General features: G+C 72.5%; 58 protein-coding genes (1 of these 58 running past the window's edge). 29 read left to right on the top strand and 29 right to left on the bottom strand.

Going from position 1 to position 54,380, the window contains the following annotated elements:
• On the bottom strand, nt 1–49 hold the 5' portion of the coding sequence (locus tag ACWEVN_RS03305; protein WP_452050041.1) for a PfkB family carbohydrate kinase. 893 nt of this gene lie to the left of the window's left edge; only the first 49 of its 942 coding nucleotides appear in the window; it begins with the start codon at nt 47–49; the stop codon falls past the left edge of the window.
• 124 nt (nt 50–173) lie between these two features.
• Here ACWEVN_RS03305 and ACWEVN_RS03300 point away from each other — a divergent pair, with 124 nt between their 5' ends.
• From ACWEVN_RS03300 to ACWEVN_RS03290, 3 genes are all read left to right on the top strand, one after another.
• Nucleotides 174–1,796, top strand: coding sequence for a RecQ family ATP-dependent DNA helicase (locus tag ACWEVN_RS03300; RefSeq protein WP_452050040.1), 1,623 nt, complete (start codon nt 174–176; stop codon nt 1,794–1,796).
• A gap of 145 nt (nt 1,797–1,941) precedes the next feature.
• The gene (locus tag ACWEVN_RS03295) at nt 1,942–2,718 is read left to right on the top strand and encodes an ANTAR domain-containing protein (RefSeq protein ID WP_449682900.1); all 777 of its coding nucleotides are present in this window, start codon (nt 1,942–1,944) and stop codon (nt 2,716–2,718) included.
• Nucleotides 2,719–2,819: 101 nt separating this feature from the next.
• Nucleotides 2,820–3,215 (top strand): STAS domain-containing protein, encoded by a 396-nt coding sequence (locus ACWEVN_RS03290; RefSeq protein WP_449682901.1) that lies wholly within the window; start codon nt 2,820–2,822, stop codon nt 3,213–3,215.
• An 80-nt stretch (nt 3,216–3,295) separates the two neighbouring features.
• Here ACWEVN_RS03290 and ACWEVN_RS03285 read toward each other — a convergent pair whose 3' ends face one another.
• The gene (locus ACWEVN_RS03285; RefSeq protein WP_452050039.1) at nt 3,296–4,681 is read right to left on the bottom strand and encodes a PP2C family protein-serine/threonine phosphatase; all 1,386 of its coding nucleotides are present in this window, start codon (nt 4,679–4,681) and stop codon (nt 3,296–3,298) included.
• Nucleotides 4,682–4,685: 4 nt separating this feature from the next.
• Nucleotides 4,686–5,423 carry a GAF domain-containing protein gene (locus tag ACWEVN_RS03280; RefSeq protein ID WP_452050038.1) on the bottom strand — a complete coding sequence of 246 codons (738 nt, stop codon included), beginning with the start codon at nt 5,421–5,423 and terminating at the stop codon, nt 4,686–4,688.
• Between the two features lie 195 nt (nt 5,424–5,618).
• Between ACWEVN_RS03280 and ACWEVN_RS03275 the strand changes: the two genes are divergently transcribed.
• From ACWEVN_RS03275 to ACWEVN_RS03265, 3 genes are all read left to right on the top strand, one after another.
• Nucleotides 5,619–6,362: an ANTAR domain-containing protein gene (locus tag ACWEVN_RS03275; protein WP_452050037.1), complete on the top strand. Its 744-nt coding sequence runs from the start codon at nt 5,619–5,621 to the stop codon at nt 6,360–6,362.
• Between the two features lie 9 nt (nt 6,363–6,371).
• Entirely contained in the window at nt 6,372–7,295 is a 924-nt protein-coding gene (ligD, locus tag ACWEVN_RS03270) for a non-homologous end-joining DNA ligase (protein ID WP_449682905.1), read from the top strand.
• 275 nt (nt 7,296–7,570) lie between these two features.
• Entirely contained in the window at nt 7,571–7,990 is a 420-nt protein-coding gene (locus ACWEVN_RS03265; protein ID WP_452050036.1) for a DUF6292 family protein, read from the top strand.
• Nucleotides 7,991–8,065: 75 nt separating this feature from the next.
• On the opposite strand, the gene ACWEVN_RS03260 is transcribed toward ACWEVN_RS03265, so the two are convergent.
• A complete protein-coding gene (locus ACWEVN_RS03260; protein WP_452050035.1) occupies nt 8,066–9,091 on the bottom strand; it encodes a class I SAM-dependent methyltransferase in 1,026 nt (341 codons plus the stop codon).
• On the bottom strand, nt 9,088–10,017 hold the full coding sequence (locus tag ACWEVN_RS03255) for an alpha/beta hydrolase (protein ID WP_452050034.1): 930 nt from the start codon (nt 10,015–10,017) through the stop codon (nt 9,088–9,090). Before ACWEVN_RS03255 ends, ACWEVN_RS03260 begins: the two co-directional genes overlap by 4 nt.
• 68 nt (nt 10,018–10,085) lie before the next feature.
• Here ACWEVN_RS03255 and ACWEVN_RS03250 point away from each other — a divergent pair, with 68 nt between their 5' ends.
• The gene (locus ACWEVN_RS03250) at nt 10,086–10,643 is read left to right on the top strand and encodes a TetR/AcrR family transcriptional regulator (RefSeq protein WP_452050033.1); all 558 of its coding nucleotides are present in this window, start codon (nt 10,086–10,088) and stop codon (nt 10,641–10,643) included.
• Between the two features lie 96 nt (nt 10,644–10,739).
• Complete coding sequence (locus ACWEVN_RS03245; protein WP_452050032.1) at nt 10,740–11,081, top strand: DoxX family protein; 342 nt, start codon at nt 10,740–10,742, stop codon at nt 11,079–11,081.
• Here ACWEVN_RS03245 and ACWEVN_RS03240 read toward each other — a convergent pair.
• On the bottom strand, nt 11,039–11,908 hold the full coding sequence (locus tag ACWEVN_RS03240) for an alpha/beta fold hydrolase (protein ID WP_452050031.1): 870 nt from the start codon (nt 11,906–11,908) through the stop codon (nt 11,039–11,041). The genes ACWEVN_RS03245 and ACWEVN_RS03240 overlap by 43 nt on opposite strands.
• On the bottom strand, nt 11,905–12,927 hold the full coding sequence (locus tag ACWEVN_RS03235) for an alpha/beta hydrolase (protein WP_452050030.1): 1,023 nt from the start codon (nt 12,925–12,927) through the stop codon (nt 11,905–11,907). The genes ACWEVN_RS03240 and ACWEVN_RS03235 overlap by 4 nt, the downstream gene beginning before the upstream one ends.
• Nucleotides 12,928–13,049: 122 nt before the next feature.
• Between ACWEVN_RS03235 and ACWEVN_RS03230 the strand changes: the two genes are divergently transcribed.
• The 3 genes from ACWEVN_RS03230 to ACWEVN_RS03220 are packed head-to-tail and all read left to right on the top strand — an operon-like array spanning nt 13,050 to nt 14,720.
• On the top strand, nt 13,050–13,724 hold the full coding sequence (locus ACWEVN_RS03230; RefSeq protein ID WP_452050029.1) for a hypothetical protein: 675 nt from the start codon (nt 13,050–13,052) through the stop codon (nt 13,722–13,724).
• Nucleotides 13,724–14,275: a DUF6529 family protein gene (locus ACWEVN_RS03225; protein ID WP_452050028.1), complete on the top strand. Its 552-nt coding sequence runs from the start codon at nt 13,724–13,726 to the stop codon at nt 14,273–14,275. Before ACWEVN_RS03230 ends, ACWEVN_RS03225 begins: the two co-directional genes overlap by 1 nt.
• 19 nt (nt 14,276–14,294) lie before the next feature.
• Entirely contained in the window at nt 14,295–14,720 is a 426-nt protein-coding gene (locus ACWEVN_RS03220) for a Rieske (2Fe-2S) protein (RefSeq protein WP_452050027.1), read from the top strand.
• Here ACWEVN_RS03220 and ACWEVN_RS03215 read toward each other — a convergent pair.
• Nucleotides 14,711–16,225 carry a hypothetical protein gene (locus ACWEVN_RS03215; RefSeq protein WP_452050026.1) on the bottom strand — a complete coding sequence of 505 codons (1,515 nt, stop codon included), beginning with the start codon at nt 16,223–16,225 and terminating at the stop codon, nt 14,711–14,713. The genes ACWEVN_RS03220 and ACWEVN_RS03215 overlap by 10 nt on opposite strands.
• A gap of 134 nt (nt 16,226–16,359) precedes the next feature.
• Here ACWEVN_RS03215 and ACWEVN_RS03210 point away from each other — a divergent pair, with 134 nt between their 5' ends.
• Entirely contained in the window at nt 16,360–17,271 is a 912-nt protein-coding gene (locus tag ACWEVN_RS03210) for a DUF3800 domain-containing protein (RefSeq protein ID WP_452050025.1), read from the top strand.
• A 9-nt stretch (nt 17,272–17,280) separates the two neighbouring features.
• On the opposite strand, the gene ACWEVN_RS03205 is transcribed toward ACWEVN_RS03210, so the two are convergent.
• The 3 genes from ACWEVN_RS03205 to ACWEVN_RS03195 form a co-directional block, all read right to left on the bottom strand.
• Nucleotides 17,281–17,571, bottom strand: a complete 291-nt coding sequence (locus ACWEVN_RS03205; protein ID WP_449682917.1) for a hypothetical protein — start codon at nt 17,569–17,571, stop codon at nt 17,281–17,283.
• 236 nt (nt 17,572–17,807) lie between these two features.
• Nucleotides 17,808–18,002: a hypothetical protein gene (locus tag ACWEVN_RS03200; RefSeq protein ID WP_449682918.1), complete on the bottom strand. Its 195-nt coding sequence runs from the start codon at nt 18,000–18,002 to the stop codon at nt 17,808–17,810.
• 182 nt (nt 18,003–18,184) lie between these two features.
• On the bottom strand, nt 18,185–21,220 hold the full coding sequence (locus ACWEVN_RS03195; RefSeq protein ID WP_452050024.1) for a tetratricopeptide repeat protein: 3,036 nt from the start codon (nt 21,218–21,220) through the stop codon (nt 18,185–18,187).
• Between the two features lie 400 nt (nt 21,221–21,620).
• Here ACWEVN_RS03195 and ACWEVN_RS03190 point away from each other — a divergent pair, with 400 nt between their 5' ends.
• A complete protein-coding gene (locus ACWEVN_RS03190; protein ID WP_452050023.1) occupies nt 21,621–22,712 on the top strand; it encodes a HesA/MoeB/ThiF family protein in 1,092 nt (363 codons plus the stop codon).
• 2 nt (nt 22,713–22,714) lie between these two features.
• Here ACWEVN_RS03190 and ACWEVN_RS03185 read toward each other — a convergent pair whose 3' ends face one another.
• Nucleotides 22,715–24,856: an ATP-binding protein gene (locus ACWEVN_RS03185; RefSeq protein ID WP_452050022.1), complete on the bottom strand. Its 2,142-nt coding sequence runs from the start codon at nt 24,854–24,856 to the stop codon at nt 22,715–22,717.
• A 151-nt stretch (nt 24,857–25,007) separates the two neighbouring features.
• Here ACWEVN_RS03185 and ACWEVN_RS03180 point away from each other — a divergent pair, with 151 nt between their 5' ends.
• Nucleotides 25,008–25,901, top strand: a complete 894-nt coding sequence (locus ACWEVN_RS03180; RefSeq protein ID WP_449682922.1) for an NAD-dependent protein deacetylase — start codon at nt 25,008–25,010, stop codon at nt 25,899–25,901.
• On the opposite strand, the gene ACWEVN_RS03175 is transcribed toward ACWEVN_RS03180, so the two are convergent.
• The 3 genes from ACWEVN_RS03175 to ACWEVN_RS03165 form a co-directional block, all read right to left on the bottom strand.
• Nucleotides 25,864–26,262 (bottom strand): hypothetical protein, encoded by a 399-nt coding sequence (locus ACWEVN_RS03175; RefSeq protein WP_452050021.1) that lies wholly within the window; start codon nt 26,260–26,262, stop codon nt 25,864–25,866. The two genes, ACWEVN_RS03180 and ACWEVN_RS03175, sit on opposite strands and share 38 nt — an antisense overlap.
• Before the next feature lie 158 nt (nt 26,263–26,420).
• A complete protein-coding gene (locus ACWEVN_RS03170; RefSeq protein ID WP_449682924.1) occupies nt 26,421–26,876 on the bottom strand; it encodes a group II truncated hemoglobin in 456 nt (151 codons plus the stop codon).
• Between the two features lie 32 nt (nt 26,877–26,908).
• Complete coding sequence (locus tag ACWEVN_RS03165; RefSeq protein WP_452050020.1) at nt 26,909–27,850, bottom strand: NAD(P)/FAD-dependent oxidoreductase; 942 nt, start codon at nt 27,848–27,850, stop codon at nt 26,909–26,911.
• Between the two features lie 77 nt (nt 27,851–27,927).
• On the opposite strand from ACWEVN_RS03165, the gene ACWEVN_RS03160 reads away from it, so the two are divergent.
• A complete protein-coding gene (locus tag ACWEVN_RS03160; RefSeq protein ID WP_449682926.1) occupies nt 27,928–28,515 on the top strand; it encodes a helix-turn-helix domain-containing protein in 588 nt (195 codons plus the stop codon).
• Here ACWEVN_RS03160 and ACWEVN_RS03155 read toward each other — a convergent pair.
• A complete protein-coding gene (locus ACWEVN_RS03155) occupies nt 28,512–29,000 on the bottom strand; it encodes an N-acetyltransferase family protein (protein WP_452050019.1) in 489 nt (162 codons plus the stop codon). The two genes, ACWEVN_RS03160 and ACWEVN_RS03155, sit on opposite strands and share 4 nt — an antisense overlap.
• Nucleotides 29,001–29,018: 18 nt before the next feature.
• Between ACWEVN_RS03155 and ACWEVN_RS03150 the strand changes: the two genes are divergently transcribed.
• From ACWEVN_RS03150 to ACWEVN_RS03140, 3 genes are all read left to right on the top strand, one after another.
• Nucleotides 29,019–29,591 (top strand): helix-turn-helix domain-containing protein, encoded by a 573-nt coding sequence (locus tag ACWEVN_RS03150; protein ID WP_449682928.1) that lies wholly within the window; start codon nt 29,019–29,021, stop codon nt 29,589–29,591.
• Between the two features lie 221 nt (nt 29,592–29,812).
• On the top strand, nt 29,813–30,997 hold the full coding sequence (gene tuf / locus ACWEVN_RS03145) for an elongation factor Tu (protein ID WP_449682929.1): 1,185 nt from the start codon (nt 29,813–29,815) through the stop codon (nt 30,995–30,997).
• A 194-nt stretch (nt 30,998–31,191) separates the two neighbouring features.
• The gene (locus ACWEVN_RS03140) at nt 31,192–32,682 is read left to right on the top strand and encodes a rhamnogalacturonidase (RefSeq protein ID WP_452050060.1); all 1,491 of its coding nucleotides are present in this window, start codon (nt 31,192–31,194) and stop codon (nt 32,680–32,682) included.
• Nucleotides 32,683–32,736: 54 nt separating this feature from the next.
• Here ACWEVN_RS03140 and ACWEVN_RS03135 read toward each other — a convergent pair whose 3' ends face one another.
• Complete coding sequence (locus tag ACWEVN_RS03135; protein WP_449682930.1) at nt 32,737–32,952, bottom strand: hypothetical protein; 216 nt, start codon at nt 32,950–32,952, stop codon at nt 32,737–32,739.
• Nucleotides 32,953–33,099: 147 nt separating this feature from the next.
• Between ACWEVN_RS03135 and ACWEVN_RS03130 the strand changes: the two genes are divergently transcribed.
• The 4 genes from ACWEVN_RS03130 to ACWEVN_RS03115 all read left to right on the top strand — a co-directional run bounded on the left by ACWEVN_RS03130 (nt 33,100) and on the right by ACWEVN_RS03115 (nt 36,679).
• The gene (locus ACWEVN_RS03130) at nt 33,100–34,038 is read left to right on the top strand and encodes an MFS transporter (protein WP_452050018.1); all 939 of its coding nucleotides are present in this window, start codon (nt 33,100–33,102) and stop codon (nt 34,036–34,038) included.
• 100 nt (nt 34,039–34,138) lie between these two features.
• Nucleotides 34,139–35,038 (top strand): acetaldehyde dehydrogenase (acetylating), encoded by a 900-nt coding sequence (locus tag ACWEVN_RS03125; protein WP_449682932.1) that lies wholly within the window; start codon nt 34,139–34,141, stop codon nt 35,036–35,038.
• Nucleotides 35,035–36,060 carry a 4-hydroxy-2-oxovalerate aldolase gene (gene dmpG / locus ACWEVN_RS03120; RefSeq protein ID WP_452050017.1) on the top strand — a complete coding sequence of 342 codons (1,026 nt, stop codon included), beginning with the start codon at nt 35,035–35,037 and terminating at the stop codon, nt 36,058–36,060. Before ACWEVN_RS03125 ends, dmpG begins: the two co-directional genes overlap by 4 nt.
• A 34-nt stretch (nt 36,061–36,094) precedes the next feature.
• Complete coding sequence (locus ACWEVN_RS03115) at nt 36,095–36,679, top strand: hypothetical protein (protein WP_452050016.1); 585 nt, start codon at nt 36,095–36,097, stop codon at nt 36,677–36,679.
• On the opposite strand, the gene pip is transcribed toward ACWEVN_RS03115, so the two are convergent.
• Both pip and ACWEVN_RS03105 read right to left on the bottom strand, forming a co-directional pair.
• Entirely contained in the window at nt 36,676–37,617 is a 942-nt protein-coding gene (pip, locus tag ACWEVN_RS03110; RefSeq protein WP_452050015.1) for a prolyl aminopeptidase, read from the bottom strand. The genes ACWEVN_RS03115 and pip overlap by 4 nt on opposite strands.
• Nucleotides 37,618–37,637: 20 nt before the next feature.
• Nucleotides 37,638–39,152, bottom strand: coding sequence for an FAD-dependent monooxygenase (locus ACWEVN_RS03105; protein ID WP_452050014.1), 1,515 nt, complete (start codon nt 39,150–39,152; stop codon nt 37,638–37,640).
• 65 nt (nt 39,153–39,217) lie between these two features.
• Here ACWEVN_RS03105 and ACWEVN_RS03100 point away from each other — a divergent pair, with 65 nt between their 5' ends.
• The gene (locus ACWEVN_RS03100; protein WP_449682936.1) at nt 39,218–39,865 is read left to right on the top strand and encodes a TetR/AcrR family transcriptional regulator; all 648 of its coding nucleotides are present in this window, start codon (nt 39,218–39,220) and stop codon (nt 39,863–39,865) included.
• A gap of 46 nt (nt 39,866–39,911) precedes the next feature.
• Entirely contained in the window at nt 39,912–40,514 is a 603-nt protein-coding gene (locus ACWEVN_RS03095; RefSeq protein ID WP_452050013.1) for a LysE/ArgO family amino acid transporter, read from the top strand.
• On the opposite strand, the gene ACWEVN_RS03090 is transcribed toward ACWEVN_RS03095, so the two are convergent.
• From ACWEVN_RS03090 to ACWEVN_RS03055, 8 genes are all read right to left on the bottom strand, one after another.
• Nucleotides 40,515–40,994 carry a methylated-DNA--[protein]-cysteine S-methyltransferase gene (locus ACWEVN_RS03090; protein ID WP_449682938.1) on the bottom strand — a complete coding sequence of 160 codons (480 nt, stop codon included), beginning with the start codon at nt 40,992–40,994 and terminating at the stop codon, nt 40,515–40,517.
• Nucleotides 40,991–41,365, bottom strand: coding sequence for a hypothetical protein (locus ACWEVN_RS03085; RefSeq protein ID WP_452050012.1), 375 nt, complete (start codon nt 41,363–41,365; stop codon nt 40,991–40,993). Before ACWEVN_RS03085 ends, ACWEVN_RS03090 begins: the two co-directional genes overlap by 4 nt.
• Nucleotides 41,362–42,075 (bottom strand): 2OG-Fe(II) oxygenase, encoded by a 714-nt coding sequence (locus ACWEVN_RS03080; RefSeq protein ID WP_452050011.1) that lies wholly within the window; start codon nt 42,073–42,075, stop codon nt 41,362–41,364. The genes ACWEVN_RS03085 and ACWEVN_RS03080 overlap by 4 nt, the downstream gene beginning before the upstream one ends.
• A 259-nt stretch (nt 42,076–42,334) precedes the next feature.
• Nucleotides 42,335–42,928 carry a methylated-DNA--[protein]-cysteine S-methyltransferase gene (locus ACWEVN_RS03075; protein ID WP_452050010.1) on the bottom strand — a complete coding sequence of 198 codons (594 nt, stop codon included), beginning with the start codon at nt 42,926–42,928 and terminating at the stop codon, nt 42,335–42,337.
• A complete protein-coding gene (locus ACWEVN_RS03070) occupies nt 42,925–43,401 on the bottom strand; it encodes an RNA polymerase sigma factor (RefSeq protein WP_452050009.1) in 477 nt (158 codons plus the stop codon). Before ACWEVN_RS03070 ends, ACWEVN_RS03075 begins: the two co-directional genes overlap by 4 nt.
• A 35-nt stretch (nt 43,402–43,436) precedes the next feature.
• Nucleotides 43,437–44,201, bottom strand: coding sequence for a putative protein N(5)-glutamine methyltransferase (locus ACWEVN_RS03065; protein WP_449682943.1), 765 nt, complete (start codon nt 44,199–44,201; stop codon nt 43,437–43,439).
• Nucleotides 44,202–44,213: 12 nt separating this feature from the next.
• A complete protein-coding gene (locus ACWEVN_RS03060; protein ID WP_449682944.1) occupies nt 44,214–44,711 on the bottom strand; it encodes a L,D-transpeptidase in 498 nt (165 codons plus the stop codon).
• A gap of 94 nt (nt 44,712–44,805) precedes the next feature.
• A complete protein-coding gene (locus ACWEVN_RS03055; protein ID WP_452050008.1) occupies nt 44,806–46,173 on the bottom strand; it encodes an APC family permease in 1,368 nt (455 codons plus the stop codon).
• Nucleotides 46,174–46,344: 171 nt separating this feature from the next.
• On the opposite strand from ACWEVN_RS03055, the gene ACWEVN_RS03050 reads away from it, so the two are divergent.
• From ACWEVN_RS03050 to ACWEVN_RS03030, 5 genes are all read left to right on the top strand, one after another.
• Nucleotides 46,345–46,839: an Lrp/AsnC family transcriptional regulator gene (locus ACWEVN_RS03050; protein WP_410587013.1), complete on the top strand. Its 495-nt coding sequence runs from the start codon at nt 46,345–46,347 to the stop codon at nt 46,837–46,839.
• Nucleotides 46,840–46,956: 117 nt separating this feature from the next.
• Entirely contained in the window at nt 46,957–48,324 is a 1,368-nt protein-coding gene (locus ACWEVN_RS03045; protein ID WP_452050007.1) for an aspartate aminotransferase family protein, read from the top strand.
• Nucleotides 48,325–48,847: 523 nt separating this feature from the next.
• The gene (locus tag ACWEVN_RS03040; protein WP_449682947.1) at nt 48,848–50,056 is read left to right on the top strand and encodes a cytochrome P450; all 1,209 of its coding nucleotides are present in this window, start codon (nt 48,848–48,850) and stop codon (nt 50,054–50,056) included.
• Between the two features lie 31 nt (nt 50,057–50,087).
• On the top strand, nt 50,088–50,477 hold the full coding sequence (locus ACWEVN_RS03035; protein ID WP_449682948.1) for a hypothetical protein: 390 nt from the start codon (nt 50,088–50,090) through the stop codon (nt 50,475–50,477).
• Nucleotides 50,478–50,481: 4 nt separating this feature from the next.
• Nucleotides 50,482–51,135: a response regulator transcription factor gene (locus ACWEVN_RS03030; protein ID WP_449682949.1), complete on the top strand. Its 654-nt coding sequence runs from the start codon at nt 50,482–50,484 to the stop codon at nt 51,133–51,135.
• Between the two features lie 47 nt (nt 51,136–51,182).
• Here ACWEVN_RS03030 and ACWEVN_RS03025 read toward each other — a convergent pair whose 3' ends face one another.
• Both ACWEVN_RS03025 and ACWEVN_RS03020 read right to left on the bottom strand, forming a co-directional pair.
• Nucleotides 51,183–52,325: a S53 family peptidase gene (locus ACWEVN_RS03025; protein WP_452050006.1), complete on the bottom strand. Its 1,143-nt coding sequence runs from the start codon at nt 52,323–52,325 to the stop codon at nt 51,183–51,185.
• Nucleotides 52,326–52,339: 14 nt separating this feature from the next.
• Nucleotides 52,340–54,380, bottom strand: a 2,041-nt coding sequence (locus ACWEVN_RS03020) for a hypothetical protein (RefSeq protein ID WP_452050005.1), incomplete at its 5' end; no start/stop codon positions are given.

Raw genomic sequence — 54,380 nt, 5'->3', positions numbered from 1 at the left:
CCAGGTCACGGGCGATCTGCCCGGCGACGACGACTTCGCTGAACATCATCGGGACCACCGGTGGGTCATGGCGCCTCCTCGGATCACCGTTCGGCTACCCCGGACGCGCCGCCGGGTAAACCGCTCGTTCGGGTCGTGGGTTGCCCGGCACCGTCCGGGGTAGCCCTGCCGCCATGAGCAACGGGAAGGTGGCCGAGCTGCGCCGGCTGGCCGCGGAGCGCTTCGGCTGGGCCGAACTGTCCGCCGAGCAGACCGAGGCGATGGGCGCGGCGAGCGACGGGCGGGACGTGCTGGCGGTGCTGCCCACCGGCGCCGGCAAATCGGCGATCTACCAGGTGCCCGCCCTGGTGCTGGCGGGCCCGACGGTGATCGTGTCGCCGTTGCTGGCCCTGCAGCGCGACCAGATCGACGGCCTGGACGCCGCGGCCGTGCCGGACGCGGTGGCCCTCGACTCGCGGCAGTCGGCGGGCGAGCGGGACCGGGTGTGGGCCGCGATCCGGGGCGGCACGGCCGAGTACGTCTTCCTGTCGCCGGAGCAGCTGGCGAAGGACGAGGTCGTCGCCGGCCTGGCCGAGGCGGGCGTGTCGCTGTTCGTCGTCGACGAGGCCCACTGCGTTTCGGCGTGGGGGCACGACTTCCGGCCCGACTACCTGCGCCTGGCCCCGGTGGTCGACCGGCTCGGACGGCCGCCGGTGATCGCCCTCACCGCCACCGCGGCCGCCCCGGTGCGCGACGACATCGTCGCCGCGCTCGGCCTGCGGGACCCGGTGCGGGTGATCGCGAGCTTCGACCGGCCGAACCTGCACCTGGCGGTCGCCAGGTTCACCGGAGACGCCGCCAAGCGCGCGGCGGTGGTGGACCGGGTCGCGGCGATGGCCGGCAGCGGGCTGCTCTACACCGCGAGCCGCCGGGAGACGGAGGACTACGCCGAGGCGCTGTCCGCCCGCGGCGTCCGCGCGTTCGCCTACCACGGCGGGATGAAGGCCGCGGCCCGCGACGCGGTGCACGAGCGGTTCGCCGCGGGGGAGACCGACGTCGTGGTGGCGACCTCGGCGTTCGGCATGGGCATCGACAAACCCGACGTGCGGTTCGTGGCGCACGCGTCCGTCCCGGACTCGGTCGACACGTACTACCAGCAGATCGGCCGCGCCGGGCGCGACGGCGAGCCGGCGCGGGTGCTGCTCTGCTACCGGCCGGAAGACCTCGCGCGGCAACGGTTCCTCACCCGGTCCACGCCGCCGGAGGCCCAGCTCCGGGCGGTCGTCGACGCGCTGCGGCCGGGACCGCTGGGCCGCGGGCCGCTCGCCGAGGCCGTCCCCGGCCCGTCCGCGCGGCGGACCCGCGCCCTCGGCCTGCTCGAACGCTGCGGCGACGTGCTGACCGGGCCGGACGGCCGGTTCGCGCTCACCGACGGCCACGCGGACACCGGCGTCGTCGTCGAGCGGGCGCTCGAAGCGGCGGAGCGGGCAGCCGAACTTGTCCGCTCGCGGGTGGAGATGCTGCGCGCGTACGCGGAAACCACCGGCTGCCGCCGCCGGTACCTGCTCGGGTACTTCGGCGAGGAACTGGCGACGCCGTGCGGCAACTGTGACACCTGCGAAGCCGGTGCCACGGCCGAGGATCCGCCGCAGGCGGGGGAATTCCGCGCGGAGCACGTCGTCCGGCACGCCGAGTGGGGCCGCGGTGTCGTGATGACCGTCGAGGAGGACAAGCTCACCGTCCTCTTCGACGACGTCGGCTACCGGACGCTGTCGCTGCCGGTGGTGCGGGAGCAGGAACTCCTCGACCGTTGCTGAGCGCAGCCGGGTGATCGGATTACCCCGGACGGCCGTGCCGATTCCCCTGTCCGCGTGGCCGGTTCCACAAATCCCGGCCGCGTCGGAGGCGGAGTTCCGCGGCTTGCGGTAAATCAAGGGGAGCACGACCGGTGGGAGGGTTCGGGTGACCGAGACACTGATGAACGCGGCGGATCGCTGGAGACCGCTGGCCGAATTGCTGCAGGCGCTGCTCGAGCGCATCTCCGGCGAGCTGCCCGGCTTGCTCGGCGCGGGCCTGACCGTCTCGCGCGGCGACCGGCCGCTGCGGGTGCTGGCCACCGCCGGGGTCGCCGAGCAGCTGATCCCCGCCCAGCTGGCGCACGGCGGGCCGGTCCCGCTCGCGCACGCCACCGGCGAGCCGGTCACCGCGGACCGCCTCTTCGGCGACGAGCGCTGGCCGGAACTGACCCGCGAGACCGTGTTCGACGGCGGCCCGGCGACCGCGGTGGTCCGCGGTGCCGTCGCGCTGCCCGGGTACTGGGACGAGGACGGCGCGTTCGTGCTGTCGGTGACGCTCGACCGGGCGCCGGGTGCCGAAACCCTGGCCGTCCTGCGGCAGTACGCGAAGCTCACCGAGATGACGCTGGTGGTCGCCGAGACCGCCACCGCGGGCGACCCCGACCAGATGCTGGACCTGCTGGCCTCCCGCGCCGCCATCGAGCAGGCTAAGGGCGCGATCATGGCGGTCCGGCGGTGCCCGCCGGAGGAGGCCTGGCAGACGCTGCGCCGGGCCAGCCAGGAGTTCAACGTCAAGGTCCGCGAGCTGGCCGTCGCCCTCGTCGAGCACCTCGGCGGCCAGGTGACGGCCCCCGTGGAAGGCCTCCGCGAGATCCGGCCGGGCGCCCCGGCCCACCACGCTGCGGAACGGCTCTGGTCGGCCTTCACGAGCGTCTCGCCGTGAAAGAGAGCGTTTCCGGAACGGGCGTTTGGGTATCAAGATCCCGTCCTTGATCACGTCACTGCGTCGCCGGCCCCGGCCGGCGCGGAAGGCCAACCGAACCCGTGTCCCCTGCCATTCCGGTCCCCACCCGGTCCGCGCCCCTGGTCGCGCGCCGGACGGAGTACCGCCCCGGTTTCCTGGTGCTCACCCTCACCGGCGAAATCGACGCCCTGACCCTGCCGATCCTCGATCGTGAGCTGCGAGCGGCCCCACCGGGGACGACCGTGGTGGACCTCACGCAGGTGGCCTTCGTCGGCTTGGCCGGAGCACGGGCCCTGGCGGCCGCGGCCGAGCGGGCCGGCGCAGCGGGACGGCGGTTCGGCGTGGTGGCGAACAGCCGGACCCTGGCCCGGCTGTTCCGGATCACCGGGCTGGCGGCAGTGGTCCCGATGTTCGCCTCCCTCTCGGACGCCCTACGCGAGCTGCTGGCGGCCGAGGTCCACGACACCGCCTGCTGAAGCCGCGGCCCGAGGTCGGTCGCCGGTCGGTTGCGGTGCGCTGCGGCGGTCTCTGGCGACAGCCTCCGGTCCACCCGGGCTCAGCGCGGAATCCACCGCGCGAGCAACACCCCGGCGTCCTGCCGGAACTCCCCACCCCCGTGGGCGAACACCGCGCGGGTCAGCCGGCGGGCGATCTCCGGCGGCAGCTCCCCGGCGTCCCGGCCGAGCCGTTCCGCAGTCCGTTCACGCCCGAACGGCTCCCCGGCACCGTCCGCGGTCTCGGTGACGCCGCAGGAGCACAGCGCGAGCAGGTCGCCCGGTTCGAGCCGCAGCTCCGTGACCTCGCCGCACTCGGCGAACCGCGGCGCGACCGGCCCCGTGACCGGGCACACCGAACCGTCGCGGACGATCAGGGTGGCCGGCCGCCCGGCGTGCAGCAGGCGCAGCACGCCCGTCTTCAACTCCAGTTCGGCGAGCACCCCGCCGACGGGCGGCAGGCCGGCGAGCTCCGCCCCGACCGCGGCGAACTGCTCGCCGAGGGGAGCTCCGCCGTGGCGGGCGGCCCGGTAGGCGGCGAGCGCGGTCACGACCGCCGTGTTCGCGTCGCGGGTGCGCGCGCCGGCGTCGAACATCGCCAGCTGCACCCGCTCCTCCGAAAGCGCGTAGTCGAACACCGTGCCGCACAGGTCGTAGGCCGGCTGGACGCTCACCCCGACGACCACGTCGCCGGTCGCCGCGGTCAGCGGTGGCAGGCTCTGCCACAGCAGCTCGGCGGGGGAGCCACGACGCCGGTGGCGGCGACGGCGGTCCAGGCCGTCGCCGTACTGGGTCGTGATGGTGACGAGGTGCCCCAGCAGCGTGGCCAGCCAGCGGCACTGCTCCCGCAGCGCCGGGTCGTCCGGATCGCCGGCCGGGACGATCTCCAGGACCCCGAGCCGCTCGACGCCGTCGAGCAGCACCGTCCACAGTGTCCCGTCGCGGGTCACGGTGGTCCCGGCGCGGCGGAACACGTCGCCGCCGATCGTGCTCTCGATGTCGAGCTCCGCGGCACCCGGCTGCAGCGGCACGAGCGTCCGCTGGTCGTAGTCGGCCAGGTAGACGCCGATCGTCAGGTCGAGCGAGCGGCCCGCCTCGGCGACGATCGCCGGGAGCCGCTCCGGCGGGGCGCGGTGCGCGCCCTCGAGGAGGTCGACGAGCGCCTTCAGCGGACCGTGCAACGGTTTCGCGTCCTGCAGCGAGTGGCTGTAGGGCGCGCGGGCCGGGCCGGTCACCTCGTCGAGCCGCTCGTTGACGGCGTGGGCGACCATGTCGCGATCGACGCGGGGCAGCGTCACCAGCCCGTTGAGGTAGGCGTCCAGCTCCAGCAGGCCCAGGCTGCCGCCGAGCGCGAAGTAGCGCATCCACAGCTGTTCCAGCGTCAGGTCGCTCCGGGCGAAGCAGGAGGCGATCAGCCGCCGCTGTTCGTCCTCGGGCAGGAAACGCATGCGCTCACCCTTCCCGCGGCACCGGGCCGACGAGGCGGGCGGCAGCCTCGGCGGGGCTGCCGCCGTGGGTGCGGGCCAGCGAGAGCAGCCGGTCGAACGCGGCTTCCTCGCCGAGGCCGTCGCGGCCCATCAGGAAACCCTTCGCCATGGCGATCCGGTCGCGGTCGCGCAGCGTGTCCTTGAACCGCTCGCTCAACCGGCCGGCCCGCTCGGAAGCCCGGGCGTTGGCGACGAGCACGGCCGCCCGGTCGGCGAAGGACACCAGCGCCCGCTCGTCGACGGGCCCGAAGGCGCCGGGCGCCGTCGCGTAGATCTTGATGGCGCCGTGGCAGCCGTCGTCGGTGACCATCGGGGCGGTGACGACCGACCGCAGCCCCGAGCCGGCGACCGCGGCGCACCACCGGCGCCACCGCCGTTCGGTGGCGACGTCGTCGATCCGCTGCGGCGAGCACCCGGCCAGCGCGGCCATGCAGGGGCCTTCGCCGAGCTCGTACTGCAGGGCGTCGGCCTCCCGCACCAGCGGGCCCGACGCACTCGTCGTGACGAAGCCACCCTCTGCGTCGACGAGGGTGACCCCCACGCCGGCCGCCGCGGTGATCGTCGTGTCCGCCAGTGAAACGATCAGCTCCAGCACCGAATCCACGGTTTCGCGCGACAGCAGCAGCCCGGACATCCGGGCGGCGACCGCGGCCAGCTCACCGTCCAGCGGCAGCCCGCCCGGCGAGGCCTGTTCCGACGACATGGCCGGTGATTACCAATCCGGGGTCGCCGGTAAACCCCTCCGGAACGTGCCCGACGACGGCAACCTGATCGCCACGATCCACTACTCGGCATGAGCTGGGCGTACTGGCGGCCACGCGCGCTGACCCGGCGGACATGGATCGGCGGCGAAGTGGGTACCCGGAGGCACTTCGCGTGCCGAGCGGGAGGAGCACCCATGGAACGGCCGGAGACCGCACCGGCGTCGCCGTTGTTCGACGAGGTCACCGGGGCGCTGGAAGCCCTCAACGCGGTGCTGCGGGAGGAAGACGACTTCCGGATCCTGCTGCAGCACGTCTGCCGGCAGGTGCGCCACGCCCTCCCCGGCGTCGACGAGGCATCGGTCACCCTGGTCACCGGCGAAGTGCCGCACACCGCGACCGCCACCAGCGCCGTGATCGACGAGCTCGACGGCGAGCAGTACCGGATCGGCGACGGCCCCTGCCTGGAGGCGATGCGGGGCGGCAAGATCGTCCGCACCACGGTGTCCGACGCGCTCGAGACCTGGCCGGACTTCGCCCGGGGCGCCCGGGAGGCGGGCTTCGGGAGCTTCCTCGCCGCCCCGCTGGTGGCCGACGAGCAGTTCTCCGGCGCGATCAACTGCTACGGACGGCAGGACGACGGCTTCGAGGAGGTCGAAGCGCAGTTGCTCGAGCTCTACACGGCCGCGGTGGAGGCGATCCTCCGCGTCTACCACCGGTACCTGCGCGCCCGGGACACGGCCGAGCATCTGCGCACCGCGCTGACCTCCCGCGCGGTCATCGACCAGGCCAAGGGCATGCTGATGGCGATCCGCCAGGTCGGCGCGGAAGACGCCTTCTCGCTGCTGGTGGAGCAATCGCAGCGGGAGAACACCAAACTGCGCGAGGTCGCCGAGCGGTTCGTCGAGCGAGTCGTCTCCGGGCACGTCCCGCCGCGGTAGGGTGGCCCCGTGGCGGGGAGCCGGATCACCGTGCGGGTCGGCGAGCGGCAGCTGACGCTCTCGAACCTCGAGAAGGTGCTCTACCCGCGCACCGGCTTCACCAAGGGCGAGGTGCTCGACTACTACACGCGGATCGCACCGGTGCTGCTGCCGCACGTGCGCGACCGGGCGATGACGTTCGTGCGGTTCCCCGACGGTGTCACCGGTGGCTCCTTCTTCGAGAAGAACGTCCCCCGGCACGCCCCGGACTGGGTCCGCACCGCGCGCCTGCCCGTCGGCGGCCGGGGCAAGGACCCGGAGATCGTCACCTACCCGCTGATCGACGACCTGCCCGAGCTCGTGTGGGCCGCCAACCTCGCCGCGCTGGAACTGCACGTCCACCAGTGGACCGTCGGGCCCGGCGACGACGAGCGCAGCACCCCGGACCGGCTGGTGTTCGACCTCGACCCGGGTCCCGGCGCGACGGTCGTCGACTGCTGCCGGGTCGCCGAGCGCCTCTACGACGTCCTCGTCGGCGACGGCCTGACCCCGGTGGCGAAGACGAGCGGCTCCAAGGGCATGCAGCTGTACGCGGGCATCGTGACGACCGACGCCGGCGAGCCGTCGCGGTACGCGAAAGCGCTGGCCGAGCGGCTCGCCGCCGAGACGCCGGACCTCGTCGTGGCGCGGATGGCGAAGAACCTGCGCCCGGGCAAGGTCTTCATCGACTGGAGCCAGAACAACCCGTTCAAGACCACGGTGGCGCCGTACTCGCTGCGCGGGCGCGACGAGCCGACCGCGTCGACGCCGGTCACCTGGGACGAGGTCCGCGCCTGCCGGCACGTCACGCACCTGAGGTTCACCGCCGGCGAAGTCCTGGCGCGCGTCGAGGACCTCGGCGATCTGTTCGCGGATCTGGAGCGCACCCGGGTTCCGATTCCTGCGTTCGGCTGAACTTTCGGCGGCCACCATTCCTCCTGGTGTACCCGGGAGGTTTTCCGGGAATTGCGGAAAACGTCTTCACCTGCGGATTTGATCGTCCACAGTGGAGTTTTGCACGTGCAGACGGCCGTGTCGCTGCACGAACCGCCGGGGTGGATGTCCGGCGGTGGGCCGAAGTCCGCGAAGTCGGTACGGTCTACGCACGAAGCGCGGCAGCCGCCGCGGTGGCGAAAGACAATGACGTGGCGGCCGTTGCCGGTCTTGTCGAACGTGGCGAAAGGAAACGGGTGTCCGGCCTGATCGACACCGATCTCGAATTCTGGTTCCAGCGCGGGCTGCGCGCGTATCTGGGGGAGGTGGCCCGCGCGCTCGGCTTCGGCCTGGAATCCTGCACCGTGGACGTCGACGTCCCGGTGTCGGCGTACCTGGCGGTGGACTGGCGGCTGCGCCGGTTCCCGGAGCGGGATGTGGCGCTGTTGTGGGACGAGGTGCACGGCTGGGCGGTCGCGGTCGAGGCGGCGTGCGGCGAGGAGATGATCGTCCTGTCCTACCTCGGCGGCGCGGACATCCTGCCGCGGCCGCACGAAGTCGTGCGCTTCCTGATCTCCATGCGGGCCGGCGCCCGGGACCCGGCCGGCCCCGGCTCGCCCGTGCTGCGCCGGGCCGGCCGCCACCAGGAGCTCCTGCCGCTGCTACCGGCCCGCTGACCCTCCACAGTGGACGCGGCCGGTCGTGGGCGGTGCCGCCGGTTCCGGGGCACCGCTCACGAGCGACCGCGACGATCAGCCGGGGTCGGCGAAGCTCACCAGGCTGATCGACGGGCGCAGATCGCGCAAGCCGGGCAGGTTGGCGAGCTTCCGCAGGCTGCCCGGCCGCCAAGCCCGCCGCCCGGGCGGCGGCTGCACGTCTTCGACGGCGGCCACCCCGGGGATCCGGCCGGGCAGCCGGGCCGCTTCGGACACGGTCAGCCCGAACGGCATCGGCGGGACGGTGTAGCGGTCCGACAGCCGCAGGCCGGAATTGTCGGTGCCGGCCGGTAGAGTGGAAAACGGGGGGCGCCCCCGCGGGCCCCGCCGCGAAACGCGCCCGCCCCGCTGGGAAATCTGCTCGCCCCGCTGGGAAATCCGCTCGCCGCGCTGGGAAGACCGCTCGTCCTGCTGGGAAATCCGCCCGCCTCGCTGGGAAGACCGCTCGCCCCGCCGCGAAATCCGCTTGCCCCGTACTGTCCGCCGGCTGAGCCACGGCGGGATCGAGTCGAAGAACAGCTGCCCGCCGGGGAACCGCGCGGCGCAGTCGGCGATGAGCGCGAACACCTCCGCCCGCTCGAGGTACATGAACAGCCCCTCGGCCGAGACGAACACGCCGCGCGCCGGGTCGGGGACGTCCAGCCAGGAGCGGTCCAGGGCCGAGGCGCCGAGCATGGTCATCCTCGGTTCGGGCGGGAGCAGGCGCCGGCGCAGGTCGGCCACCGGCGGCAGGTCCACCGAAAGCCAGTGGACCTCGGGCCGCCCCAGGCGCCAGTAGGTGGTCTGCAGGCCCTCGCCGAGCGCGACCACCGTGGCGTCGGGATGCCGGTCCAGATACGCGCGGATCGCGAAGTCCAGGGCGACTGCTCGCAGCGGGTGGATCTGGTCCGGCTTGCCGAACCGCGCGTAGTCGTAGGAGATCCGGCGCTGGAGGCGTTCGGCCAGCGGGTCGGCGAACGCCGAACCCGGGTGCCGCGACTCCTCGGCCCGGTTGCGCAGGGTCCACAGGCAGGTGGCCGCCACCCCGTCCAGGGTCGCGCCGTCGATCGGTGCCGCGGTCATGCCGGGTCCGCGAAGGACGTCCGGAGGAAGCCGAGGATCTCCTCCGCCGCGGCCTCCGCCTGCGGCACCAGGCCCGGCATGCTGAGGAAGGCGTGCCCGGCGCCGGCGTACTCGGACAGCCGGACCGTCGTACCCGCCTTCTCGAGGCGCTCGGCGTACCGGCGGCCGTGGTCGGCCAACGGGTCGTGCGTCGGGACGACCACGAGCGCCGGAGCCAGGTCACCCAGCTCGGCCTGCATCGGGGACACCGCGTCGGTGCCCGGCGGGACGGCGAGCCGCTGGAACAGGCGCAGCACCGGCACCGAGAGCGTGGGCGTCTCGGCGTACTCGGCGACCGACGGATATTCGAACATCGCCTCGGTCACGTCGAGCGCCGGGTTGACGACCACCTGCGCCCGCAAGGGCAGCCCGGCCTCCCGGGCCCGGATCGCGGCCACCGCGCTGATCAGTCCGCCGCAGCTTTCGCCGAAGACGGCGACCCGGGCCGGGTCGATGCCCCAGGCCCCGGCCTCCCGCACGAGGTGCCGGAGCGCGTCCCAGCCGTCGTCGACCGCGTCCGGGAGGGGGTGGTCCGGGGCGACGAGCCGGTGTTCGACCGAGACGACGACCGCGGGCAGCCGGGCGGCGAGCAGGCTGTTGACCCAGTCGCTCTGCACCGCCGTGCCGACGAACCCGCCGCCGTGGACGTGGACGACCAGGGGCAGCACGCCGCCGTCGTCCGCGGCCGGCCGGTACACCCGGACCGGCAGGTCACGGCCGGGCAACGCCAGGTCGTGCCACGCGAGCACGGTGTCCGGGTGCGGTTCCCCGGTGATCGCCCGCGCGGCGGCGGACGCCCGGAAGCGGTTCTCCTCCTCGCGGTAGGCGAGCAGTTCTTCGGTGGTCATCGCGAGCCAGTCCGGCTCGGGTGGACGCTGCACGGTCATGATCGCTCCTTGGTTTCGACACCCCAGGTATCGAAACCTACGGTAGCGAAAACCGGTAGGCTCCCGCCATGACTTCCTCCGCCCGGCCGCCGGGCCGGCCCCGCGCCGGCCTCCACGACGTGGTGTTCGCCGCGACGCTGACCACGGTCGCCGAGCTCGGCTACGCCCGCGCGACCGTGGAACGCATCGCGGCGGCGGCCGGCGTCGCGAAGACGACGATCTACCGGCGCTGGCCGTCCAAGGGGGAGCTGATCGTGGACTGCCTCCTGGACGCGTTCGGTCCGGCGCCGCTGCCCGGGGGGAGCCGGGCGGACCTGCTGACCGCGGTCATCCGCTGGGCGGCGGCGAAGATCGGCGAACCGGGGGTGGGCGACGCGTTCGCCGGCGTGTTCAGCGACGCCGTCAGCGATCCGGCGCTGCGCGTGGTGCTGTCGTCGCGGCTGCAGGACCCCTACCGGCTCGCGCTCGAAGACGCACTCGGCGAACCGGAGCACCGGGTGCTGTTCTTCGTGGACGTCGTGGTCGGCGCCTTGCTGCACCGGATGGGCATGACCGGCGAGCCGATGGTCGACGCCGACGTCGACGCGCTGGTCGAGATGGTCGTGGCGCACTTCCGGCAGCAGTGACGGCCGTCACGCGCGGGGCTGTCACATCGGCCCGGACCGCGGAGTCGAGGGGGTGACGGACCCGGAACCCGGGGCCGCGAACCCCGAGGAGTCCCGATGCACACCGCTCACCTGATCGTCACCATCGCCGCCGCGGCCTGGGTCGGCTTCTCGGCCGTCTCGATGTTCGCCCGCGCGAAGTGGGTCGTCGAGCCGATCACCGAGTACGGCGTGCCCCGGTCGTGGTGGAACCTGCTGGGCACGGCCAAGGCGGCCGGCGCGGTGGGCCTGCTCGCCGGGCTCGTCTGGACGCCGATCGGCATCGCGGCGGCGATCGGCCTGGTCCTGTACTTCACCGGCGCGCTGATCACCGTCGCCCGGGCGCGGTCGTACGCGCACCTGGCGTTCCCGCTGCTCTACCTGGTGCCGGTGGTCGTTTCGGTGGCCCTGCTGCCGTGATCGGCGAGCCAGGTGAGGGCGTCGGCGGCGTGGCGCAGCACGGACAGGTGGCCCGCGCCGGGCACGGGCCGGTACTCGGCGTGCGGGCACCGCCCGGCGAGCCACGCGCTGTGCGTGGCGGGGATCATCCGGTCCTGCTCGCCGTGCAGGAGCAGGACGGGCGCGGTGATCCGCGCGGGATCGGCGCCCCACGGCCGGACGTAGGCGAGGTCGTCGTCGATCAGCCCGCCGGGCCCGTGGGCGAGCGCCGCGCGGACCACCTCGTCCAGCCACGACCAGGACCCGTGGAGCACGGCGAAGTCTTCGGCGGTGAAGACGTCGGGATCGAATTCCGCGGCGGCTTCGTGCTTTTCCTTGGCGGCCCGGCCTTCGCCGGCGGCCCGCAGCGACGCGGCACTGGCCGCGGCCATGCCCCCGAACCAGTCGAGCCCGTCGGCGTCGAAGGGCGCGACGGCGGCCATGCTCGCGACGGCGAGCACCCGGTCCGGCAGCAGGGCGGCGCAGGCGAGGGCGTGCGAGCTGCCACCGGAATGCCCCATGAGGGCGAACTCGCCGATCCCGAGCGCCTCGGCCACGGCTTCGACGCACTCGGCGGCGTTCCCGACGGTCCGCTCCGGGACGGGAGTGGAGCTGCGGTAGCCGGGGCGGTCATAGGAAACGAACCGGACGCCGAGCTCCCGAGCGAGCGGCAGCAACGGCCCGGGCGGAGCGCCGGTGTTGGGGGTACCGTGGTGCCAGAAGACGGTGCGCCGCGCGGGCCCGCCGGTGTCGTGGACGTGCAGGGTGCGCCCGCCGGCCAGGACGAGTTCGGTCTCGGTGACCTTCACCGGGCCAGCCGTTCCGCCAGCCAAGCCAGTGAAAGCGGGTACCGGTAGTCGATCCCGCCGTGGCCGGCGTCGAACAGCTCGAAGTGCACCCGCTCGTCCGGCAGGCCGGCCGCGGCCACCTCCGCCCGGAACGCCTCGGCGCCGATGTCGAGGAAGTACTCGTCGCTCGTGCCCGCGTCGATCCACACCGCACGCAGGGAGCGGACCGCCTCCGCGTGACCGGCCACCATCCGGACCGGGTCCCAGCCCAGCCAGCGCTGCCACTGCTCCGGCCGCAGCGCTCCGGTCAGCGGGTCGAACGGCAGCTCCGGCGTCCCGTCCTCGCGCGCCGAGAAGCACGCCGAAACGCCGAGCACGGTCAGCAGGACCGCGTCTTCCGGCCGGGTGAACGCCGGCCGGCCGCGGAAGTCCGCCCACCACGCCTGGATGTCCTGGTCGTACCCGCGCAGCGCGCGGACCGCCTTGCCGAAGTCGGGGACGTAGCACAGTTCGTAGAGCGAGTCGCCCGCGTGCGTGGCCAGCGCGCCGAACAGGTCCGGCCGCAGCATCGGCGTGATCATCGCGCCGAACCCGCCCGACGACTTGCCCGCGATCGCGCGGGATTCGCGGGCGGGCAGCGTGCGGTAGTGCTCGTCGACCCACGGTACGACCTCGTCGCACAGGTACGAATGGTATCGGCCGGTGCCCGGCGAATCGACGAACTGCGAGCCGCCGTAGGCGGTCCACGCGTCGACGTACACCACGACGCAGCCCGGCGCGCCGCCGGCGAAGACGGCGTCGGCCGTCTCCACGAACGGCTGGCGGAACGGCGTCCGGTTGGCCCACATGGCCAGGTGCCCGGTGTAGCCCTGGATGACGTACACCGCCGGGTACCGCTCGTCGCCGTCGTCGTAGCCGGGCGGGACGTACACCCACAGCGGCCGCTCGTGCGGGTCGCCGAGGGGATTGCCGCGCAGCAACGCGGACGTCACGGTGTGCCGGTCGAGCCGTCCGGCGAGGTCGCCGTCCCAGGGGAGCATGCGGCCAGTCAACCACGTGCACGGGCTAAGCATTACCTCTTTTCGACGCGTAGCGTTGAGCCGTTTCGGCCCGAGGTCCGTGTTGCGGACACGGTGGTGGACCGGGAGAAGCGGGGAAGGCCATGAGACATCCGGGGCCGTTGTGCACACTGCTCGGCGGGGTGCTGCTCGCCGGCGGGATCAGCATCGCCAACGTGGCGACCGGGACCGGCGCGCCGACGGTCGCCGGGTCCGCGAACGCCGCGAGCACCACGACGGCCGCGCCACCGCCCGCGACGACGGCGCCGCCATCCGCATCGCCGAAGGCCGATGTGCCCGCGCGAGCGGACTACGCCGGGAAGGTGACCGGTGGTGGCGCGTCGATCGCGGTGTCGGCGCGCGACGGCCACGCCATCGCCTACGTCTGCGACGGCAAGAAGCTCGAAGCCTGGCTCCAGGGCGTGACCGTCGACGGCAAGCTCGACCTCAAGGGCGCCCCGGACGCGACCCTGACGGGCACCTTCGACGTCAGTTCGGCCACCGGAACCGTGACGGCGGCGGGCAAGACCTACCGGTTCTCGGTGCCGACGGCGAAGAAACCCGCCGGCCTCTACCGGGCGACGCCGAAGGTGAAGGGCAAGGCGGCGAAGGTCGGCTGGATCGTGCAGCCCGACGGCAGCCAGGTCGGCATCCTCACGACGGACGAAGGTCCCTCGGCCGCTCCGCCGCTCGACCCGGCCGCGGCCACCGCGACCGTCGACGGCGCCCCGGTGACCGCCGAGGCGATCAGCGGCCTGGCCGGGACCGGTGACTTCTGATGGCCGCCCCGGTGGCGGGTCACCGCGCCGCGGCCGCACTCGTCGTGCCGCTGGTGGTCGGCGCGGTCGTCTCGGTGGCGCTCGGTGTCTACGGCGGCCTGCACACGCCGACCGGGGTCGCGGTGAACGTCGCGGGCTTCTCCGGGCCGCAGGCGGTGAAGGCGTGGCTCGCCACGGTCGTCGTCGTGCTCGCCCTCGTCCAGCTCGTCTCGGCACTGGCGCTGTACGGCAAGCTCGGCGGCGGCGCGCCCGCGTGGGTCGCGCCGGTGCACCGGTGGTCGGGGCGGCTGGCCTTCCTCGTCTCGATCCCGGTCGCGATGCACTGCCTGTACGCGCTCGGGTTCCAGGCGTTCGACCTGCGCGTCCTGCTGCATTCCCTGCTCGGGTGCTTCTTCTACGGCGTGTTCGTCGCGAAGATGCTCCTGCTGCGCAAGGACGGCGCACCGGCGTGGTCGCTTCCGCTGCTGGGCGGCCTGACCTTCACCGGGCTGGTCGGGCTCTGGCTGAGCGCGTCGCTGTGGTTCTTCACCCAGTCCGGCCTGACCTTCTGAGCCTGCGGAGGACGGAACGTTGCACAACGACGACGTGGACCCGGTGCTCGCGCGCCGGACGGCCCTGGCGGTCTTCGGCGCCGGGCTGGCGGCCGGCTGCAGCACCTACGGCGGCAGCACGAACGGGACGTCGGCCGCCCCGGCACCGGCCGGCACCGAACTCGGCGCGGCCGCGGACGTCCCGGTCGGCGGCGGCAAGATCTTCGCGGACAAGCAGGTCGTGGTGACCCAGCCGGCGGCGGGGACGTTCGCGGCCTTCTCGGCGATCTGCACCCACCAGGGCTGCACGGTCGACGCCGTCGCCGACGGCACCATCAACTGCCCCTGCCACGGCAGCAAGTTCAAGATCGCCGACGGTTCGGTGGCGAACGGCCCGGCCTCAAAGCCCCTGGAGAAGAAGGCGATCACGGTCACCGGCGGCAGGATCACCCTGGCTCAGGCGTAGGCCTTCGCGATGGTCCGGGCCTCGATCGTCCACATCGGACTCGAAGTGTCCGGCTCGCCGTGCAGCACGGTCCGCCCGTCCGAGCAGGTGTACCGGACGTCCGGCGCGGCCACGGCGGCGCACTGCAGGCCGTTCTCCAGCACGAGCAGGAAGGGGCCGGTCATTCCGCCGGCCTGGGGTGGCGACGGCAGCGCACCCGAGTAGGTCAGCAGGACGGCCTCGGTCGCCGAAGTCGGGCACCAGACCTGCGACCGCGTTCCGGGCCCGGCGAAACACGGGTCGTGCGTGGCGCCGCCCGCCGTGCAGCGGTAGGCGTCGTGGCGGCCGGACACCGCCGACACCGCCGGGCAGGTGCCGGTCGCCCGGGCCGTCGCGGCCCGCGGGCGGTAGTCGACGGTCTGCGTGAACCGCTGCGCGCGGCTGGTGGTCACCGGCACCTCGAACGTCGGGCTCGCCTCGGCGAAGCTGCTGGTCACCGGCCCGATCCCGGCGGCGACGAGCCGGCGCACGACGTCGCCGCCGTCCGGGTGGCACGGCTCGAGCGCCGTCCACACCCCGGCCGCGACCTCGGCGAAGGGCCGGTCCGGGGGGTACCGGGCGGCGCCGGCGTCGGCGGCGCAGGTCAGCACCCCGGCCGCCGGCCCGGTGCCGTCGGCCAGGCCGAACAGCACGGCCGCGCGGTGGGCCGCCGTGGCGAGCGCCGTCCCGAGGGCGGGCCCGGGATCGGCCTGGCCGCGGAGGGTCGCCGGCAACTGGCCGAAGGCGACGTCGTAGGTCACGCCGGCGCCGGGCCAGAGCAGCTCGCGCTGCCGCGGGCGGCCAAGGACCTGCACGGCGGCCGTGCCCGCCGCCGCGGTGCGCGTGCCCGGTTCGGGCCAGCCCGGCGGCGCGACGATCCGGTACGGAACCCGCGAATTCGAGGTCAGGGTGATGTTCGCGCGGCCGTTCCCGGCGGTAAGGCAGACCCACACCGGCGCCCGCGGGTCCGGCGTGCCGATGTCGACGGTCACCCCGCCGGAACTCGCGGCGCGCCCGGCGCAGTCCGGCTTCGGGGCTGCCTCGGTGTCGCGGCCCAGCGCGGCGAGGTCGAGCAGCCCGCCCCAGAAGCCGCCGGGGCGGGCGACCGCCGCGACGATGCTCCGGGTGGCGCCGTCGTAGGTGGCGGGGATGAGCCGCGTCCCGTTGCCGGTGACGACGACGGGCGCCAACTCCGGCGGCGGTGCGGCGGGCACCGGGATCCGGACCTGCGGTGGCGGGCCGTCGAAGCTCAGGTCGGCGCCGCCGCCGATCCGGCGGGTCAGCGGGGCCGCGACGTCGGGCTCCGGTGCCGGACGGATCGAGAACCGGGTGCCGGCCGGTGCCACGACCTCGATCCCGGCGACGCCCGCGTCCGCCTTCGCCGTCCCGGAGAACTGCTGCCGCGCCAGGACGCCGGCGGCACCCAGCAGGAGGACGACCACGGCCGCCGTCAACGCGAGCCGGGCCGGTCGTTCGTTCGTGGCCATCGGCACCTCCCGCAACCCCTGCTCTTCGCGAGTCAGCGGATCCGCCGCGGTCGTTAGCCGCCGTGGCCCAACCGTGACGGGCGGCCGGGTAATCCGATCGCCCGCGGCCGGTGCGCTCTGGCACGATCGGGCGGGTGCGCGAGGTCGCCTGCGACGAGTCGGGTTCGGAGGGCGAGAACCTGCTCGGGGGCGAGACCGACGTCTTCGCCCATGCGGGCGTCCGGATGTCCGGAGTCGAGGCGACGGCGTGCGTGCGGGAGATCCGTGCCCGCATCGGCTCACCGGCCGAGGAGTACAAGGCCAACCACCTGCTGCGCGCCAAGCACCGCGCGGTGCTCGAATGGCTGCTCGCCCCGGACGGCCCGCTCGCCGGCCGCGGGCACGTGCACCTGACGGACAAGACGTTCTTCGCCGTCCGGGCGGCGGTCTCCCTGCTGGCCGAGAACGGCACGGAGGCGATGGCGCGCACCCTTCACCGCACGGGCCCGGCCGCGTTCGGCGCCGCCCGCTGGCAGTACTTCCTGACGGCGTTCACCAGCGTGCTGCGGCTGAACCCCCGCCGCGGCGTGACGACGTCGCCGGAGGAGTTCTTCGCGCTGGCCGGTACGCTGGCGGACGTCCCGGGCGAAGCCGGCGAGATCGTCGCCCGGTTCCGCGACGGCCGCGAGCGCGTGGCCGCCTACCGCGCCCGGCTGGCCGGCGATCCGGGGCTGGTGCCGCTGCTCGACCCGCTGGTGCCCGCCGTGGTCCACACGGTCCGTCATTGGAGCGCCGACGGCACCGCGGTCGCCCTGGTGCACGACGAGCAGCTGGCTCTCACGGCCGAGCGCGTGCTCCAGCTCAAGGCCACGCTCGGCCCGCGCCTGGCGGACGTGCGGTTCGTCGACTCCCGCGCCGACACCCGCGTCCAGATCGCCGATTTCCTGGCGGGCGTGGCCCGCCGCATCGCCTCCGACGCCCTGAACGGCCGCGGCGACCCGGTGCTGACCACCTTGCTGAGTTCGTTCGTGGACGACGAGTCGGTCTGGGACGGGCCCGTCGGGTGACCGGCCGCGTCAGAAGCTGATGTCGCCGCCGATGTCGCGCGCCTGCACGACGTTGCCGCCGACACTGCCGGAGATCCGGTTGGCCACACCGCCGGACTCGGCGTGCTGGCCCGCGGCCCGTTCCCACTCGGCACGCAGCTGCTCACCGAACGCCGGATCCGCCGCCTGCTTCGCTGCGAGCGTTTCGGCCAGCTCACGCACCTGAGGTGAGTCCTCCGCCGCCCCTTCCGCGGCGGACAGGACGGCCGACGCGTCGGGATCGTCGGCGAACTTGGCCTTGATCAGGTTGTACAACCCCACCACGGCTCTCCCCGCAGCGGCTGCGGCCACGGACACCAGCACAGGCTCAGGCACAGCAACCCCTCCACGACCCACCGGCAAAGCCTCGGTCCCCTTCGAGGATACGGTGACCCGCACGCTGCGCAAGGCCCCCAGCACGCTCGGCATCCGGCGCAGTCCACGAGCCCGGACGGGGGTCCGGCGGTGAGGCGGGGGCTGTGCGGCCGCCGCCCCGCCGCCGGGTCGCTGACCGCGGATCAGGCGATAGCGCTCACCGTGACGTCGTCGGGGTTCCAATAATCCTTCTGACTGTCCGCGACTGGCCCGGTGAAAAGGAGGGCGAGCGCCAGGGTGATCACGGCGAAAAAGCACTTGCTCATTCTTGCTTTGCTTTCTGTCGTTCGATCGACAGGGTCGAGTGGGGGATGCTCGACCGTGTCGACTGTCCTCAATGGAGGACGGTGATCACCATATTAGGGGACCTCACCCGGGTGCTGAATCCGGGCCCCTACCCTCAGTGGTTCGAGCTGCCTTGCGGACCACTTCTATCAGGTTGGCTGACACTACGGAGTGACGCCTACTTTCCAGTAGAACGTCGACTTATCGTCACTTCGAGTGAAACCCGAAGTTTCTTTCACATTACTGGAGAGTATTTATCCGTCTCCGCGGGGCCTTCCCGGAGGACCGCGAGGTCCGTCCGGAGGTGCAGTTCGCGTTCGCGGTTCCCCAGGTCGAGGTAAATCGCCGTCGCGGCCAGCCAGCCTTCCTCGGCAGCGGCCAGGCGCCCGGTTTCGTGCAACGCGTGGCCGAGGATGTGCAGCGCCTCGGCCTCGACGATCGCGTTGTGGTTGCGCATGGCCAGCCGCACCGCCTGGCGCGCGTAGGCGATCGTTGCGGCGTGGCGTGCCTGCCGGTGGTTGACCTCGGCCATGACCAGGCAGGCGCGCGGGCCGGCTTCGACGTCGTTGATCTGCTCGATGATCGTCAGCGCGTGCAAGCCGTGTCGCCGGGCTTCCTCGTAGTTCCCCAATCGGCACAACGTGGCGGCCAGCTCAGCCAGGATCTCGGCTTCGCCGTGGCGGTTGCCGATGCCCTGCTTGAGCGCCAGGGCCCGGCGGTACAAGGTCAGTGCCTCGTCGAGCCGGTCGCGCTCACGCAGGGTTTCCGCGAGCCGGTGGAGGATGGCCGACTCGGTGCCGGGACTGCTGGTGGCGCGCAGCTCGCCCAAGGCACGCCGGTACATCGCTTCGGCGTCGTCCGCATTGCCGATGTGGGCTTCGAAGGTGCCCAGGTGCAGGAGGGACGTGGCGATCCAGACCGCGCCGCCCGTCTGCTGCGCGATGGCGGCGGCGAGGTGGAGTTCCCGCAACGCCGCGTCCCGCTCGCCCAGTGCGAGGCAAATCAGGCCGAGGTCACTCCGCGTAGCGCCCTCGGCCTCGAGGTTGTCCACCGTTTGTGTTGAATTCACCGAAACGCTGTACGCATCACGCAATTCACTATAGAAACCATACCTGCGATAAATGCCGTACAGAGGGTGGGCGAGCCGCCAGGCGTATTCGTGGTGATTCCGCTGGGCCGCCCACGGAATGAGGCGGTCGAAATTGTTCTTCTCCGACAGCAGCCAGGCGGCCGCCGCGCTTTCGGAAGTGAATTCGGCCGCGGGAACGCCGTCGAGCACGGGCAGCATCGGAACCGGCGGGCGGAACGGGAACAGCAGGCGGTCGGCGTCGAAGCCGGCGTGCAAGTAGTAACTGAGCAGCCGGCGTTCGGCCTGTTCCCGGGCTTCGGTTTCGTCCTCCGCCTCGGCGAGTTCGCGGGCGAACGTCCGGAGCAGGTCGTGCACCCGGTAGCGGCCGGGGGCGCCCGTGTGGGTGAGGAAGTGGGTGCTGACGAGGACATCCAGCGCGTGCCGGACTTCTTTCGCCGCCCGCCCGGCCAGCGCGGCGGCCGCGGGCAGCGTCAGTTCCGGCGCCGGGGAGAGGCCGATCGACCGGAGCAGGTCGCGGGCCTCCCGGGGAAGAGCGTTGTAGGTGACCGAAAGCGCCGCGCGCATGTTCGACGGCGGGTCGTCTCCGTCGTCCCCGATGTCCAGGAGCCTGCTCTGGTCACGGAGTTCGTCGGCGAGCTCGGTCAGCGCGGCCCCGCGGCGGCTTTCGATGTGGTGGGCGACCAATTGCAAAGTCAAGGGAACGCCACCGCACAACGCGGAAATCCGCGCGAGCGGCTCCTGCTGGGCAGCGCCGCCCGGGCCGACGCGGTTGGTCAGGACCTCGACGGCGTGCAGCTCGTTGAGCGGGGTCACCGAACAGCGCCGCGCCCCGTGGCGGCTCGCCAGCGCCGTGAGACCTTGGCGGCTCGTGACGAGCAGCAGGCTCGGGGAAAGGGTGACCAGCAACGGCAGCACGTGCGCCGAGCTCGCCGCGTTGTCGAGTACCACCAGGGTGCGTTGCCGCGCAAGGATTTCCCGCAGTTTGGCCGCCCGCCGGGCGGGGGTCGGCAGGCGGGCGATGGGGACGTCGAAGGCGTCGAGGAGCTCGTCGACCACGTCCTCGGCTTTGACGGGCCGCCCGCCGTCGAAGCCGTGCAGGTCCAGGTACAACGCGTTGTCGGTCAGCCTGCCGTACTGCCGGTGCGCCCAGTGCACCGCCAGCGCGGTCTTCCCGATGCCCGCCAAGCCGTCCAGGACGATCACGCCGGGCCGGAACCGGCTGTCGGCGTCGCGGGCCAGGCCGTCGAGCGTCTTCTGCAGATCATGGTGGCCGACAAAACCGGCCGCGGCCGGCGGCAGGGTCGACCGGCCGCGGGGGGCCAAGGCCGGCAACAAGGTGACGGCCGAGTCCGACGGGGGCCGGGGGCGGGGCAGCGAGGCCAGCCGTTCGGCCGCACTGCGCGCGCCGCGTTGCGCCGAGGCGGAGATCTTGTTCGGCAGCAGCGAATTGTAGTAGGCGAGGAGGTCGGCGGCCGCGGCGCGATCGTCCTCGGCGACGAGCAGCTTGCGGACGGACATGTGGTAGGCGCCCATGTCGTCGATCCGGCCGAGTTCGCGCAGCACGTGCAGGCGCCGCCGGGCCAGCCCGAGATCGGTCCGGTGTTCCCGCTGGAGCTCGTCGAGTTTCTGCAGTGCGGCTTCGCATCGCCCGAGCGCGATCAGTTCGCCCAGCAGCAACTGGTTCGCCGGGAGCCAGGCGTTGTGCACCGCCGCGTACCGCCAGGTCTGCGCGGGCTGGGACGTCAGGTCCGCGAGCGGCTGCCCCCGCCAGAGGGCCAGGGCGCTCGTGGCCACTTCGCAGGCGGCCTCGTGGTTTTCTTCTTTGCTTAGCCGCCGGGCCGTTTCGATGAGTTTTTCGAAGGTGAAATAGTCGATCGCGGACCGTTCCACGTCGAGGTGCAGTGCGCCGTCGACGGTGCGGAGTGCCGCGGGCACACCGGCTTCGCGCATCGCCTTGCCGATGCGCGCGGAGTAGGTGCGGAAAGTGGACACCGGATCATTCGGTTCCGGCTCGTCGAGCGACCAGACCCACTCGGCCAGCGTGGCCATTCCCATCCGCGCTCCGGGATCGGTGAGCAGCGCGGCCAGCACCCTGCGGAGCTTGAGCGAACCCCACTCGGTGGTCAACTGCCCGTGCATTCGCAGGGTAGTCTGCCCGAGAATTCCGAATGCGATCTCCATCCCGCCAGCTTTCCCCCCTCCCGGGATCGCTGATCCTCCTCGCCGAATCCGAGTCTGGCATTCGCCCGCACGCCCGCGCCACCGCTCTGACCAGTGCTGACATTGATTTGTCACGTTCGACACGAGCGTGTTGCCGGTTTGCCGCGGCCGCCGACATGTCGTTGACAGCAGCGGGTTCCATGCTTCCGGTGTCCCGTCGAGCACCGACCGAGCGGAGCGCACATGTCGGCATCCACCGGCCAGCCGAAACCGTTGCGCGGCTGTATTCCGGCGAAGCTCGCGGTTCTCCGTGCGCAGATCGGAAAGGAGGTGCGACGCCATGATCGAATTCATTGAAGCGGACCGTGAACCGACTTTCAGCCACCCGACCCAGCAGAGCTAGTGACGAGGAGGAGCGGCCATGCGGCGACCCAGGATCAAACTCGAGCACCTCCCGGTCCGCCACGGGAACGATCGGATCCGGATCGGCGGTGGGGTGCGCGGGATCGCCGCCGACATCGGCGATCCCGGCGGATGGGTGTGGGCGCTGCTGGAGCTGCTCGACGGTTCGAGGACCACGGACGAGGTCGTCGCCGGCCTCGTCCACCTCCACCCGCAGCGGACCGGCGCCGACGTCCGGGCGGCGATCGGCGACCTGGTCCGGGCCGGGTACGTCGAAGACGCCGGCGAGCCGGACCCCGGCGGGCTCAGCGCCGCCGAGCGGGAGCGCTACGGCCGGAGCCGGGCGCTCTTCCGCTGGATGGACCGCACGCCGCGCCGCACGAGCTGGGACACCCAGCTGCTGCTGCGCGGGGCGCGGGTCGTCGTGATCGGGATCGGCGGTGTCGGCTGCACGGCCGCGCAGACCCTGGTCGTGTCCGGGGTCGGGTACGTCCACTGCGTCGAACCCGACGTGGTCGAGCTGTCCAACCTCAACCGGCAGATCCTGTTCACCGAACGCGACCTCGGCCGCCCCAAGGTCGCGGCCGCCGTCGAGCGGCTGCGGGCGCAGAACTCCGAAGTCCGGGTCACCGGTGCGCGGTTGCTCGTCGACGGCCCGGCGGTGCTGCGGACGCTGGCGATCGGCCACGACGTGGTGCTGCTGGCCGCGGACGAGCCGCCGGGGATCCGCGCGTGGACCAACCGGGCGTGCCGGGAGACCGGGACGGCGTGGGTGCACGGCGGCTACCACGGTCCGCAGGTCAACTGCGGGCTGTACGCGCCGGGCGCGGGCCCGTGCTACGACTGCGCCCGCGTCGCGGAGCGGGAACGCCGGGCGGCGCTGCCCCCGCGGACCTTCCCGGCTGCGGCGGAGCACTTCCGGCCCCAAGCGGCCAACGCCGTGTCCGCCGGGGTCGCGGGCCAGCTGGCCGCGCACGCCACGCTGAGCCTCATCACTGGGGCGCCGAAGCTGCGGACCAATTGCGAGTACGGGTTCAACCTCGTCACCCTGCAAGACAGCTTCGCGCTCGGCCCCGAGGAACCCCGGCCGGATTGCCCGACCTGCGGGTGAGGTCACGGCGTCAGGTCGCGGACCCGGGCACGCAGGGTCTCGGCGCGTTCCGCGTCGAGGGGGTCGAGGAGCGCGGCAGCCTCCTCGAGGCAGTCTGCCGCGCTCAGCGCTTCTCCGGTGTGCTCGAGCGAGGTCGCCGCCGTCTCGAGGGCCTCGGCGAGCAGCGCCTCGGTGCCCGCGAGCGCCCGGTATTGCGCGATGGCTGACGTCGTGTACTCGAGCGCCGTGTCGTGGGCCTGGAGACCTTGCAGCGCAATGGCCACATCGCACCGGGCGTAGGCCTCGCCGACCGCGTCGTCGGCCTCGCGGCGCAGCACGAGCTCGCGTTCGGCGTGCACGCGAGCCTGTGCGAACTCACCCAGCCGCACGTTGATCCGGCTGAGATTGCACTCCACGACGGCTTCCGGACGCGGGCCCGCCCGCCGGGCCAGCGGCAACGCCGCGAGGTAGTGATCCCGCGCCTCGGCATAGCGCTGTTGCAGGAGGCGGATCTGCCCCAGACCGGTCAGGGCCACCTCCTGCCGGACGGCGTCGCCGAGTTCCCGCGCCAGCACGAGCTGGCGGCCGAAGTCGGCTTCGGCGTCGTCCCAGCGGCCCAGGTCCGCGAGCGTGTCACCGCGGAAACCGAGCAGGAAGGCCTCCGCGGCCCGATCCCCGGCCGCTTCCGCGGCACGGAGGCCGAGGGTTTCGGCTTCGAGGCGCACCGACCACAGGGCGCGCTCGCGGAGGCTCAGGAACCGCGCGGCCGCCGCCAGAACGACCGCGGTCCGGTGCGTGCCGGCCGAACGCAGGACCGCCAGCAGGTTCGCCTGCTCGGTGTTCAGCCACGCGACGGCCTCGGCGCGGTCGGCGAGCGGCACGTCCGGGCCCACCGGAGGCAGCTCGATGGCCGGGGCTTCGAGACCGGGGAAGACCAGCCGGTCGGCGGCCTGCGCGGTGCGGGCGTACCAGGTGACGAGCCGGGACACGGCCTCGCGCCGGCTGTCCGGGTCGTCGTCCCGTTCGGCGCGGTGCGCCGCGTAGGCGTGCAGCAGGTCGTGGCACCGGTAGCGCCGGCTCCCGATGGACTCGACCAGATGTCCGTCCGCCAGCGCTTCGAGCACCCGGTACGCCGTGGCGGCGTCGACCCCGGCCACCGCCGCGGCGGCCGGCACCCCGAACTCGGCCCCGGGATGCAGGCCCAGCCGCCGGAAGACGCCGGCGTGCTCGGCCGGCAGCCGCGCGTACGACCAGTCGAACACACTCCGCACGGCACTGCGTTCGTCTCCGCTGCTGCTCAACACGTCCAACCTGTCCGCGCCGCCGGCGATGTCCGCCACGACCTCGGCGACGCTGGTGTGGCGGCGGGTGGCGATGCGGGTGGCGGCGATCCGCAGCGCGAGGGGCAGCCGCGCGCACGCCTCGACGAGGTCGGCGACGGCGCCGGGCTCGGCGGCGACCCGCGCGGGCCCGAGGATCCGGCGGAGCAGCACGCGGGCTTCGTCCGGGGTGAACAGGTCGAGGGTGACCTGGCTGGCGGCTTCGGCGACGAGCAGCCCGGTCAGGCTGGCCCGGCTGGTGACCAGCACGACACAGCCGGGGGAGCCGGGCAGCAGCGGCCTGACCTGCTCGGCGGTGCCGGCGTTGTCCAGCACGATCAGCACCCGGCGGCCGGCGAGCACCGAGCGGTAGACGCTGACCTGGGCGTCCAGCTCGGCGGGCATCCGGTCCTCTTCGACGCCCAGGACGTGGAGGAACGACGCGAGCACGAGGTCCGGGCGCACCGGCGCGCTCGGGCCGTAGCCGCGCAGATCGGCGAACAGCGTGCCGTCGGGGAAGCGGTGTTCCACCCGGTGCGCCCACTGCACGGCCAGGGCCGTCTTCCCGACCCCGGCCGTGCCGTCCAGCGCCGAAATGACCATGGCGGCCGGGTGGTCCTCGTCGGCGAGCAGGAGGTCGTCCAGCCGGGCGAGCTGGTCGTCCCGCCCGGCGAAGTCACGCACCGCCGGAGGCAGCTGGCGGGGCACCGGCAGTTCCTGCCGCGGCACGGCGGGCGCCAGTACGACCTGCCCGATCGAGCCTGCCTGCACCACGGAACCGGCGACGGTGCCGGGCACCTCGTTCGTCACCTTCGTGCCGTGCTCGTGCCCCGGTTCGTCGACCATCGCCGTACCCCAGCCCGCAACCCACCAATCGAACTTCCGGTGTACCGCACAACCCCCGGTCCATGAGCGGGATGTGACACGGTCGACGCTCAGCGTCACCCGTCCGCGCGGCGCTCGGGACGGTTCTCCCCGGCCCACGTACCCTGGCTTGGTGCGTACCCGGCCCACCCTTTCCTGGACGTCGGCGGACGCGCCGCTGCCGCGGACGTCCAGCCTCGACGAGCTGACGAGCGTCGTGGCGCGCGGGCGGGTCGCCGTGCTCAGCGGGGCCGGGTTGTCCACCGAATCCGGGATTCCCGACTACCGCGGCGAGAGCGGCAGCCTGCGCCGGCACACGCCGATGACCTACGAGGAGTTCGTCACCAGCGCCGAAGGGCGGCAGCGGTACTGGGCGCGCAGCCACCTCGGCTGGCGCACGATCGCCCGCGCCGACCCCAACGACGGCCACCGCGCCGTGGCGGCCCTGCGCGAAGGCGGTTACGTCTCCGGCGTCATCACGCAGAACGTCGACGGCCTGCACCAGGCGGCCGGCACCGCGGACGCCGTCGAGCTGCACGGCAGCCTGGACCGCGTCATCTGCCTGGACTGCCACCGCACCAGCCCCCGGATGGAGCTCGACCGGCGGCTGCGCGCGGCCAACCCCGGCTTCACCGGCGCGGCCACCCGGATCAACCCGGACGGCGACGTCGACCTGCCCGCCGACGTCGTCCGCGGCTTCCGGCCGGTCCCGTGCGAGGCCTGCGAAGGCGTGCTGAAGCCGGACGTCGTGTTCTTCGGCGAGAACGTGCCGCGGCCGCGGGTCGAGCAGTGCTTCGGGTTGGTCGACGCCGCCGAGGCGCTGCTGGTGCTCGGCTCGTCCCTGACCGTGATGTCGGGGCTGCGGTTCGTCCGCCACGCGGCGAAGGCGGGCAAGCCGGTGGTGATCGTCAACCGCGGGGAGACCCGCGGCGACCGTTACGCCTCGGTGCGCGTCGATCGGCCGTTGGGGCCGGCGTTGACCGAGCTGGTCAGCCGGCTCGCCGAGGAGCGCGGCCGAACCGCGTGAGCAGCCGCTCCTGCCGGGACGCGCCGGGCGGGATCGGCGGCGGCTCGGCGAAGATGCCCGGGCCCAAGCCCGCGAAGATCGTGGCGTAGTCCTCGTCGATCCACGCGACCAGGTCCGGGTCGAGGGTCTCGTCGGTGCCGAGCGGGTAGTCGACGACGCGGTCCAGCGCGCCTTCCTCGGCGAAGGCGGCGGCGCAGGCCCGGACCGAGCCGGCGTACGCGGTGACGGGGTCGTCGCCGAGGGCGTCTTCGTCCCGCCGGGCAGAAATTCCTCGCGAGTCGCTCCGCGGAGGAGACCGATGTAGTTGAGGTTGCCGCAGGCCATGTGGTTGACCAGCGCCCGCACGTCCTGCTCGGAACACGGCGTCGGCACGCCCGGCTCGCGACGCCGTGCTCGCGGTTATCGGACGGAGTGGACGAACCGGTCCGGGCAGGTGGGGGGAACCTGGCCCGGACCGGCTCTGGCGACGGACCTCCACAGCCGGTCGTCGCCTGCAAGACGCGGCGGCGGCCCCGGTCGTTACAACGGCTGCAACCCGGTCCACGACCAGCGGGGCACCGGCAGCCCGGCGGGGACGTCGGCGGGCGGGCCGGGATACGTGAGCACCTCGGCCACCGCCCACTCCATGTACGCCCGCAGCGCGGCGCGGAACTCCGGGTCGGCGGGCAGGCCGGCGTCGTCCGCGGCCTGGACGAAGCATGTGACGAACCGGCGGCCGAGGTCGGTCATGTCGCCGTTGCCGGCGTGCATCCGGAGCATCGCCGTGTGGTCGCTGCACTCGCGGGAGAACCGCGGCGGGCCACCCAGCACCTCGGCCCAGTACCAGGCGAGCCGCTCGACGTGCCGCGGGTGCTGATCCTGCTTCGAGAACGGGTGGTTCAGCTCCGGGTCGGCCAGGCAGCGCTCGTGGTGGGCGGTGGCCAGCGCGCGGAACGCGGGGTCGCCGCCGGCGAATTCGTAGAGCGTCGGACGCATCCGCCGAGCCTGGCACGCCGGGGCGCCGGGGGCTAGCGCGCCCCGGCGGCCGCGCGTTCCGCGGCGGGGGAGAAGCCGCCCAGTGCGCCGACCGCCCGCTCGACGTCCTCGGTGACGAGGTCGTGGTTCAGCGCCCCGGCCGCGGCCGCGCCCTGGGCCGCGGCGATGATCACGGTCGCCCGCGCGTCGACGACGTTCCCCGCGGCCCACACCCCGGGCACGCCGGTCTTCCCGGACGCATCGACGTCGCCGTCGACATAGCCGAGGTCGCGCAGCAGCTGGTCGTGCGGGACGGTCCGGGTGCGGAGGAACAACGCGGCCCGCGGCACGAACCGGGCGCCGACCTCGATGCCGGTGAGGCGGCCGCCTTCGCGCCGGACGGCGGTGACGACGCCGTCGACCACGCGGATCCCGCGCGCGTCGAGCCGGTCCCGGTCCGCATCGGACGGTGGCTCGGTGTGCGCGAAGTACACCACGTCCGGTGACCACTGGCGGACCAGCAGCGCGTGCTCGACGCTCGCCGGCTCGGTGCCCAGCACGCCGAGCGGCTGGTCGCGCAGCTCGTAGCCGTGGCAGTACGGGCAGGTCATCGCGTCGGTGCCCCAGCTCTCCCGCAGGCCCGGGAGGTCCGGCAGGTCGTCGTGGACGCCGGTGGCGACCAGGACGCGCCGGGCGGTCAGCTCGCGGCCGCTCGCCAGCCGGGCCGTGAAGCCGTGGTCCAGCCGGGTCACCCGGTCCTCGAGGAGTTCCACGCCGTAGCCGCGGAGCTCGCCGCGGCCGATTTCCAGGAGTTCGGACGGCGGCAGGCCGTCGCGGGACAGGAAGCCGTGCATGTGCGACGCCGGCGCGTTGCGCGGTTCTCCGCCGTCGACGACCGCGACGCGCCGCCGCGCCCGGCCCAGCATCAGGGCGGCGCTGAGACCCGCGGCGCCGCCACCCACCACCAAGACGTCGAAGCTGTTGTTTTCGCTCATGCCGCCACCATGAACCCGGCTTGGCGAATCCGACAACTAATGTTGCCGATTCCGGGACAAGCGGTTTTCCTGGAGGCATGACGGACGCGATCACCCAGGCCCTCGCCGAGGTCGGCCCCCGCCTCAAGCGGGTCCGCACGCAGCGGCGGGTCACCCTTGCCGACCTGTCGGAGGCAACGGGTATCTCGAAGAGCACGCTCTCCCGGCTGGAGTCCGGGCAGCGCAAGCCGAGCCTGGAGCTGCTGCTGCCGATCGCCCAGGCCCACCAGGTGCCCCTCGATGAACTGGTCGGCGCGCCGGAGGTCGGCGATCCCCGCGTCCGGCTGACCGCGCGCCGGATCCCGCGCCACAACGGCGCGACCATGACGGTGCTGCCGCTGACCCGCCAGCCGGGCGCGCCGCAGGCGTTCAAGATGATCCTGGAGCCCGAGACGGGCGAGCCCGATCCCCAGGTCCACGAGGGCTACGAGTGGCTGTACGTCCTGTCGGGCCGGCTGCGCCTGATCCTGGCCGACCGCGACATGACGCTGGGGCCGGGCGAAGCGGCGGAGTTCGACACCCGCCTCCCGCACTGGTTCGGCGCGGTCGACGGCCGGCCGGCGGAGATCCTCAGCCTGTTCGGCAAGCAGGGGGAGCGGCTGCACCTGCGGGCGAAGTCGCGTTAGCCCAGTTCGCGCTGCATCAGCAGGGTGTCGAGCCAGCGGTCGTGCTTGAAGCCGACCCGCCGCAACACGCCCGCGTCGGTGAAACCGGCCGCCCGGTGCAGGTTCCGCGACGCCGGGTTGCCGGAGTCGACGATGACCGCGATCGCCTGCCGGGCTCCGGCTTCCTCGCACCGCTTGAGCAGGGCGTCGAGCAGCCGCCGCCCGTGACCCTGGCCGGCCGCCCGGGGTGCGAGGTAGATCGTCGTCTCCACCGAGTACCGGTACGCCGGCTTGGGCCGCCACGGCGCGGCCAGCGCGTAGCCGAGGATCTCACCCTCCTCGGCGAGGACGAGGAAGGGCCACGTGCGCTCGCGGATCTTCGCCCGCCACTGCTGCGCGGTCGGCGGCGTGGTTTCGAAGGTGAAGACCGAATCGGTGACGTACGGCGAGAAGACGGCGGCAATGCCTTCGGCGTCGGCCTCCGTCGCTTCCGCTATAGTGGACATGGTCGCTATTATAGAGGAATGATCGATCCGGGAGCGCTCGGCCGTCACCTGCACGAACTGCGGGTGGGCCGCGGGCTGGCGTTGAGCGCACTGGCCGGGGCGGCGGGCGTGAGCGTCAGTATGCTGTCGGCCATCGAGCGCGGCGAGAAGACGCCGACGGTCGTGGTGCTGTCCCGGATCGCCGACGGCCTCGGGCTGTCCCTCTCCCGGCTGCTCGCCGACCTGGAGAGCGACCGGGTGCTCGTCCGCCGCGCGGCGGAGCAGGACCACATCGCCGAACCCGGCGGCTGGCACCGCACCGTGCTGACCCCGGTCGTCCCCGGCGTCAACTTCGAGTGGATCCGCACGACCCTGCCCCCCGGGTGCGACGCGGGAGCTTTTCCGGCGTACGCCCCGGGATCGCACGAGTTCGTCGCCGTCGAATCGGGCGAGCTGAGCCTCGGTGCCGGCGACGCCGAGTACGTCCTCGCGGCGGGCGATTCGGTGTACTTTCCCGCCGACGTCACGCATTCCTACGCGAACCGCGGCAAGAAGCCGTGCGTGTACTTCGTTGCGGCCCTGATCATGCGGCCGCGCGCGAAAACCGGGTGACACGGCCGCGAAAGCCGTGTCATCCTTCGGATCATGTTCCCCGTGTCCGACAGCGCGACGCTCGCAGGCCTGTCCCTGCCGAGCGCCCTGCCGGCACGGCTGACCGGCGCTCGAAGCTGACCCTTCCCCGATTTCCCCCGCCCTGGGCGCGAAACCGCCGGGGGAGGGTCGACGCGCTCCGCCCGGTTTCGCGCAGTTCCGTTCCAGCGCAGGGAAAACCCATGACCAAGCAACAGTACGTGCGGACCAAGCCGCACCTGAACATCGGCACGATGGGGCACGTCGACCACGGCAAGACCACCCTCACCGCGGCCATCACCAAGGTCCTCGCCGAGCGGGGTGGGGCCGACTTCGTCGCCTTCGACCGCATCGACCGCGCACCGGAGGAGATCGAGCGCGGCATCACCATCAACATCGCGCACGTCGAGTACGAGACGCCGACCAGGCACTACGCGCACGTCGACATGCCCGGGCACGCCGACTACGTCAAGAACATGATCACCGGCGCCGCCCAGCTGGACGGCGCGGTGCTCGTGGTCTCGGCCCAGGACGGCGCGATGCCGCAGACCCGCGAGCACGTCGTCCTGGCGCGCCGGATCGGCGTCGAGCACCTCGTCGTCGCGCTCAACAAGGCCGACGTCGCCGACGACGAGGAGCTGCTCGACCTGGTCGAGCTCGAGGTGCGCGAGCTGCTGACCCGGTACGGGTTCGACGGCGACGCCGTGCCCGTGGTCCGGGTTTCCGGGCTGCGCGCGCTCGCGGGCGACCCGCGGTGGACGCAGCGCGTCCTCGACCTCCTGGAGGCCGTCGACGAGCACGTGCCGATCCCGCCGCGGCGGCTCGACCTGCCGTTCCTGATGCCGATCGAGAACGTCCTCACCATCACCGGCCGCGGCACCGTCGTGACCGGCGCGGTGGAGCAGGGCACCCTCGCCGTCGGCGACGCGGTCGAGGTGATCGGCCTCGGCCCGGCGGTGACCACCGTGGCCACCGGGCTCGAGACGTTCGGCAAGCCGATGGACCGCGCCGAGGCGGGCGACAACGCCGCGGTGCTCCTGCGCGGGGTCAAGCGCGGCGAGGTCCGGCGCGGCCAGGTCGTCTGCCTGCCGGGCAGCGTCCGCCCGCACACGCGGTTCCGCGCGGACGTCCACGTGCTCTCGGCCGCCGAGGGTGGCCGGCGGACACCGTTCGCGGCGAACTACCGGCCGCAGTTCCACTTCCGCACCAGCGACGTCGTCGGGGTGGTCGCCCTCGCCGAAGGCGTCACCGTCGTCCGGCCGGGCGACGCCGCGGAGCTGACGGTCGAACTCGGCCAGCCGGTCGCGATGAGCCCGGGCCTCGGGTTCGCCATGCGCGAAGGCCGGCTGACCGTCGCCGCCGGCACCGTCCGCGAGGTGCTGGACTGAAGATCGGGCTCGTCCCCGCCCACGGGCGGGGGCGAGCTTGACTCATCCGATCATTTGCTCTTAGCTGAACACGCATCCCGATCCGCCGTCGGAAGCGCGGGCTTCCGCCATGGCGAGATTAGGGAGACTTCGTGGGAAGAGCGTTGAGCCGCCGCCGTGCCGTCGTCTGGGGAGCCGCGGGCGCGGCCCTGCCATTGGTCGGATCTCCGGTGGCCGAAGCCGAGGAATTCGGGAACCAGCCGGGCCGCTTCTTCGACGTCACGAAGTTCGGCGCGAAAGGCGACGGCCGCACGATCGACACCGCGGCGATCAACCGCGCGATCGACGCGGCCGCGACCCGCGGCGGCACCGTGTACTTCCCGGCCGGGACGTACGCGAGCTATTCGATCCACCTCAAGAGCAACATCGCGCTGTACCTCGGCGCCGGCGCGACGATCCTGGCCGCCGCCCCGGCCGGCGGGCGGGGCTACGACCCCGCCGAACCGGGCGCGGGCAATCCGTACCAGGACTTCGGGCACAGCCACTGGCACAACAGCCTGATCTGGGGTGAGAACCTCGAGAACGTCACCATCGAAGGGCCCGGCAAGATCGACGGCCAGGGCCTGGTCGCCGGCGGCAGCGCGGAATCGGCGCCGCTCAACGGGAACAAGGCGATCGCGCTCAAGCTGTGCCGCAACATCGCGATCCGCGACATCACCATCGTCAACGGCGGGCACTTCGGCATCCTGCCCACCGGCGTCGACAATTTCCGCATCGAAGGCCTGGTGATCGACACCAACCGCGACGGCATCAACATCGACTGCTGCAAGAACGTCCGGATCGCCGGCACGACGGTCAACTCGCCGAACGACGACGCCATCGTCTTGAAGAGCTCGTACGCGTTGAACCAGGTGCGCGACACCGAAAACGTCACCATCGACAACTGCTTCGTCAGCGGCTACGACCTCGGCACCCTCGTCGGGGGCACGTTCAAGACGTCGTCCTACGGCCGCACCGGCCGCGTGAAGTTCGGCACCGAGTCCAACGGCGGCTTCCGCAACATCGCGATCTCCAACATGGTCTTCGAGCACTGCCGCGGCCTGGCACTGGAAACGGTGGACGGCGGCCGGCTGGAGGATGTCACGATCAGCAACCTGACCATGCGCAACGTCCAGATGCCGCTGTTCCTGCGCTTGGGCGCGCGGATGCGCGGGCCGGCCGGCATCCCGGTCGGGTTCCTGCGCCGGGTGAGCATCAGCGACGTCACGACGATCGACGCGGACCCGCGCTACCCCTCGTGCCTCGCCGGGATTCCGGGCCACCCGATCGAGGACGTCAAGCTGAGCAACATCCGCCACCACCTGGCGGGCGGCCTGACGCCGGGGGACGCCGTGCCGAACCCGCCGGAGCTGGAGACCGCGTACCCGGAGCCGTCGATGTTCGGCACGCTCCCGGCGTACGGCTTCTTCGTCCGCCACGCCCGGGGAATCAGCTGGGACAACGTCGATGTGCGCTTCGGCAAGCCGGACACGCGCCCGGCGTTCGTCCTGCGGGACGTGGCCGACGCCGACGTGCACCACTCCCGCGCCGAGAAGGTGGCGGGCACGCCGACGTTCGTCCTCGACGCCGTGGACGACTTCCGGGTGAGCGACGGCCGCCCGGTGCCGGAAGCCCGGGTCGACCACGCGGATCACCAGGAGCTGTAGGGACTTCCGGCCGGGTCCTGGCGCCGCCGCGGGACCCGGCCGGTCAGCAGCCGGTCAGCGGCCGCGCAGCTTCGGGCGGGCCAGGCCGACCACGGAAATGACGATCAGGGCCACCGCGGCCACCGCCGCGATCACCGTCAGGACGGGCGCCCGGCCTTCGGTGCCGGTCAGGGTGAGGATGCTCGAGACGAGCAGAACCGCCCCCACGCCCAGGTAGAGCCAGCACAGCGAAACCGTGGCGGGGATGAAGTGCCAACGCCGGTCGGCCATCGAAACCTCCTCGATCGGGTGCTTTCCGGAACTGCCCCGATCCGGAGTCGATCAAACCGGCGGGAATCCGCCGTGACCCGCGCCCGGCGAGCAAGCCGTTGCAAACCTGCGAGCCCGCGCGAGCCGCCGCCGGTTTCACTGGGCCGCATGAACGCACCAGCGCCGCGGTGGCCGGCCGTCTTCGCCGTCACCGTCGGGATCTTCGCCATCGTCACCACGGAAATCCTGCCGATCGGGCTGCTGACGCCGATCGCGGCCGGGTTCGGCGTCTCGGCCGGGACCGCCGGCTGGACCATGACCGTGCCCGGGTTCGTCGCCGCGGTCGCCGCGCCGGTGGTCACCGTCGCGGCCGGCTGGCTCGACCGGCGCGTGATGCTGGGCGGCCTCCTGGTGCTGCTCGCGGCCGCCGGCTTCCTCACCGCCGCCGCGCCCGCGTTCTGGGTGCTCCTGGCCGGCCGGTTCCTGGTCGGCGTCGTCATCGGCGGCTTCTGGTCGATCGGCGCCGGCCTGGTACCCCGGCTCGTCGGGACCGCGGCCGCCGCGCGGGCGACGTCGGTCATCTTCGCCGCCGTGCCCCTCGGATCGGTGCTGGGCGTGCCGCTCGGCACCCTCGTCGGTCAGCTCGCGGGCTGGCGGACGGCGTTCCTCCTGCTCGGCGTCCTGAGTTTCGGAACAGCCGCGGCCCTCGTGCAGCTGGCCGTCCTGAGTGGACTCCTGCGGCGGCGCGGTGTCCGAAATGGACCATTGGTGACGTTCCTCGTGGTCCTCGCCGCCTTCGGCACCTACACCTACGTCACGCCGCTGCTGCGGGACGTCGTCCGGCCGGAGGTGCTCAGCGCCTACCTGCTGGCGTACGGCGTCGCCGGGATCGCCAGCACCTTCCTGGCCGGTCGGTACCGGACCGGCTTCGCGCTCGCGGCCACGCTGATCGCGGTGGCGGTCTTCGCCGTGGTCGACGCGGTGTCGGTGCCGGCCGTGATGACGTGCGGGGGAGTGGCCGCCCTGCTCGCGGCGGCGGTGATTCAGGGGGCGCGCCGCACCGGCGGCCCGGCCGGCGGGACGCCGAGCCGCTCCGCCTCGCGGTAGCGGTCGTCGAGGACGCACCCGACCGTGTCGCAGTCTCGACGTTCCGCTGGTCGGAACACAAGCCTGTCCTGACCCGGCGGCCCGGTGCGACGGTCGGGACATGGCTCCCGTGATGGCGGCGATCGTCGGCCCCGGCAACATCGGCACCGATTTGCTGGCGAAGCTGCGACGCAGTGAAGTGATCGAAGTCGGGTACGTGGTCGGCGTGGTCGAGTCGGACGGCCTCGAGCGCGCCCGCGCGCAGGGGATCGCGGCGTCGGCCGAGGGCGTCGACTGGCTGCTGCGCCAGGATCCCCTGCCGGAACTCGTGTTCGAAGCGACGTCGGCGAAGGCGCACGCCGCGAACGCGCCGCGGTACGAGGAAGCCGGCCTCCAGGCGATCGACCTGACCCCGGCGCACCTCGGGCCGATGGTCTGCCCGCCGGTGAACCTCGGCGCGCACCTCGACGCGCCGAACGTTTCGATGATCACCTGCGGCGGCCAGGCCACGATCCCCATGGTGCACGCCGTCTCCCGGGTCACGCCGGTGCCGTACGCGGAGATCGTCGCGTCGGTCGCCTCGCGCGGCGCGGGGCCGGGGACGCGGGCGAACATCGACGAGTTCACGCGCACGACGTCGCAGGCGGTGGCCGAGATCGGCGGGGCCGGGCGCGGCAAGGCGATCATCATCCTCAACCCGGTCGAACCGCCGATGATCATGCGGGACACGGTGTTCTGCGCGATCCCGCTCGACGCCGACCGCGAAGCCGTCACGGCGTCGATCCACGAAATGGTCGCCGAAGTGCAGAAATACGTGCCCGGCTACACGCTGCGCGCCGATCCGCAGTTCGACGACGCGCGCGAAGACTGGGACGGCAACGCACGGGTCGGCATCTTCCTCGAAGTCCGCGGGAACGGCGACTACCTGCCGGAGTACGCCGGGAACCTGGACATCATGACCGCCGCGGCCGCCCGGGTGGGCGAGCTGATGGCCCGCGCGAAGCAGGAGGTTTCCGCATGACCCGGCCGGATCTGCGCCACGACGTCCGGATCGTCGACACGACGCTGCGCGACGGCAGTCACGCGATGGCACACCGGTTCACCGAGCAGCAGGTGCGCGACACCGTGCGCGCGCTGGACCGCGCGGGGGTCGAGGTGATCGAGGTGACCCACGGCGACGGCCTCGGCGGCTCGTCGTTCACCTACGGCTTCTCCGCCGTCGACGAACTCAAGCTGATCTCCGCGGCCCGCGAAGAGACGAAGCAGGCGAAGATCGCGGTGCTGCTCGTGCCGGGGATCGGCACGGCGGAGGACCTGCAGCGCGCCTTCGACGCGGGCGCGGAGATGGTCCGGGTGGCGACGCACTGCACCGAAGCCGACGTCTCGCCGCAGCACTTCGGCCTGGCGCGCGAACTCGGCATGGAGACGGCCGGGTTCCTGATGATGGCGCACCGGACGCCGCCGGAAGACCTCGCGAAGCAGGCCCGGATCATGGTGGACGCGGGCTGCCAGGCGGCGTACGTGACGGACTCCGCGGGCGCGTTGCTGATGCACGAGGCCCGCGCTCGCTTTGAAGCGCTGGTCGCCGAGGTCGGCGACACGGCGTGGGTCGGCTACCACGGGCACCAGAACCTCTCGCTCGGCGTCGCGAACTCGGTCCTGGCGTACGAGGCGGGCGTCCGGTACATCGACGGCTCGCTGTGCGCGCTCGGCGCCGGCGCGGGCAATTCGCCGACGGAGGTCCTGGCGGCGGTGTTCGACCGCCTGGGGATCGACACGGGCCTCGACGTCGGCGGCCTGCTCGACGCGGCGGAGGAGGTCGTGCGCCCGTACCTGCACCGCTGGCCGAAGATGGACCGCAACGCGATCGTCCAGGGCTGGGCCGGGGTCTACTCGAGCTTCCTGCTGCACGCGGAACGCGCGGCGGAACGCTACGGCGTCCCGGCCCAGGCGATTCTGCGCCGGTGCGGCGAGCTCGCGCTGGTGGGCGGCCAGGAGGACATGATCATCGACGTCGCGGTGCAGCTGGCGGCGGAGGGGTAGGCAACCGGACGGCGGCTCCGGGCGTGAGAAGGCCATGGAACGAATCCGGCTTGCGCTCGCGGCGGTATCGGTGACGGCTTGCCTTGCTGCGTGCGCGAGCCCGATCACGACCGCCTTGCCCCTGCTCACCCCGGCCAAGCCGGTCCCGCCGGTCCCGCCGGTGGCGGTCGCGCCACCGGCGTCACCCGTGAAGATCACGGCCGCCTGCCCGTTCCTCGGCCTGGCGGAGCTGCAGCAGCTCCTGGAGACCAGCGAAGACCTCATGGCGACCGAGCAGTCTGTCGAGACGGCCGTGCCCGACACCGAATTCCGGTGCCGCTACGAGGGCAAGTACGTCCACCCGTGGCTGCTCGACCTGTGGATTTCGTCCGCGGCCGGCTCCCTCCCACCGGAGGAAGCGATGAAGAACATCCGGAAGGACTGCAGCGGACCGGTGACTCCGGTGCCGGAGGCCGGCGAGGGCGCGTACTTCTGCGACCGCGCCGGCCTCGACCAGGCGGAGATGGTGGTGCTCGGCAAGCGCAGCCACGGCGAGAACCGCGTGGCGGTGGCGTACGTGCTCAAGCACCGCAAGGACGTCTACGCCCGCCTGGCGAAACTGCTCGCCGAGCGGCTCTAGGCCGGCGCGAACCGGTCCAGCGCGGCAAGCTTCCACCCGCGTTTGACGTCGCTCGCGCGGTGCCCGGACCGGTCGTCGACGAGCAGTTCGGCGCCCGGCCACGCTTCGGCCAGCTCCCACGCCGTCGTCACCGGGCAGCTGAGGTCGAGCCGGCCGTGGATCAGCACGCCGGGGATGCCTGCAAGGCGTCCGGCGTCGCGGATCACCGCGCCGTCGGCGAGCCAGCCGGCGTGCGCGTAGTAGTGCGTGGTGAGCCGGACGAACGCCAGCAGCGCGTCGTCCGGCGGTCCACTGTGGACGTCCGCGGTGGCGCCCGGTTCGAGGGACAGGACCGTTTCTTCCCAGGCGTTCCACGCGAGGGCGGCGCTGTCGCGCCGGTCCGGGTCGGCCATCAGCCGGGCGTAGGCGGCCACGACGTCGTCGTCCCCGGCGACGTCGCGGAAGCGTTGCCACGCCTCGGGGAAGAAGCGGCCGGCGCCGCGGTACAGCCAGTCGATCTCCGACCGGCGCGTGGTGCTGATCGCGCTGACCACGATTTCGGTCACCCGGCCCGGGAAGCGTTCGGCGTACACCAGGGCGAGGGTCGTGCCCCACGAGCCACCCGTCACCAGCCAGCGTTCGACGCCGAGGTGCTCCCGCAGCCGTTCGAGGTCGGCGACGAGGTCGTCGGTGGTGTTGTGCCGCAACGACGTCGCGGGATCGGCGGCGTGCGGACGGCTCCGGCCGCAGCCGCGCTGGTCCAGCAGTACGACGCGGTACCTGGCCGGGTCGAACATCCGCCGCATGCCGGGTGTGCAGCCCTGGCCGGGCCCGCCGTGCAGCACGACCGCCGGCTTGCCGTCCGGGTTCCCGCAGGTCTCCCAGTACACCTGGTGGCCGTCGCCGACGTCGAGCAGCCCGTGGGCATAGGGCTCGATGGGCGGGTGGAGGTCGATCACCCGCCCATCCTGCCCGGTACTCAGGCGGGTTCGCCGAACCACCCGCGCAGCGCGGCGTCGAGGCCGGCCGTCGAACCGTCCTCGCTCGCCCAGGCGATGTGCCCGTCCGGCCGGACCAGCACGCCGGTCAGGGCCGGCTCGCTGTCGCACTTCGCGGACAGCACGTTCACACGGCCGGCCCACCCGGCGGCCGTCTCGCGCAGGCCGGCGTCCTCGGCGAGGTCGAGCAGGAGCGCCTTGCCGTCGTGGAGGCGCTCGCCGAGCCGGGTGCCGTCGGCGAAGGCGAAGTCGGGGGCGGCGCGGCCGGTGAGGTCGTGCTCGCCGTCGATCGCGTAGCGGTGCAGGACGCCGGAGAGCTTCTTGGCGAGGTAGGTCGCGCCGTCGCCGGTGGCCAGCAGATCGGTCATGACTTGGCGCAGCGCCCTGATGCGCACGTCGCTGCGCATCAGCGCGACCTGCGCCCGGGTCCACTCGAGCACCCACTCGCCGATCGGGTGCCGCTCGGCCGTGTAGGTGTCGAGCAGGCCTTCGGGCGCCCAGCCCCGGATGGTCGCGGCGAGCTTCCAGCCGAGGTTGACCGCGTCGCCGATGCCGAGGTTGAGACCCTGCCCGCCGAAGGGGGAGTGGACGTGCGCGGCGTCCCCGGCCAGCAGCACGCGGCCCTGACGGTAGGTGGTCGCCTGGCGCGCGTTGTCGGTGAAGCGTGTCGCGCTGTGGACCTTCGTCACCCGGACGTCCGCCCCGGAGACCCGCCGGAAGCTGTCTTCGATTTCCTGCGCGGTGATCGGTGCGTCGCGGTCCTCCGGCGGCCCGTCGAACTCGACGGTGAGGACCCGCCCGGGCGTCGGGCCGTGGACGTAGAGCCCGCCGGGGCCGTGCTGCCACCCGGCGGGCAGGGCCTCGGCGCCGGTGAGTTCGGTGAGCGCCTGCCGCCCGGTGATGGCGGGGTCGGTGCCGGGGAAGTCGAAGCCCGCCAGTTTCCGCACCCGGCTCCGCCCGCCGTCGGCCCCGACGAGCCAGCCCGCGCGCACGGATTCGCCGTCGCCGAGGTACACGGTCACGCCGCTGTCGTCGGCGTCGAACCCGGTGAGCTCGGCCCCGCGCCGGATCTCGACGCCCAGTTCGGCGGCGCGCTCGGCCAGGATCGCCTCGACGGCCTGCTGCTGGATGACGACGACCCGGGCGGCGGGCCCGACGTCCCGGAAGGCGGGATCGTCGAAGTCGACCCCGCCCGAGGTCACCATGATCCCGGCGAAGTGCCCCACCGGAACGGCTTTGGGGCCACCCCCGCCCCGGGATTCGAGAAACTTCTGGATCTGCGCGAAGTTCTGCTGCACGACGGCGTCCATCGCGGGCAGCAGCCCCCGCCGGTAGAAGGCTTCGGCCGTGGTCAGGTTGACCGACCCGGCCTTGATCGTCTGGTCCGGCTCGGGCAGCCGTTCGACGACGAGCACGTCCACGCCCGCCAGCCGCAGTTCGCAGGCCAGCATCAAGCCGACCGGTCCGCCCCCGGAGATCACCACATCCCTGTTCATGGCTCCGATGATGCCGCGAAACTTTTACCGAGTCAAACTTTGAGCTTGGTCTATACTCTCTGCTCATGGCTGACCCCGGACTGCGCGAACGGAAGAAGCAGGCCACCCGCCTGCTGATCTCGAACGTGGCCACAGGCCTGTTCATCCAGCGCGGCTTCGAGGAGGTGACGGTGGCGGAGATAGCCGAGGCGGCGGGTGTCTCGAAGATGACGGTGTTCAACTACTTCCCGCGCAAGGAGGACCTGTTCCTCGACCGCCACGCAGACCGCCTGGCGGAGCTGACCTCAGTGGTCAGGGACAGGTCGGCGGGGGTGTCGCCGTGTGAAGCGTTGCGGCGTCACCAGCATGCGCTGCTGTCCTCGGGTCACCCGTTGTCGGGCGCGATCGCGGGCGGACCGGGCTTCTGGTGGGTGCTGACATCGAGCCCGGCGTTGATGGCGCGCTGGTACGAGCAGGAGCGCGAGATCGCGGAGGCCTTCACCTCGGTATTGGCGGAAGAGACGGGCGACGCCTTCCGCTCCCGCATGGTGGCCGGCCTGCTCACCACGGCGATCACGACGGTCTTCGCCCACGCCATGGGCCGCATCGTGGCGGGCGACGACGCGGAGCTGGTCCGGCAGGACCAGGTCGCGGTGATCGACCAGGCCTTCGACCTGGTGGAACACGGCGTGGGCGACTTCCCGCCGGGCGTTACGAGCGCTAATGTTCCCTAAGAAACTTTAGCTGGAGTAACGTGGTGCCTCCTCATACGGTGACGGAGTGCTGCCTCTCCTCCTGGCCGGGTTCGGAACCGGCCTCTCGCTGATCGTGGCGATCGGCTCCCAGAACGCCTTCCTGCTTCAACAGGGCTTGCGCGGTGGCGCCGTGGCGCCGTTGGTCGTCATCTGTGCCGTCTCGGATCTTGTTCTCATCGGGCTCGGGGTCAGCGGGGTTGGCGCCGTGCTGGAGCGGTGGCCGATGGCGATCGGGGTGATTGCCGTCGGGGGTGGGTTGTTCCTGCTCGGGTACGGGGTGCTCGCCGCGCGGCGGGCGCTGCGGCCGTCCGTGATGACCGTTGGGGAGGAGCGGACGCCGCTGCGGAAGGCGGTGGTTGCCTGTATTGCCTTCACCTGGCTCAATCCGCACGTCTACCTCGACACGGTGCTGCTGCTCGGCTCGGTCGCCGCCGCTCAGGGGGACGGGCGGTGGCTGTTCGGGGTCGGGGCCGGGGTCGCCAGTGCTGTCTGGTTCAGTGCGCTCGGCTTCGGCGCGCGACGGCTGGCCGGGGTGTTCGCCAAGCCCATGGCGTGGCGCGTGCTGGACGTCGTGATCGCCGTGACGATGACCGGCCTGGGAGTCGGCATGCTGCTCAGCCACGTGTGATCACCAGAGCGCCGACTCCGGCGGACGTTCCAGGTCCAGCAGGAACTCCTTGCGTTTCAAGCCGCCCGCGTAACCCGTCAGCTTCCCGCCTTTGCCGACGACGCGGTGACACGCCACCAGGATGCTCAGCGGGTTGCGGCCCACCGCCGCGCCGACGTCGTGGGGCAACGCCTGCAAGGAGCGCGCGAGGTCGCCGTACGTTGCCGTGCTTCCGTAGGGAATCGACGCGATCTCCGCCCACACCGCACGGTCGAAGTCGGGGCCCGTGGCCTGCGTCGAGACGTCGAATTCCGTGCGCTGGCCGGCGAAGTACTCCTTCAGTTGCCGGGCGGCCTCGGGGAACGCCGTGTCGTCGCGGTGGCCGAAGGTCGCGCGGTCCGGACGCGGCCAGTGGTTCGGGAAGTACAGGCCGGTGACGGTGTCGCCGTCGCCGGTCACGGTCAGCCGGCCGATCGGGGAATCCAGTACTGCGTGCTTCATGAGGTCTCCCAAGTTGTGCCGTCCGGGTGGGCGCCGCGCAGGCCCGGGACCGGGTAGCCGGCCAGCGCCGAGGTGGCGAAGGTTCGGTGTGGACTCCAGGACGTCGAGAGCTGCAACCGTCGCGCCATGCCCGCCCAGCCGGCCGGGGTGGCGCTGACGACCCACGCGTCCGGCTCCGGCGCGGCGAAGCGACGCGCCTGGCGCAGCCACGAGGCCGCCGCCTCGGGCCAGGTCACCGTCGCCAGCACCATGCCGCCCCACGTCGCGGCGATCTGCTCGCCGTCGGCGCGGGACGACGTGTCCGTGCCGATGACGATGTGCCGGGCCCGGCCGATCAGGCCGAGCAGCGCCTCGAGTTCGGGGGACGTCATGCTGCGTCGTGGAAGACGAGGCCGAGGGTGTGCCTGCGGCCCGAACGGACTGCGGAAACGCCGTGGCGGACCGGGGCCGCCGACCAGCCGCGGGCCGAGCGGACCGGCCGGTCGCGGGTGGTGAAGACGAGGCCGTGGCCCTGCGGGATGAGGGTCGCCGTGCCGCGGGACTGGGCGCGTGGCCGTTGTTCGACGAGGAGGAACTTGCCGCCGGTGTGGTCGATGCCCGGGTCGTTGAGGTTGATCACCACCTGCAGCGGGAACACCTTGTCGCCGTAGAGGTCGCGGTGCAGGGCGTTCCAGCCGCCGGTCTCGTACCGGAGCAGGATCGGCGTCGGCCGCTGTTGCCCCGCGGCGTGGCACACCGCCAGCCATTCGTCCAAAGTGGACGGCCACTCGGCGGGGCGGCCGAGGCGGATGGACCAGTCTTGCGCGATCGGCAGCAGGCGCGGGTAGAGCGCCTGGCGTAGGCGTTGGACGGGTTCCGGGAACGGCGAGGCGAAGTAGTGGTAATCGCCGTTGTCGCCGAAACGGTGACGGCGGAGGTTCACGGTCGCCCGGAAGTGTGATGGCTGGTCCCAGAGTGCGATGAGACGCGTGCACTCGGCCGGGGTGAGCAGCTGCGGCAGGAGCGCGCAGCCGTAGTCATCGACCTCGTCGGCCGCCGCGGCCCAGTCCGCCGCGGCGACGCGCTCTTCGAACGTTTTCATGATGCCTTCTTGGTCGGTGGGACTTGGGTGGTCATGCAGCTTTCGTGGGCAGGAGAACGCACTTGGATCCCGCGTGGCACAGTCGGCGGCGGGTTGAGCACGCGGTTTCGGCGACCGGCGCGGTCAGGCTGGAGGCGCGTGCTGTCGCGCCGCACCGGGGCGGCGGGCGGTGCGGCAATACGCGAGCACTACCGGCGGCGTGCCGGGTGCCTGGCCGGGGTCGTCGGCGGTCAGCGCGGCCCGGGCGGCGGCGTGGGCGTCACGCTGCCTCCAGGGTCAGCAGGGCTCGCTTGGCTTCCGGGCCGCCTGCGTACTGGCCGTACGAGCCGTCCGAGCGGACTACCCGGTGGCAGGGCAGGACCACCGGTACCGGGTTCAGCGCACAGGCCGTGCCCACCGCGCGGACCGCCTTCGGGCTGCCCGCTGCCGCTGCTACCTGGGCGTAGCTTTCCGTGCGGCCGTACGTGATTTCTGCCAGGTGGCTCAGCACCGCGCGCCGGAAGCCGCGGGCCAGGCGGAGGTCCAAGGGGACGTCGAAGGCTTGCCGCCGGCCGGCGAAGTACTCCTCCAGCTGGCGGGCCACCGGCTCCAGGCGGGCCGGGGCCCGGAGGATGCGGGGGCTGATGGCCGCCGCCAGCTCGGCCAGGACCGCGTCGTGATCCTGGCGGTCGAAAGCCACCTTGACCAGGCCCTGCTCGGTTGCCGCCAGCAGCAGGGGGCCGACCGGTGAGTCGACCGTGTCGTAAGCGACGTCCAGCAAGCCCTGGCGCGCCGCGTCGGCGACCAGCCGCTCGTGCATCACGCTCGAATCGAGCAGGATCTCGTCGCCGAAGAACTGGAACATGTCCGTCATGAGTGCGCTCCTTCCAGGGGGTAGACGGCCCGCAGCGACTTGACGCCGTCGGCGGCCGCGCGGCGGGCGGCCTCGACCGTGCCTCCGGTGATCTCCGCGATTTCGCGGTACGGCAGCCCGGCGAGGTAGTGGTAAGCGACGGCGATGCGCTGCTTGTCCGGCAATCTCGCCAGCGCGTCCCACAAGTCGCCGTTCCACGCGGCCGCGCCTCCTGGCCGGTCCGGCACCTCCTCGACCGGGATCGGGCCGCGGGCCTGCGCGCGGGTGACGTCGACGGCCTTGCGGTGCGCGATCGTGACGAGCCACGCCTGGACGTTCGCGTCCGCGGGCAGCTCCGGGTACGCCTTCAGAGCCGCCAGGAAGGTCTCCGACCAGGCGTCTTCGGCATCGGCCGGCCCGAGCACGGCCCGGCAGACCCGGAGGACCATCGGCCCGTGCTCGGCGACGACTTGCTCGAACGGTTTCACGATCACATGAGGTAGACGTCCGGGGGCGGCGAAACGTGAGGTCACAATTTCGCGGTGCCGGTCACGACCGTCGCGCCCAGGTCGTCGCAGGAGTGCACAAGCGGCGACAACCCCGCCGCAGCAAGGATTTCCGCCAGCACCGGCGCCTGCCGCTCGCTCGATTCGATCAGCAGCGTCCCACCCGGAGCGAGCCACTCCGGCGCACCCGCGGCGACGCGCCGGGCGAGATCCAGGCCGTCCGCGCCGCCGTCGAGCGCCACCAGCGGCTCGTGCAGGCGAGCTTCCGGCGGCATCGTCGCGACGGCGTCCGAAGGCACGTACGGCACGTTCGCCAGCAGGACCGAGACCCGGCCGCGCAGGGACGACGGCAGCGCGTCGTACAGATCGCCCTGGTACACCGCGCCATCCGGCAGGTTGAGCCGCGCGCACGAAACCGCGTCGGGTGAGACGTCGGCGGCGTGCAGCTCACGCGGCGGGCACGCCGCGGCGAACGCGGCACCCAGCGCGCCGGAACCGCAGCACAGGTCGAGCACCACCGGGTCCGGCGGCGCGAGCGAGACGGCGACGTCGACCAGGAACCCGGTGCGGTGGCGCGGCACGAACACCCCGGGCCGCACGATGACGCGCCGGCCGTGGAACTCCGCCCAGCCCAGCAGGTGTTCCAGCGGCAGCCCGGCGACCCGCCGCTCGACGAGCACACCGAGTTCCGCGGGGGTGGTGGCCGCGGCGACCAGGAGCTCGGCCTCGTCCTCGGCGAACACGCAACCCGCGGCGCGCAGCCGGGAGACGACGGTGGAAGTGTCCAACAGGGAAGGAGCCTACAAGACCTGCACCGCGTCGCCGACGTTCAGCCCGTCGAAGAACGCCGCCGAATCGGCGTCGGTCAGGTGGACGCAGCCGTGCGAGGGCGCGTCGAGCGGCCCGGCGTGGAAGGCGATGCCGCCGGCGGCGAAGAACACCGAGTTGGGCATGTCGGTGCCGTACTCGCTGCTGCGGTGCTCGCGGTCCTTCCAGACGACGTGGAACGACCCGGCCGGGGTCGCCTGGTCGGGTGGCCCGAACCCGGCCGGGACCGGGCCGCGGACCACCCGGCCGTCCCGCAGCAGCCAGGCCAGCCGCTGCGCCAGGCTCACGCACGCGCCGGTCGTGACGGCGCACGGCGGTACGGGCGGGGGAGTGGTGCTCGTGGTGGTGACCGGCGTCGTGGTCACCGGCACCGGTTCGGCGATCGGGCTCGGCGTCGTGGTGCGCGGTGCCGAACACGCCGCCGTGACCAGCGCCGCGCCGAGCAGGAGCCCAACACCGGGTCTGCGCATCCGTCGTCCCCTCGCCGAAATCCCTGCCGGGGGTCAATACGGGTGAACGGCCCCGAAGGTTGAGCGCGAGAGGGTTACCCCGATGGGGCGACGGCTATTCCTGCGGGACCGTCACGACCCACCGGCCGGGACGCCGGCGCAGGTACCCCCACCAGTACAGCGCCGACACCACCAGGACACCCGCGGTGATGCCCAGGTCGAGCGCGCTCTGCTCGACCAGGACGTAGGCCAGCGCCGCGACGGCCAGCCCGGGTACGAGCGGCCACGCCGGCATCCGCCACACGTGCGGCTTCCGGTGCGCCGCCCGGCGCGCGCCGAGCGCGGCGGCCGCGACGCTCAGGTACAGCGCGACGACGGCGACCCCGGTGACGCCGCTCAGCGTGTCCACCGGCACGAAGCAGAGGACGGCTTCGGACAGCCCGGTCACCAGTGTCGCGACCCAGGGCGCGCCGAACCGCTCGCTCACCACGCTCATCGCGCGGTTGACCGGCGTCGGCCAGGCCTGGTCGCGCGCGGAGGAGAAGAGCACCCGCGAGTTCTGGATGACCATGACGATCACCGCGTTGACGATCGCCGCCGCGATGCACAGGCTGATCGCCACTCCGACCGCCGGCGAACTCCAGCCGGTGACCAGCGCGGTCAGGTCGACGCCGGCGAGCGCGGCGGTGTCCGGCACGGCGAGGGTGATCGCCACGACCGGCACCAGGATGACGACCGCGCTGATCCCGAGCGTCCAGAACACCGTCCGGGCGACGGTCCGGCGCGGCTCGCGCATCTCCTCGGCCAGGTACACGGCGGTGCTGAAGCCCTGCACCACGAACAACGCGACGGCGAGCCCGGTGACCACGGCGATCAGCCCGATCCCGCTCGTGCCGAGGCTCGGCTCGACCAGCACGGCCGGGCTCTGCGCGGTGTGCGTGAAACCGAGCAGCGACACAACGAAGATCGCGACGATCTCGATGACCAGGAAGATCCCGGTGATCCAGGCGTTCGAACGCAGGTTGAGCAGCCCCATCGCGGTGCCCGCGAGCATGACCAGCGCCCCGGCGACCGACGGGTCGACATCGACGACGGCGGCGAGGTAGTCGGCGACGCCGATCGCGATGATCGGCGGCACGACGAGGATGACGACGAACGACAGCATGAACGTCAGCCAGCCGGCGAACCGGTTCGCCACCGTGGTCACCATCGCGTACTCGCCGCCGGCGCTCGGCACCAGCGTGCCCAGTTCGGAGTAGCAGAAGGCGATCCCGACGCAGAGCAGCACCGCGAGGGCGATCGCGAGCGCGGTGCCCGTGCCCAGGTCGGCGAACAGCGGGGGCACGAGGACGAACAGCGACGACGCCGGTGTCACGCAGCTGAGCGTGAGCAGGGTGCCACCGCCGACGCCGATGGACCGGGTGAGGGTCTTCTTCGGGGCCGTGGTGGTGGCGACGTCGGGCGGGGCGGGAGTGCGGGGCATCGGCGTTCCCTCCGGCCGGGGTGCAAGGTGCGACGGATGGAACAGCACTGATTCGGTGCTGTCAACCGGCCTTTGACGACCGAAATCGTTGTCCTAAGACCTTGGGGCATTCGGATTCAGTCACGCACCGTCACGGCGTGGCGGGTTTGCCTGGCATCCCCCGCGTCGGGGATGATCCGGGGCGTGAGCAGCCAGGACACGACCGGCCGGCCCGCCCCGCCGGTGCTCGACGACATCTCGCGGCAGATCATCGCGCAGCTGCAGGAGGACGGGCGGCGCGCGTACGCGACCATCGGCAAGGCGGTCGGCCTGTCCGAGGCGGCGGTCCGGCAGCGGGTGCAGCGGCTGTCCGACTCCGGCGTCATCCAGATCGTCGCCGTGTCGGATCCCTTGCAGGTCGGGCTGTTCCGGCAGGCGATGATCGCGATCACGGTCGACGGCCCGCTGGAACCGGTCGGCGACGCCCTGGCCGAAATGGACGAAATCGCGTACGTGATCCTCTGTGCCGGGCGTTACGACCTGCTGTGCGAGGCCGTCTGTGCCGACGACGAGGCGCTGCTCCAGCTGATCTCGACGCGGATCCGCGCGCTGCCGGGCGTCCGGCACGCGGAGGCGATGGTCTACCTCAAGCTGCGGAAACAGACCTACCAGTGGGGCACTCGCTGACCGTGACGACTAGATCCGAAGGTGTCGAGCGCAGAGAGATCATGAATTAGTCGTCGAAGTTCGTCTGGACGACTGAATCGCTTGCGCCTGGCGGCCGTCGCGTGCGATAACCAGGGCATGACCGCTACCGCCGATCTCGCCCAGGCTGCCCGCAGCAACCTCTGGATGCACTTCACCCGCCACTCCGCCTACGACGAGACCGACGTCCCGGTGATCGTGCGCGGCGAAGGCCCCTACATCTGGGATTCCCGGGGCCGGCGCTACCTGGACGGGCTCGCCGGGCTGTTCGCGGTCCAGGTCGGCCACGGCCGCGAGGAACTCGCGGAGGCGGCGGCGCGGCAGACGAAGCAGCTCGCGTACTTCCCGCTGTGGGGACACGCGCACCCGACGGCGATCGAACTGGCTTCGCGGCTGGCCGACGCGGCTCCCGGCGACCTGAACCGCGTGTTCTTCACCGTGAGCGGCGGCGAGTCCGTCGAAACGGCGTGGAAGCTGGCCAAGCAGTACTTCAAGCTCGTCGGGAAACCGGGCAAGCACAAGGTGATCAGCCGCGCGCTGGCCTACCACGGGACGTCGCAGGGCGCGCTGTCGATCACCGGCATCCCGGGCGCGAAGGCGGACTTCGAACCGCTGGTGCCGAGCACCCTGCGCGTGCCGAACACGAACTTCTACCGCGCGCCCGAGCACGCCGGCGACTACGAGGCGTACGGCCGCTGGGCCGCCGACCGGATCGAGCAGGCGATCGAGTTCGAGGGGGCGGACACCGTCGCGGCGGTCTTCCTGGAGCCGGTGCAGAACACCGGTGGGTGTTTCGTGCCGCCGCCCGGCTACTTCGCGCGCGTGCGCGAGATCTGCGACAAGCACGACGTGCTGCTGGTGTCGGACGAGGTGATCTGCGCGTTCGGCCGGGTGGGGTACGACTTCGCGGCCAAGCGGTACGGCTACCAGCCGGACATCATCACCACGGCCAAGGGCCTGACGTCGGGGTACGCGCCGCTGGGGGCGGTGCTGGCGTCGGAGCGGTTGATGGAGCCGTTCACGCGCGGCGCCACGACGTTCATGCACGGGTCCACCTACGGCGGGCACCCGGTGTCGTGCGCGGTGGCCTCGGCGAACCTCGACCTGATGGAGCGGGAGGACCTCTACGGCCACGTGCTGCGGCGGGAGGACGCGTTCCGGTCCACTTTGGACCGCCTGCTGGACCTGCCGATCGTCGGGGACGTCCGCGGGGCGGGCTTCTTCTACGGCATCGAGCTGGTGAAGGACAAGGCGACGAAGGAGTCGTTCTCGGCCGACGAGTCGGAGCGGGTGCTGCGGGGGTTCCTGTCGGAGGCGTTGTTCGAAGGAGGGCTGTACTGCCGGGCCGACGACCGGGCCGAGCCGGTGGTGCAGCTGTCGCCGCCGCTGGTGTGCGATCAGGCGGAGTTCGACGAGATGGAGGAAATCCTGCGGGAGGCGCTGACGCAGGCTTGGAAACTGCTGTAGGGCGGCGCCGCTTCTCGCCAACGGCAGGCTGACGCCCGGACTTGCACCCCCGCCCAGGCCTGCCCCGCCACCCCGATCCGAAGCCAGCACGCGGACGGTGGTGCCGGGTCAAGGCACGCTTTCCCGCCTTGACGCGGCGCTACCGGCCGTAGTGACAATTGCGGTTTCGGGGTGGTGGGCACCGACCCGCTTACTGGCCGACGCACCCGACACCGCGCAGACCGACTTCGCCGGAGCCGTGACCGAGGCCCGGGGCGTCCGCGGTGCCGCCAGGAGACCGGCTGCCGCCCGGCCCGATCGTGGCGGGGTCTGGCCTCCGGCCCCCGGTTTCCACGATACCGGGGGCCACCGACAGTTCCGGTCCTCCGGGCGGAAGCGCTGGCCCGATCGGGCGGGGAACTCGCGTTCCCGGCCTGAGCACGCCGTTCCTGAGTACCGTGGATCGCGGGGGGACCGGGGGAGCGGCCGGAGACCGGCCCGCCCGTGTCCGCGCCTGCCGGCCGCGCACCGGGAGGAGAAAGCCATGACCGTCACCACGGATCCGCCGCGGCTGCCGTTCCCGCGGCCGAACGTCCTGGAGATCGCGCCGCTGTTCCAGGTGCTGCGCCGGCAGGGGCCGGTGGTCGCCGTGACCACGCCGGCCGGGGATCCGGCCTGGCTGGTCACCGGGTTCGAGCAGGTGCGGGCCGCCTTCACCGATCCGCGGTTCGGGCGCTCGCACCCGGCTCCGGAGGAGGCTTCGGCGCTGTCCGACGCCGCCATTCTCAGCCGCCCGCAAGGCGACCACGAGACCGAGCACGCCGAGCACGCGCGGATGCGGCGGATGCTCGTGCCCGCCTTCTCCGCCAACCGGATCCGCCGGCTCGCCGGGCACGTGCAGGACCTCGCCGACGGCTGCTTCGACGCCATGGAGCGGGCACGCGTCGGCGACGGCCCGGTCGACCTGCACGAACACCTCTCGTTCCCGCTGCCGGTGCTGGTGATCTGTGAACTGCTCGGCGTCCCGTACGAGGACCGCGAGACCTTCCGGGTGCTGTCGGACCGGATGGGCCGGATGGACATCGGCGACGGCGCCGAAGCCGCGCTCGACGAGTTCACCGCCTACATGAGCCGGCTCGCCGCCACCAAACGGCGGAATCCCGGCCAGGACGTCGTCTCGGACATGGTCCGCGCGCAGGCCGGCGACCCGTCCTTCGGCGACGACGACCTCGCCCGCCTGGCCGCCGGCCTGCTGTTCGCCGGCCACGAGACGACGTCCAACCGGATCGACCTCGGCGTGCTCTACCTGCTCAGCGACCTCGCCCGCCGGGACGCGCTGGCCGCCGACCCCGACGGCCGCGTGCACGGCGTCGTCGAGGAAATCCTGCGGATGTCCGCCCCGAGCGGGCTCGGCGTGCTGCGGTACGCGCACGACGACGTCGAACTCGGCGGCGTCACGATCGCCCGCGGGGACGCCGTCGTGCTGGCGATCGCCGCCGCCAACCGGGACGAAACCGTGTTCCCGTCGGCGGAGACGTTCGACCCCGAACGCAAGCCCAACGCGCACGTCGCCTTCGCCTACGGTGGCTGGTTCTGCATCGGCGCCAGCCTCGCCCGCACCGAACTGCGCGTCGTCTTCGGGTCGCTGTTCCGGCGGTTCCCGGGGTTGCGCCTGGCCACCGGGGTCGATGAACTCCGGATCCGGACCAACCGTGTCACCGGGGGAGTGGACCGCGTGCCGGTCCTCTGGTAGACCAACGGCGGTCGTGAGCGGAGGAAAAGACGTGACGTTGTGGGACAAGCTCGGGATGGACGACAAGCTCATCAAGGTGCTCAAGGAGATCCCGCCGGGCCCGGACGCCGCGGACTTCGGCCCGGCCTACGTCACGATCCACCAGCTGGCCGTCGAGCTGGACCAGCGGTTCCCCGAGGTCCGCAAGCAGCTGGACGTCCCGCTGGGCGGCGGCGCGGCCCGGCACGCGGGCCTGGTCGAACTGCTCGGCAAGGAGCTGGTGGACAAGATCAAGCGCTACGGCGACGTCTACCCGATCGAAGCCGCGCAGCTGTCGTCGGTGCGGTTCCGGGAGGTGCGGCTGCGCGGCCCGGGCGGCCGGGACCTGGTCGGTGCTTCGAAGACCGACCTGCCGTTGATCCGCCTGCGGCCGAAGGACTGACGCGGTGCTCGTGCCGCCGCCGGTCCGGGTCCTGGTGGCCGAACGCGACCCGGCGGTACGAGCACGCCTGAGCACGGTCCTCGCCGAAGCGGATGGCATCGAGCTGGTGGGCGCGGTCCCCGACGCGACGGCGGCCCGTGTCACCCTTCGCCGGCGGCTGCCGGACGTGCTGCTGCTGGACCTGCGCCTGAGCCGGCCGGAGGAGTTCCCCCACCGGCCGGCGGTGGTGGCGCTGGCGACGTTCGACTCGGACGCGGGCATCCTGCGCGCCCTCCGCGACGGCGCGGCGGGGTTCCTGCTGCGCTCGGCCCCGCGGCGGGACGTGCTCAAGGTGGTCCGCTTGGCGGCGGACGGCCACCTGGTGCTGTCCTCGGACGTCTCCCGCCGTCAGGTGTCGGCGGCGACCCGGTTGTCCGGCCCGCGCGACGAACGGATGGCGGCGGTCGACCGGCTGTCGGCCCGCGAAACCGAAGTACTGACAGCGGTGGGCGCGGCACTGACGAACGCCGAGATCGCCGAGCGGCTGGAGCTGCCGGAGCCGGTGGTGCGGGAGTACGTGGCCAGGGTGGTGCGGAAACTGGGGTGCGCACACCGGACGGGGGCCGGGCTGCTGGCCTACGAGCGCGGGCTCTGCCGTGCAGGACTCGAAATCCCCTGATGGGGAACCCGGTGGCGCGGGCGGGCGAGCCCGCGCCACCGGTTCCGTCAGAAGCCCGCCAGCCCGTTCGGCACGCCGACCCCCGTCGGCGCGTCATAGCCCGGGCCCGCGACGCACAGGTAGTCGCCGCCGCACTTCTTGCCGCCGCCCGCCGGGTCGTTGTGGCCCGTCGTCACGTCGGTGAACGACCCCGCGTTCGCGTACAGGTCCGCCGGTCGGGTGACGCCCGCGTGCCCCGAACGGCCGATCAGGCCGGCGACGAACGGCGCCGAAGCGCTCGTGCCGCTGACCGGGAGCCAGCCGCCCGCGTCCGCGTAGTGGATCGCGATGTCCTCGGCCGCCGCCGATACGTCGGCGACCGTCCGCTTGCCGCAGTGGGTGTCCCGTTGCCACTTCGGCTTCGCGATGTACGCCGAACAGCCGCTGCCGCCGTAGGTCCACGCCCCGTCCGCCCAGCCACGCGGGGAGTCCGGGTCGCGGGCCAGCGACGTGCCGCCGACCGAGATCGTCGAGGCCAGCACCGCCGGGTAGCTCGCCGCCGTGAAGCCGGTGTCGCCGGAGGACGCCACCACCGTCACGCCGGGGTGCTGATAGTGGCTCGCGTACGCCAGCGCCGCACCGTTCTCCCGCGCGCCGTAGCTGTTCGACACCACCTTCGCGCCCAGCCGCACCGCGGTGTCGGCCGTCTCCGCCAGGTCGGCGAACCCAGGCGTGTTGCCCTCCACGACCAGGATCCGGCACGACGGGCACGCCGCCGACACCATCGAGACGTCCAAAGTGGACTCCATGGCCCAGCCGAAGTTCACCTCCGGCAGCGGCGCCGCGGCACCCTGCTGGTTCACCTTGCGGAAGCAGCCGTTCGCCGTCGTGCACGGCGGCAGGTCGTACTGCGCCCGGTAGGCGGCCAGGTCGGCCTCCAGGTTCGGCGCGTCGAAGGCGATCGAGATGCCGACGACGGTGTCCGACCCCGCCGAAGCAGGCAGTCCGTAGGCCGACGCCAGGTCGTCGGCGCCCCAGCCGGCCGGGCCGAAGGCGCGGGTCGCGCCCGGTGGGTAGGTGGTGAGGCAGCGCAGCACGCCGGGCTGTTCCGGACACGCCGCGCGCGGCCCCGGTGCGGCACTCGCCACCGGGGTGACCACGCCGGCGGCCGCCACCGCGGCGGCCAGCACTCCGAGCCATCTCCTGTGCACTGTGGACAGTCCCCTCATGACACGTAGACGTGGTAGGCGGCGGTGATCGTCTCGGCGATGGTCGCCCCGGCGGCGTCGGCGGCCGTGACGCGCAGGAAGACGTCGAGGCCGCGGAACGCCTCCGTCGTCGCGGTGAAGTCCGCGTGGAAGACGCCGTCGCCGCGGGCGGTGACGGCCGCGTCCTGCCAGGTCGTGCCGTCGGTCGAGTACTGCACGGTCGCGGCCGTCACCGGCGAACCGGTGCTCTGCTGCAGGTGCCCGACGGTGAGGTCCAGGCCCTGCGGACCGGAGACCGTGGACCCGTCCGGCCGCAGCCCGCCGACCAAGTACCCCAGCGTCAGCAGCGGTTCGACGCCGCAGTTCCGGTCCGGCCCGCCGTCCCCGCGGGCGCAGTACAGCGTCGGCGGCAAGGTGACGCCTTCGACGTGCTGCGACGGCCACGTCCATTCCGTGTGGCTCGCGGTGCTCTGGTGGTACATCGGCCCGGTGCGCCCGGCGTCGATGGTGAGCCCCAGCGTCGACGGCCCGGGCGCGACCTCCTGGGCGAATTCGGCCGCGTAGGCGCCCTGCGGGGTGCCTTCGGCCAGGGTCGTGCCGTCCTGGGTGAAGCGGTAGTGCCCGGTGATGGTGTCCCGCGGCTCGCCGTAGAAGCCGAAGCCGGTGTGACCCGGCTGGTTGTCGCTGAACGGCGTGATCGAGAACCGCAGCAGGTCACCGGCCCGCGTCGCGCCGGGGAGGGTGTACGCCCGGCCGTCGTCCAGCGGCAGCAGCGCCACGTCGCCCGCCGGGTGCAGCGGGAAGCGGTTCCAGTCCTCGGTGACCGAGGAGCCACCCCGGTAGGTGTGGAACGCCTCGTGCTGGCCGCCGGCCCAGCCGGGGAACGGCCCGGACTGGACGTACTTCGAGAACCCGCCGAACCACGCCAGGTCCGGCGACGCCGAGACGTACTCGGTCTGCTTGCGCGGCAGCTGGATCGGGTGCGACGGATGACCGCTGACGTCCTCGAACGTGAACATCCCGCTGCGCTGGCGCAGGCCGAGCGAGGAGTACTCGCTGAAGTAGGTGGCGTCGACCGCGGCGACGTCCTTCGCCGTGATCACGTACCGCTGCTGCGGAATCACGCCGATGCTCGCCTTCTGCAGCACGTATTCGTACGGTGTGCCCGGTCCGGGTGGGGAGACGAGCCTGCTGTACGGGTAGGTCTGCAACGCGCCGGTGCGCACCGGGACACTCGTCGGCGACACCGAAATCGGCACGCCGGGCCCGGCGTCGAAGTCGACGAGCAGCGCCGGCCCGGTCTTGGCGGCCCGGCGGAACAGGAAGCCGGTGTCGTCCAGCAGCGCCGGGCGCGGGGTCACCCAGGTCAGCTTGCTCGACGCCCGTTTCGCGTCGACGCGGACGGACGCGTCCGCCTTCACCGCGAACTCGGGCTGCGCACTGAACCGCAGCTCGGTCGGGTTGCCGTCGGCGTCGGTCGTCCAGAACACGCCGAGCGCGCTGTAGTTGCCGTCCGGCACGCTGAACTTGGCCGTGCCGCCGAAGAAGTAGTTGAAGTTCTCGTCCGGGGCGAGCGTGTCGCCGTCGTCGGTGTTGTAGAGGAACGCGATGCCGGTGTCGGCGGGCTTGCCCGCGATGTCGGTGGCGTCGAGCGACACCGTCCGCATCACCGATCGCGGCTGGGCCGCCGGCCGCTTCGGCGCTCCGGGCAGGGCGTAGCGGACGCCGTTCGCGAACAGGCCTTGGCCGCCGAACCGGCCGCGGGCGCTGTCTTCCTTGAACTGCCTGGCCAGCGCGGCGCCGAAGGTCGCGGTGTCCACCGGAGCCTTCGCGCCGGCCAGCAGCGCCTTGATGTCGAACAGGCTCAGGTCGAGCCCGCGCCCCAGGTAGGGCAACGCCGTGCCGGGCACCTCGTAGTCGCGGCCGCCGAGCCGCAGGTGCACGAGCGCCCGCGCCATGCCCTTGTCCGCGGCCGGCCGCACCTCGAACGTGTCCCGGCCGTCCGGGGTGGTCCCGACGGTGACCCGGTCCCCGGTGGGAAGCGTGACGGTCGGCGAC

This window comes from Amycolatopsis sp. NPDC003861 (assembly GCF_053605405.1).
The sequence above is the reverse complement of the archived record's forward strand: the minus strand, read 5'-3'. Positions and strand labels throughout refer to the sequence as shown.

Excerpts from the sequence above, each read along its gene's own strand:
- ACWEVN_RS03285 (WP_452050039.1), bottom strand. The coding sequence starts at position 4,681 with ATGCGTTTCCTGCCCGAGGACGAACAGCGGCGGCTGATCGCCTCCTGC.
- ACWEVN_RS03250 (WP_452050033.1), top strand. The coding sequence starts at position 10,086 with ATGACTTCCTCCGCCCGGCCGCCGGGCCGGCCCCGCGCCGGCCTCCAC.
- ACWEVN_RS03155 (WP_452050019.1), bottom strand. The coding sequence starts at position 29,000 with ATGTCCACTATAGCGGAAGCGACGGAGGCCGACGCCGAAGGCATTGCC.
- ACWEVN_RS03170 (WP_449682924.1), bottom strand. The coding sequence starts at position 26,876 with ATGCGTCCGACGCTCTACGAATTCGCCGGCGGCGACCCCGCGTTCCGC.
- ACWEVN_RS03050 (WP_410587013.1), top strand. The coding sequence starts at position 46,345 with ATGATCCGGGGCGTGAGCAGCCAGGACACGACCGGCCGGCCCGCCCCG.
- ACWEVN_RS03105 (WP_452050014.1), bottom strand. The coding sequence starts at position 39,152 with ATGAACAGGGATGTGGTGATCTCCGGGGGCGGACCGGTCGGCTTGATG.
- ACWEVN_RS03195 (WP_452050024.1), bottom strand. The coding sequence starts at position 21,220 with ATGGAGATCGCATTCGGAATTCTCGGGCAGACTACCCTGCGAATGCAC.
- ACWEVN_RS03130 (WP_452050018.1), top strand. The coding sequence starts at position 33,100 with ATGAACGCACCAGCGCCGCGGTGGCCGGCCGTCTTCGCCGTCACCGTC.
- ACWEVN_RS03045 (WP_452050007.1), top strand. The coding sequence starts at position 46,957 with ATGACCGCTACCGCCGATCTCGCCCAGGCTGCCCGCAGCAACCTCTGG.
- ACWEVN_RS03135 (WP_449682930.1), bottom strand. The coding sequence starts at position 32,952 with ATGGCCGACCGGCGTTGGCACTTCATCCCCGCCACGGTTTCGCTGTGC.
- ACWEVN_RS03060 (WP_449682944.1), bottom strand. The coding sequence starts at position 44,711 with ATGCGCAGACCCGGTGTTGGGCTCCTGCTCGGCGCGGCGCTGGTCACG.
- ACWEVN_RS03040 (WP_449682947.1), top strand. The coding sequence starts at position 48,848 with ATGACCGTCACCACGGATCCGCCGCGGCTGCCGTTCCCGCGGCCGAAC.
- ACWEVN_RS03160 (WP_449682926.1), top strand. The coding sequence starts at position 27,928 with ATGACGGACGCGATCACCCAGGCCCTCGCCGAGGTCGGCCCCCGCCTC.
- ACWEVN_RS03275 (WP_452050037.1), top strand. The coding sequence starts at position 5,619 with ATGGAACGGCCGGAGACCGCACCGGCGTCGCCGTTGTTCGACGAGGTC.
- ACWEVN_RS03260 (WP_452050035.1), bottom strand. The coding sequence starts at position 9,091 with ATGACCGCGGCACCGATCGACGGCGCGACCCTGGACGGGGTGGCGGCC.
- ACWEVN_RS03230 (WP_452050029.1), top strand. The coding sequence starts at position 13,050 with ATGAGACATCCGGGGCCGTTGTGCACACTGCTCGGCGGGGTGCTGCTC.
- ACWEVN_RS03075 (WP_452050010.1), bottom strand. The coding sequence starts at position 42,928 with ATGACGGACATGTTCCAGTTCTTCGGCGACGAGATCCTGCTCGATTCG.
- ACWEVN_RS03190 (WP_452050023.1), top strand. The coding sequence starts at position 21,621 with ATGCGGCGACCCAGGATCAAACTCGAGCACCTCCCGGTCCGCCACGGG.
- ACWEVN_RS03280 (WP_452050038.1), bottom strand. The coding sequence starts at position 5,423 with ATGTCGTCGGAACAGGCCTCGCCGGGCGGGCTGCCGCTGGACGGTGAG.
- ACWEVN_RS03255 (WP_452050034.1), bottom strand. The coding sequence starts at position 10,017 with ATGACCGTGCAGCGTCCACCCGAGCCGGACTGGCTCGCGATGACCACC.
- ACWEVN_RS03165 (WP_452050020.1), bottom strand. The coding sequence starts at position 27,850 with ATGAGCGAAAACAACAGCTTCGACGTCTTGGTGGTGGGTGGCGGCGCC.
- ACWEVN_RS03100 (WP_449682936.1), top strand. The coding sequence starts at position 39,218 with ATGGCTGACCCCGGACTGCGCGAACGGAAGAAGCAGGCCACCCGCCTG.
- dmpG (WP_452050017.1), top strand. The coding sequence starts at position 35,035 with ATGACCCGGCCGGATCTGCGCCACGACGTCCGGATCGTCGACACGACG.
- ACWEVN_RS03185 (WP_452050022.1), bottom strand. The coding sequence starts at position 24,856 with ATGGTCGACGAACCGGGGCACGAGCACGGCACGAAGGTGACGAACGAG.
- ACWEVN_RS03150 (WP_449682928.1), top strand. The coding sequence starts at position 29,019 with ATGATCGATCCGGGAGCGCTCGGCCGTCACCTGCACGAACTGCGGGTG.
- ACWEVN_RS03115 (WP_452050016.1), top strand. The coding sequence starts at position 36,095 with ATGGAACGAATCCGGCTTGCGCTCGCGGCGGTATCGGTGACGGCTTGC.
- ACWEVN_RS03225 (WP_452050028.1), top strand. The coding sequence starts at position 13,724 with ATGGCCGCCCCGGTGGCGGGTCACCGCGCCGCGGCCGCACTCGTCGTG.
- tuf (WP_449682929.1), top strand. The coding sequence starts at position 29,813 with ATGACCAAGCAACAGTACGTGCGGACCAAGCCGCACCTGAACATCGGC.
- ACWEVN_RS03235 (WP_452050030.1), bottom strand. The coding sequence starts at position 12,927 with ATGCTCCCCTGGGACGGCGACCTCGCCGGACGGCTCGACCGGCACACC.
- ACWEVN_RS03090 (WP_449682938.1), bottom strand. The coding sequence starts at position 40,994 with ATGAAGCACGCAGTACTGGATTCCCCGATCGGCCGGCTGACCGTGACC.
- ACWEVN_RS03080 (WP_452050011.1), bottom strand. The coding sequence starts at position 42,075 with ATGAAAACGTTCGAAGAGCGCGTCGCCGCGGCGGACTGGGCCGCGGCG.
- ACWEVN_RS03215 (WP_452050026.1), bottom strand. The coding sequence starts at position 16,225 with ATGGCCACGAACGAACGACCGGCCCGGCTCGCGTTGACGGCGGCCGTG.
- ACWEVN_RS03125 (WP_449682932.1), top strand. The coding sequence starts at position 34,139 with ATGGCTCCCGTGATGGCGGCGATCGTCGGCCCCGGCAACATCGGCACC.
- ACWEVN_RS03055 (WP_452050008.1), bottom strand. The coding sequence starts at position 46,173 with ATGCCCCGCACTCCCGCCCCGCCCGACGTCGCCACCACCACGGCCCCG.
- ACWEVN_RS03245 (WP_452050032.1), top strand. The coding sequence starts at position 10,740 with ATGCACACCGCTCACCTGATCGTCACCATCGCCGCCGCGGCCTGGGTC.
- ACWEVN_RS03085 (WP_452050012.1), bottom strand. The coding sequence starts at position 41,365 with ATGACGTCCCCCGAACTCGAGGCGCTGCTCGGCCTGATCGGCCGGGCC.
- ACWEVN_RS03300 (WP_452050040.1), top strand. The coding sequence starts at position 174 with ATGAGCAACGGGAAGGTGGCCGAGCTGCGCCGGCTGGCCGCGGAGCGC.